Raw genomic sequence first — 56,415 nt, forward strand, 5'->3', positions numbered from 1 at the left:
TCCCCGTGATGGCCAGGACGATGGCGACGACCACCGCGATGATGCCCAGGTACTCGACCGCGGTCTGGCCCTTGTCGCCGGTGGGGGTGCGGGGGTGCCAGTTGGTCATGGGGGTCGCCTCCTGGGGTGTCGCGGTCGGTGAGGCCACCGTAGGGCCGGGAGGGGTGGGGGCCGGAGGGTCCCAGGGCCCAAAGGCGGGCCCAACGGGAGGCCCAGGGGTGGGTGGGGGTCATCGGGGGTCACCCCAGTTGCCGAGCCATTTGGCGGCCGCCTCGGAGCGGCTGGTGCTGTGGAGCTTGGCGAAGATGCGGTTGATGTGGTTCTTGACCGTCTTCTCGCTGATGAAGCAGGCGGCGGCGATCTGCTGGTTGGTCATGCCGGACGCGATCAGGTCCATGATCTCCGCCTCCCTCGCGCTCAGTCGGGGTTCGGGACGCCTTGGGGTCGACTGTGCCATAGGTGGTTGCAATCGCGAAAGCACTTTGGGGATTGTCGCGGATTTCGTTGGGGTTGGGCGGGCGTTGGGGGGTGGGGGGTACGGGGTGGTGTGTGCAGTTGCATTGTTGGGGGGTGGGGTGGTGCGGAGTTGGGTCAGGACCGCTTCCGCCGCGGTGGGGGTGAAGTGGGGGCGGCCCACGCGGATGTCCCGTACCGCCGTGATCAATTGGTCGGCGGTGAACTCGCCGTGGACCAGGTAGCCGCCCGCTCCCCGGCGCAGGGCCTCCCGTACGATCGCCGACTCCCCGCTGTACGTCAGCATCATCACCGGGGCGATCCGCACCAGGTAGGGCAGGGCCGAGAGGCCGTCCACGCCGGGCATCCGGACGTCCAGCAGGACCACGTCCGGGCGGTGCAGGCCGGCCGCCTCGCAGGCCGCGCGGCCGTCGGCGGCCTCGGCGACGACCGTGATGCCGGGGCGGCCGGAGAGCAGGGCGGTCAGGCCCGCGCGGACGACCGGGTTGTCGTCGGCCACCACGACGCGCAGCGGCGGGGGCGGTGCCGGGGGCGGTGGCAGCGGCGGGGCGGGGTGGCGGTCCCAGGTCATCGGGGGGTCTCCTGTCCTGCGTGGGGGGTCAGCGCCGCCAGCGGGAGGTCCAGGCGGACCTCGGTGCCCCGGGCGTGGTCGCCGCGTCCGATGCGGATGCGGGCGCCTACCGAGGCGGCGCGTTCGACCATGCCGACGAGGCCGAAGTGGCCGGTGCGGCGCAGGTGTTCCAGGCTGGTGCCGGGCGGCAGGCCGCGGCCGTCGTCGTAGACGCTGATCCGGAGCCGGTCGCCCTGGACGCCCGCGCGGACCTCCACGCGGGACGCGGCGGCGTGGCGGTGGGCGTTGTCCATCGCCTCCGCCGTAATGGTGAGGAGCTGGCGGGCCACCGCCGGGGGGACGGGGGGCGCGGGGGTCCCCCGTAAGGGGTGGTACGTGGTGGGCAGGCCCGTGCGGGCGCTGAAGTCCGCCGTCCGCGCGGCCAGTTCGGCCAGTACGTCCGTGCCCTGGTCCGGGTCCGACTCCCGGCGCAGGTCGGCCAGGAGTTCGCGGGACTCGGCGGCGGCCCGGCGGGCGGCACGGGCGACCAGCTCCGCCCGCCGCCGCGTCGCCTCCGGGTCGGCGGGGCCGGTGGCCGCCGTCGCCGCCAGGGCGTCCGCGGCCAGCGCGACGCCGTGCAGGGTCTTGGCGACCGAGTCGTGCAGCTCCCGCGCCAGCCGGGCGCGTTCCGCGCCGATCGCCTCCGTGACCGCCAGCCGGGCCTGGACCTCGGTGAGGGCCCGGGTGGCCGCGCCGAAGCGGAGCAGCAGCTTGCGCAGGCTGGAGCCCACGGCTCCGGCGACCACGCACAGGCCCGGGAGCAGCAGCGACTCCGCCAGGCCGCGGTGGGGGGCGGCGAGCGCGGCCTGGACGACCACCAGGATCAGCGACTGGAGGCAGGCGAAGACGGCCGCGCCGCGCCAGTCGTACACCAGGCCGGCCAGCAGCGGGGTGCAGACGCTGACGTAGGCGAGGGTGGTGTCCGGGCCGGCCGAGACCAGCAGCAGGGCGCCGAAGAGGGTGTCCGCGGCCAGCAGGGTGGGGTGGCGCAGGAGGAGGGGGCCGAAGCGTTCCCAGTCGCGGAACAGGACGTACGAGCCCATGAAGGTGACGACCACCGCCGCGCCGACCAGCCGGACGCCCAGGCCGGGGCCCGCGTTGAGGAGCGCCGCCGGGGCGGCTACGGCGATCATCGCCAGCCGGAAGCCGAAGACCTGCCGGCAGAGGGCCTGGAGGGCGTTCACCTGGAGGGCCAGTGCCGGGGGTGAGGGCGAGGGTGAGGGTGAGGCCGAGGGTACGGATGCGGATGCGGATGGGGATGCGGGTACGGGTGGCAGGGCCGGGGGCTGGGGCGCCGACGCGGACTGTGGTGCCGACGCGGACTGCGGCATCGGCGTCGGCGTCGGCGTCGGCGTCGGCGGCCGCGTCGCGGGGCGTTTCGTCGTCATGCCGTCCTCCCCTGCTCCCCGGTCCCGTGCTGACTGACTGGTCGTACGAGGTCGTGCCGGTCCGCTACTCCCCCGTGAGGGAGCCGAAGTCCGTGCCCGAGCCGAGGATCAGGCCCGCGCCGAGGAGGATCATCGTGGCCGGGACCATGAACGTGGTGATCATCATCGTGGCCTTGGGGACGGCCCGCGCGGCCTTGCGGCGGGCGTTCTGGGCGTCCGTGCGGCGCATGTCCTTGGCCAGCGAGACGAGGGTGTCGACGATCGGCGCGCCCAGTTCCTCGCCCTGCTGGAGGGCGGTGACGAACATGGCGACCTGCTCGGAGTCGTTGCGGCGGCGCAGCTCCGCGAACGCCTGGCGGCGGCTCATGCCGAGGTCCATCTGGCGCAGGGTGATGCGCAGTTCGTCGGCCCAGGGGCCCTCGTAGCGGGTGGCGACGCGGTCCAGCGCCTGGCGGAAGCCGAGGCCCGCGCTGACCACGACGGCGAGGACGTCGAGGAAGTCGGGGAGGGTGCGCTCGATCTCGTCCTTGCGGACGCGGATCGCCGACCAGATGCCGACCTCCGTCCAGAACGCGCCGAAGGCCAGCAGGAGCAGCGCGACCAGGAACTGGCCGCGCAGCAGGAAGACCAGGAAGCCGAGGACGCCGAGGAAGCCGTAGACGGCGCGGCGGGCGGCGTACCGGTCGATGGTCAGGCCCCCGGGGTTGCCCGCGAGGTCGATGCGGCGGCGGTACTTGGCGACCAGGGCGGGGCCCATCAGGCGCAGCACGGCGGGGGCGTACCGCATGCCGAGCCGGTCGACGAGGGAGTCGACGGCGCCGGTGCGGGTGGCGCCGACCTCCAGGGCGAGGGCGAGGTCGCCGGGGAGCTTGGCCTCGGCGCGGTACATCCGCAGCCCGGCGAAGGCGCCGTAGACGCCCAGGCCCATCAGCAGGGCGAGCAGCAGACCCATGACCGGCTCCTCAGACGTCGATGCGGGACAGGCGGCGGATGAGGACGAAGCCGACGGCGTAGAGGGCGAAGGCGACGAGCACCGCCGCCTGGCCGGCCGGGGAGCCCGTCATGCGCTCCAGGGCGCCGTCCTTGACCCCGTTCATCAGCAGCAGGGAGCCGACGCCGAGCACGGGGACGGCGTACGAGGTCATGTTGACCTGGGACAACTGGGTGCGGATCTCGCGGCGGGTCTCCTTGCGCTCATCCAGGGTCTCGGTGAGGTTGCGCAGCGCGCTGACCACCTGGCCGCCGGCCCGGTTGGACAGGACGAGGGTGGTGACCAGGACGACGAGTTCCCGGGAGGGCAGGCGGTCGGCGAGTTCGCCGAGGGCCTCGTCCATGGAGGCGCCGACGGCCAACTGGGCGGCGACCTTGCCGAGCTCCTCGCCGGCGGGGGCCTCCAGTTCCTCGGCGGCCATGGAGACCGCGGTGCGCAGGGCGAGGCCGGCCTGGGTGGCGTTGGCGAGGATGCGGGCGAGTTCGGGGAGCTGGTTGATGAACTTCTCGATGCGTTTCTGCCGCTGCCAGTTGAGGAACTGCACGGCGACCGCGATGCCCAGCCCTCCGGCGAGGGGGCCGAAGAAGGGGGCGAGGGCGGCCTGGCCGATCAGCCAGAGGCCGGTGACGGCGGCGAGCATATAGACGAAGAACTCGCCCGGGGTGACGTCCAGGCCGGTGGCGGCGAGCCGGAGTTCGAGCTTCTTGCCGAGTCGCGTCCGGCGCAGCCTGCGGTCCAGGCCGGGGAAGCGCCGGCGCCGGCCGGTGCCGGGGACGTGGCCGGCGGCGGTGAGGCGGTCGACGAGGGCCTGGCGCTGGGCCCGCCCGGCGGCGTAGGAGTGCACGCCGGCGACGGCCAAGACGCAGGTCAGCAGGGTGATGCCGGTGGTGACCCGGGCGAGCGTGGACAGTTCCATCGGTCGGTTCCTACCTGGCTTCTCGGGTGGCCAACTGGGCCGCGGACTGGGCGACGCCGAACGCCTGCGGGATGGGCTGGCTCGCCATGTAGAGGCGGTCGGCGGTGCGGCGCGGCAGCGGGAAGTACTCGAAGGCGCCGTAGATCCGGCCGTCGGCGGCCATCGGCTGGGCGTTGAAGCGGGCGACGGTGGCCAGGCGGTAGGGCTCGCCGCCGTGGCTGGCCAGCAGGGCGATCTCGGTGATGCGGCGGGCGCCGTCGGCGAAGCGGGTCAACTGGACGATGACGTCGACGGAGCTGTTGATCTGGTCGTGCAGGGCGGCGAACGGGATCTCCACGTCGGACATGGAGGCCAGGGTCTGCAACCGCATCAGGGCGTCCTCGGCGCTGTTGGCGTGGACGGTGGCGAGCGAGCCGTCGTGGCCGGTCGACATGGCCTGGAGCATGTCCAGGGACTCGCCGCCGCGGACCTCGCCGACCACGATGCGGTCGGGGCGCATCCGCAGGGAGTTGCGGACCAAGTCGCGGATGGTGACCCGGCCCTGTCCCTCGACGTTCGGCGGGCGGGACTCCAGGCGGATGACGTGCCCCTGCTGGAGCTGGAGTTCGGCGGAGTCCTCGATGGTGATGATCCGCTCGGACTCGGGGATCAGCCCGGACAGGGCGTTGAGCAGGGTCGTCTTGCCGGTGCCGGTGGCGCCCGAGACGATGATGTTGAAGCGCGCCTGCACCAGCCCGGCGAGCAGGTACAGCATGTGCTCGTCGAGCGAGCCGAGGCCGATCAGCTCCTGGAGGGTGAAGGAGCGCGGGAAGCGCCGGATGGTGAGGGTGGGGCCGGTCAGGGAGAGCGGCGGGACGATGACGTTGACGCGTTCGCCGGAGGGCAGGCGGGCGTCGACCATCGGGTTGGACTCGTCGACGCGGCGGTTGACCGTGGAGACGATGCGCTCGATGGTCTGCATGAGCTGGTCGTCGGAGGCGAACCGCAGGGGCAGTTGCTCGACCCGGCCGCCGCGCTCCACGAAGATCGCGTCGGGGCCGTTGACCATGATCTCGGTGATGGAGGCGTCCTCCAGCAGCGGTTCCAGGATGCCGAGGCCGAGGGCCTCGTCGACCACCCGGCGGATCAACTGGGACCGTTCGACGGTGGACAGGACCGGGCCCTCGCGGCTGATGATGTGCCCGAGGACGCGTTCCAGCCGGGCCCGGCGCTCGGCGGCGGCCAGGCTGCTCATCTCCGCGAGGTCGATCTCCTCCAGGAGCTTGGCCCGGTAGGAGGCGACCAGGTGGCCGTCCCCGCCCCGGCCGGCGTGCTCCTCGGGGGAGTGGATGCGTGCGCGCAGGCTCATGCGTCCCGTACTCCTCGGTCAGTGGTCCAGCGGCATGGTGGCGGTCCTGGTGGCGTCCCCGAAGTCCCAGCCGGGGACGATAGAGGGGATGTCGACGGTGGCGGTGACCGTCACCTCGTCGCCGCCGTAGGAGGACGGGCAGGAGGTGCCGTCGGCCAGCCAGTCGCTGACCGCGGTCGCGCACGCCTCCTGGGCGCTGCCGTCGAGGGAGGCGCTGCGGGCGCCGGCCCGGGCGGCGGTGCCGGCCTGCTGGGCGGTGTAGGCGATCAGGCCGAGCTGTACGGCGGCCATCGCGACGACGATCAGGACCGGCAGGAAGCCGAGGTACTCGAGGGCGACCTGGCCCCGGTCCCGGCGGCGCCCGCGCGAGGGGTACGGCATCTCAGTCGTCCTCCTCCTCGACGGCGCCCGCGTGGCCGTGCACCTCGAACGGGAAGCTGACCGTGCCGGGGAAGAGGATCGGGACGTCGATGCCCACGTCGGCGGTGACATAGCCGCCCCCGGTGCCGCAGTCCACGTCGGCGCTCCCCTCCCACGCGCCCGGCAGCTTGTCGACGCCGGCGGCCCGGCAGGCGCCCTGCCGCTCCCCCGGCGAGGCCGCCGTCGCGGCGCGTACCGCCTCGTCCGCAGCATTCCCCGCGAGGGTGAACGTGTATCCCACGAGCACGAGCTGCCACAGCACGACCAGCGTGGCGATGATGGTGGGGGTCATGCCCAGGAACTCGATGGTGACCTGGCCGCGGTCGCGGTCGCGGTGCCCGCCCGAGCCCCGGCCCCGGCCCCGGCCCCGGCATCCGTCCCGATGGTGACCGCGTAAGGCAGTCCCCCGGTATCGGACGCGTGAGGCCGCCCCCCGGTATCGGCCGCGTGAGGCCGTCCCCCGGTACAGGCCGCGTGAGGCCGTCCCCCCGTACCGGCCCCCTGAGGCCGTCCCCCCGTCCCGGCCGCGTAACCCGCTCATCCCGCCCCGTCCTTCCGTCGCCGCGCCCCCACCGGGCCCCGCTCGCCCCGGAAGCGGCGGCCGGTCCTGCGGTTGGTGCCGGGGTGGTCGACCAGGCCGAGTTCGGCGGCGAGGGCCCACAGGGCCTGGCGGACCGTGCTCCGGCCGTCCAGTTCGTGCAGCCGGCCCGCGTCCACGGCGGCCTGGAGTTCCTTGAAGTGGGCGGGGACGGTGGTGGCGGCGACGGCCGTGCCGGTGATCTTCTGGATCAGCGGGGGCTGGATCTCCGTACCCCGGGTGTGCCGGTTGACGACCACGGTGGTCTCCTCGGCCTTGCGGATCTGGAGTCGGTCCCACATCCGCACCGCGCGTTTGGCGCCCCGGACGGCGACCACGTCGGGGGTGGTGACCAGCAGGGCCGTGTCGGCCATCTCGACGGCCGCGGCGCCGGCCCCGCCCATCTGGGCGCCGCAGTCCACGACGACGACCTCGTACCGGGAGCGCAGGGCGCTGACGATCTGCCGGGCGGAGCGGTCGGTGACGTCCTCGCCGCGTTCGCCCTCGGCGGGGGCGAGCAGCAGGGCGAGGCCGCTGTCGTGCCGGAAGACGGCGTCGGCGAGGACGCGCGGGGAGATGTCGGTGATGGCGGCGAGGTCCAGTACCGAGCGGCGGAACTGGACGTCGAGGTAGGAGGCGACGTCCCCGGTCTGCAGGTCGAGGTCGAGGAGGGCGGTGGGGCGGCCGGACGCCTGGGCGGCGAGGGCCAACTGGACGGCGGTGACGGTGGCGCCGACGCCGCCCTTGGCGCCGCTGACGGTGACGACGGTGCCGCCGGCGCCGGTGAACACGTCGCCGGCGGCGCCCAGGTGGCGGCGGACGCCCACCGACCACTGGGCGACGGCCTGGACGCGGCTGGCGAGTTCCTCGTAGCCGAGCGGCAGGGCGACCAGGCCGCGGGCGCCGTAGTCCATGGCGGCCTGGAAGAGGCCGGGGCCGGCGTCGGAGGTGACGAGGATGACGCCGACGGCGGGGAAGCGCAGGGCGACCTCGCGGATCAGTTCCAGGGCGGGGACGGGGCCGATCCGCTCGTGCACGACGACGACCTCGGGCAGTTCGTCGACGGACTCGGCGGCGAGCCGGGCGAGGGTGTCGATGAGCTGGGTGGAGTCGGTGACCGGGGCGACCGGTTCGGCGTCCGGGAGCTGGCTGAGCAGGGTGGTGAGGGACCGGACCGCGTCCGCGTCACCGACCGCCGGGAGGATCCTGGTGGGCATCCGGTTCTCACTTGTCCTTCGCGAGTTCGTACGTCCGGTCCTGCTCGGGGACCGCGGTGCCGCCGCCCGGTGCGACCAGCGCGAGCCGGACCCGCTGGGCGAACGACTCGGCGTAGGTGATGCGCTGGGCGTCGAGGGTGGACAGCGCGAAGGTGATCGGGACGGCCTCGGTGGTCCGCCGGGCGCGGTCGTCGTCGCGCGGTTCGAGGGGGGTGAGCTTGCCGACGTCGAGGACCCGGGCGTTGGTGACGATGATCTTCGACTGGTCGGGGTCGCCGTCGCGTTCGCCCTCGAAGGTGGCGTAGACGTTGACGGTGGAGCCCGGGGTGATCTTGCCGGCCACGCCGGTCGCCGCGTCGACCATGATGGCGACCTCCTGCTGGCCGGGGCGGAGGGCGGGCTGGTCGACGACCATGTCGCTCTGGAGCAGCGAGCCGCTGCGCAGGGTGGTCACGGCGATCTTGCCGCGGACCTGGTCGAGGTCGGTGACCGCGTTCTCGGACAGCCACCGCTCGGGCATCTCGATCTTCTCGAACTGGTCCGTGCTGAGCGGTGTGTAGGGCGCCACGTTCGTCCTCAGCCGGTACGCGGTGACCTCGGGGCCGACCTTGGACTTGACGTCGCTGACGACGGAGAGCACGCCGGCGAAGGCGCCGAGGGCGCACAGGACCGACAGGATCAGCAGGATGATGCCGCGGCGCTGACGGGAGTTCATGGACCGGAGAACCTCGATATCGGTCGAGCGCGGACGGAGGGGCGGGCGGGGTCAGGTGGTCAGGGAGCGGTGCGGGGCGGCCGGGCGGCGGCCCTCGGGCAGTTCGCGGGCGTGCCGGGGGCGTTCCCCGGAGTCCGGCGGGGTGGCGGAGCAGAAGACGCAGCGGTCGCCGATGACGTCGATGCCGCACCAGTGGCAGCGGGCCCGGCGTACGGAGGTCACCAACTGGTAGAGCACCGACAGGTCGGGCAGGAAGGCGCAGAACTCGGTGAGCTTGCCGGTGCCCCACCAGTCGGCGGAGTCGGCGGGCAGCGGGGTCTCGCGCAGCCCGAGGACGTTCCAGGCGGGGGCGAGGGTGGCGGTGACCCAGTCGGCGGGCATCTGGCCCTTGGCGACCAGCATCCAGGTGCCGAACTCCGGGCCGGGCAGGGTGGTGTCCGGGCCGAGCCGGACGAGCCGCGGTTCGGGGTGGGCGAGGACGGCGAACCGGCTGCCCGGCACCCAGGACCGGGCGTGCGAGGTGAGGTCCACGGGGACCCGGTCCAGGCGGGCGACGGAGCCGAGGAGCGCCCCGCAGTGGAGGTAGTGCACCAGCAGCCGGCCGGCCGAGGCGAGCACGCCGGGGCCGAGGTCGCAGGAGGCCAACTGGCGTAACTGGCGGGCCAGCACGGCCAGGCCGAGCGGGGGCAGCGGCGGTTCGAACAGGGCGACGCGGTCGGTCTCCAGCAGGGAGCGTACGGTGTGCAGGCGCCGGCGCACCGCGGCGGAGACGCTCCCCGCGCACACCACGATCACGTGTCCGTGCTGGTCGATGAGGTGCTGGAGCTGGGTGAGGGCCTGGTCCAGCGGGCGGTCGGCGATGTCCTCCAGGACCGTCGCGGGCATGGTCCGTTCGTCGAGCGGCGGCAGCGCCAGGTCGGCACTGGTCACGGCGATGGCAGTTGGCACGCGCGGCTCCCCGTCTCCCCCAGCCCGGAGGTCTGCCGGCGTTACTCCGGCACACCCGGATGACTTCACTGCGTGACTACCTCAGCACTGTATCCACGGGCCTGTGACCGGAGAACAGCGTTTGGGCAGCCGTCCGGGAACTTCGGTCGCACAACTCACGGCAAACCGGGTCAGGTCGAGCGGCTGCCGGTCATCTGCCGGGCGGCGCGGAAGCCCGCCCGGACCGCCACTCCCCCGGGCACGCGCGGGGTTGACCCGAGGGATGGTCCGAGGGGTGGCCCGAGGGTTGGTCCGTACCAACCCCTTGACTTCGCAATTGGTCTGGACCACCTTTGTCCTCCAACGGTGGCCACCGTCTTCGTCCCCCCTTACTCCCCACCGGAGGCCCCAGTGGACCCCGTACGCAGACGCCGCGCCGGCTTGTGGTCGGCGGCCGTCACCGCCGCCCTCGTCCTCACCGGCGTGAGCACCGGCCCCGCATCGGCGGCGGACGTCAACAACGCGCGCAACGCCGGTTTCGAGTCCGGTCTGAGCGACTGGACCTGTTCCGGCTCCACCGGTACGACCGTCTCCTCGCCGGTGCACGGCGGCTCGGCGGCGCTGAAGGCGACCCCGGCCGGGCAGGACAACGCCCGGTGCAGCCAGACGGTCGCGGTCGCGCCCAACTCCTCGTACACGCTCAGCGCCTGGGTGCAGGGCGGGTACGCCTATCTCGGCGTGACCGGGACCGGCACCACGGACGTGTCGACCTGGACGCCGGACTCCGCCTCCTGGAAGCAACTGTCGACGACCTTCCGCACGGGCGCGTCGACGACCTCGGTGACGGTCTACACCCACGGCTGGTACGGGCAGGCCGCCTATCTCGCCGACGACGTCTCCGTGTTCGGCCCGGACGGGGGCGGCGGCTCCGGCCCCGGTCCGACGGTCCCGGCCGCCCCGGCCGGCCTGAGCGTCACGGGCACCACGTCCTCCTCGGTCTCGCTGGCCTGGAACGCGGTCTCCGGCGCCACCGGCTACACCGTCTACCGGGACGGTACGAAGGTCACGGCGGTCAGCGGCACCTCCGCGACGGTGACCGGGCTGGCGGCCGCCACCTCGTACTCCTTCCAGGTGACGGCGTCCAACGCGGCCGGTGAGTCGCCGAAGTCGGCGGCGGTCAGCGCGCGGACGGCGCCCTCCGGGGACGGCGGCGGGAACGGGTCGGTGCCCCGGCACGCCGTGACGGGCTACTGGCAGAACTTCAACAACGGGGCGGCCGTCCAGAAGCTCTCCGACGTGCCCGCCCAGTACGACATCATCGCCGTCGCCTTCGCCGACGCGACCACGACGCCGGGCGCGGTCACCTTCAACCTCGACTCGGCCGGGCTGAACGGCTACACCGTCGACCAGTTCAAGGCCGACATCAAGGCCAAACAGGCGGCCGGCAAGAAGGTGATCATCTCGGTCGGCGGCGAGAAGGGCACGGTCTCCGTCAACGACGCGACCTCGGCGACCAACTTCGCCAACTCCGTCTACTCCCTGATGCAGACCTACGGCTTCGACGGCGTCGACATCGACCTGGAGAACGGCCTCAACCCGACCTACATGACCCAGGCCCTGCGCGCCCTGTCCGCCAAGGCGGGCCCGTCCATGGTGCTCACCATGGCGCCGCAGACCATCGACATGCAGTCCACGTCCGGCTCGTACTTCCGCACCGCGCTGAACGTCAAGGACATCCTCACGGTCGTCAACATGCAGTACTACAACAGCGGTTCGATGCTGGGCTGCGACGGCAAGGTCTACAGCCAGGGCACGGTGGACTTCCTGACCGCCCTGGCCTGCATCCAACTGGAGGGCGGGCTGGCCCCCTCCCAGGTCGGCATCGGGGTGCCCGCCTCGACCCGGGGCGCGGGCAGCGGGTACGTCTCCCCGGCGGTGGTCAACAACGCGCTGGACTGCCTGACCCGGCTGACCAACTGCGGCACCTTCAAGCCGGCCAAGGCGTACCCCGACCTGCGCGGCGCGATGACCTGGTCCACCAACTGGGACGCCACGGCGGGCAACGCGTGGTCCAGCGCGGTGGGGCCGCACGTGCACGCCCTGCCGTAGCGGACGGGTGCGGGGTCAGAAGAACTCCGACCAGGGCTGGTCCCAGATCTGCTTGACGCACAGCACCAGGAAGAGCAGTCCGGCGATGCCCAGCATGCCGTTGCTCAGGTACCCGTTGCGCCACTCGCGGGGCGTACGGGAGGTGTTGAGCAGCCAGATCAGGGTCAGGGCGAGGAAGGGCAGGAAGGCCGCGCCCAGCACGCCGTAGATGATGACCAGCCGGAAGGGCTGGCCCTGGAAGAGCAGCACGACGGGCGGGAAGGTCAGCCAGAGCAGGTAGACGCGGAACGGCCAGGAGCGTTCGCGTTCACCGGTGGCGACCTTCTCGCCCGTCGCCGCCCCGGTGCCGGCCCGCAGCCGGGACACGAAGTCGGCGAACATCAGACTGACCCCGTGCCAGACGCCGATCAGGGAGGTGAAGGAGGTGGCGAAGAAGCCGATCAGGAAGAACTTGGCGGTGGCCGTGCCGTACCGGTCCTCCAGGATGTCGCTGAGCTGGACCAGCCCCTGGTCGCCGCTGGCGATGGCGATGCCCGCGCTGTGCAGCAGCTCGGCGCCGACGAAGAGCATGGCGATGACGAAGACGCCGGTGGTGAGGTAGGCGACCCGGTTGTCCAGCCGCATCACCTTCATCCAGCCCGCGTCGGTCCATCCCTTGGCGTTGACCCAGTAGCCGTACGCGGCCAGCGTGATGGTGCCGCCGACGCCGCCGATCAGGCCCAGGGTGTTGAGCACGGAGTCCTTCTCGTCGGGCAGCACCGGGAGCAGCCCGGCGACGGCGTCGCCCAGATGGGGGGTGACCCGGACCGCCAGGTAGACGGTGACCACGAACATGACGCCGACCAGGACGGTCATGACCTTCTCGAAGACGGCGTACTTGTTGAACCAGACGAAGACCAGGCCGACCACGCCGCAGGCCACGCCCCACCACTTCAGGTCCATCACGTCCGGGAACAGCGCCTGGAGCGGCAGCGCGCTGGACGACATCGCCGCGGCGCCGTAGACGTAGCCCCAGACCACGACGTAGACGGCGAAGAACCAGGTGGTCCAGCGGCCGAGGCTGGCCCAGCCCTCGAACAGGGTGCGGCCGGTGGACAGGTGCCAGCGGCCCGCCGCCTCGGCCAGGGAGATCTTGACCAGGCAGCCGATGACGGCCGCCCACAGCAGGGTGTAGCCGAAGCTGCCGCCCGCGATCAGGGTGGCGACCAGGTCGCCGGCCCCGACCCCGGTCGCCGCGACGACGATGCCGGGGCCGATGTACGTCCAGCTCGACCTGCGGGGCGCCGGGGTGGCCGGGCCCGCAGCGGTGGTGTCCGTGATGTCCGCCATGCGGATCAAGAAAGCGTGAAAAGCACCCCGGCACAAGAGGGCGTGCGGCGCAGAGGACGGGCGCGATCCGCGCACTGGCACCCGACTCCCTCTTGACCGGGTCATGCCATGAGAAGACGATGAGCGCCACATCCGCACAGCGCGTCGCTGAACCACCCCCCGCTCCACTCCCCCGCTCCCGGAGATCCCGGAAGCCGGAGACCGACCAGGAGACTTCATGCGACTAGGCTCACGAGGCATCCGCAGCGGCAGACGCCGTGCCGCCCTCGTCACCGTCCTCGCCCTCGCCCTGGGCGCCCCGCTCACCGCCACCGCCGACAGCGGCGGGAAGAGCGCGCCCTCGGCCGACGACATCCGCCAGTACGAGGTGCACATGCGCTCGGACCCGGCGTCGCGCACGGCGCTGCTGCGGGCCGGCGTCACCGTGGACTCCGCCGACGAGCACTCGGTCTGGGTCTCCGGCCGCGCCGACCAGGCCGCGCGGCTGAAGCGGCTCGGCTACGACGTCACCCCGGCGAACGCGGTGCCCGACCGCACCCAGGGCGACGACCTGCGGCTGTACGACTTCCCCTCCGCCGACTCGCGCTACCACAACTACGCCGAGATGAACGCGGAGATCGACGCCCGGATCGCGGCGTACCCCGGCATCATGAGCAAGCGGGTGATCGGCAAGTCGTACCAGGGCCGGGACATCGTCGCCGTCAAGATCAGCGACAATGTGGCGTCGGACGAGGCCGAGCCCGAGGTGCTCTTCACCCACCACCAGCACGCGCGCGAGCACCTGACCGTGGAGATGGCCCTCTACCTCATCCGGGAACTGGGCGCGGGGTACGGCTCCGACTCCCGGGTCACCAACATGGTCAACGGCCGTGAGATCTGGATCGTCCCCGACCTCAACCCGGACGGCGGCGAGTACGACATCGCGACCGGCTCCTACCGCTCCTGGCGCAAGAACCGCCAGCCCAACTCCGGCTCCACCGCCGTCGGCACCGACCTCAACCGCAACTGGAACTACCGCTGGGGCTGCTGCGGCGGCTCCTCCGGCACGCCGTCCTCCGAGACCTACCGCGGCTCCGGGCCCGAGTCGGCGCCCGAGGTGAAGGTGGTCGCGGACTTCGTGCGCAGCCGGGTGGTCGGGGGCGTCCAGCAGATCAAGGCGGGCATCGACTTCCACACGTACAGCGAGCTGGTGCTCTGGCCGTTCGGCTACACCACCGCCGACACCACGACCGGGATGACGGCCGACGACCGCAACGCCTTCGCGGCCATCGGCCAGAAGATGGCCGCGAGCAACGGCTACACGCCCGAGCAGTCCAGCGACCTGTACATCACCGACGGCTCGATCGACGACTGGCTGTGGGGCAACCAGAAGATCTTCGGGTACACCTTCGAGATGTACCCGACGTCCAGCTCGGGCGGCGGCTTCTACCCGCCCGACGAGGTGATCGAGCGGGAGACCTCGCGCAACCGGGACGCGGTGCTCCAGCTCCTGGAGAACGCGGACTGCATGTACCGGTCGATCGGGAAGCAGGCGCAGTACTGCTCCTGACGGGCGGTCAGACGTCCGTGTCGTCGTCGGCGGCGGGCTTCGTCCCGCCGTCGTCGGCGCGCTCGCCGTCCTCGCCGTCCTCGCCGTCCTCGAAGTAGGCGTCCAGGACCGCGTCGAGGGCGGTGTCCCACTCCGCGAACCGGCCGCGGGACGCCGCCTCGATCTCGATCGGGTACCACCGCCGGTCGTGGGTGTGGACGGTGACGGTGAACCGCTTGCCGAAGCGGGCCGTCTCCGTCTCCACCGCGCCGATCTCGTCCCAGCGGAACTCGCACTCCTGGTCGTCCAGCGCGAGCCGGACGCCCCGGTGGTCGGCGACGATCCGGGCCCGGCGGTCGGCCGCCTCGAACACCGGTCCGTCGGGGGCGGGTTCGTCCTCGTCGGGGTCGGCGTCCTCCTCGGCGTCCGGTGGCGTCCGGGAGCCGGCGGCGTCCTCGGGTGCCTCCGGTGCCTCCGGCTCCTCGGCGGCGGTGTCCGCCTCCGCATTCTCCGGCTCGGTGTCCTCCGGCTCGGCGGAGGCGGGCGGGGTGAGGCCGGGGATGAAGGCCGGGTCGAAACCGGCGCCCTTCACCACGGGCTCGCCCGGCTGGGGCTGGCTGCTCGATCCAATGCGCTGCTCCACAGCGGGCAGTATGGTCGACGTTCCTGTGCGGGCGACAGCCAGCCCCGGCATCGTTACGCCGACGATGCCTAGGTCCTGTCGTCAAACTCCCGTCGTCCGCCCGGAGGGCGGGCCTCGCGGCGTCAGGTGCGTGCTCTCGGCGTGCCGGCCCCTGGCCCTCGTACTGGATGTACTTGGGTCAGGGGCCGGTGCGGCGAGAGTGCGTGCATGGCGTCGCGAGGCAGACGGGAGTTTGACGACAGGGCCTAGAGGAACAGGCTCAGCACGGCGGCGACCGCGAAGCCGCCCAGCGAGAGCACGCTCTCCAGCACGGTCCAGGACTTGAGCGTGTCCCGTTCGCTGATGCCGAAGTACTTGGCGACCATCCAGAAGCCGCCGTCGTTGACGTGCGAGGCGAAGATGGAGCCCGCCGAGATGGCCATGATGACCAGCGCGGTGAACGCCTGGGAGTGGTCGCCCGCGGCCAGCAGCGGGGCCACGATGCCCGCCGTCGTCACGATCGCCACCGTCGCCGAGCCCTGCGCGACCCGCAGCACCACGGAGATCAGGTAGGAGAGGACGATCACCGGCAGGCCGACGTCGTTGAAGGTGTCGGAGAGCGCCTGGGCGACGCCGCTGGCCTTGAGGACGGCGCCGAAGATGCCGCCCGCGCCGACCACCAGCAGGATGTTGCCGACCGGTTTCAGCGAGGAGGTGGAGACGGCCTCCAGGGACTTGCGGGACCAGCCGCGCCGGATGCCCAGCAGGTAGTAGGCGAGCAGCAGGGCGATGGTGAGGGCGACGAACGGGTTGCCGAAGAACTCGACGACCGAGCGGCCCGTGGACGGGTCCAGGGCGATGGAGGAGAAGGTCGCGGCGAGGATCAGGACCAGCGGGGTGCCGATGATGCCGAGGACCGTGCCGAGCGGCACCGGTTCCTCGCGGGGCGCCACACCGGCGGCGCGCTGCTCGGCGACGACCGCGCGCTTGGCCTCCTCGGCGGCCTCGACCATGTCCTGGGGTACGGCGACGAAGACCCGGCGCCCGATCCAGGCGGAGTAGGCCCAGGCGAGCAGGACGGCGGGGACGCCGCAGACGACGCCCATGAGGATGACCCAGCCGAGGTCCACGTGGAGGAGTCCGGCGGCGGCGACCGGGCCGGGGTGCGGCGGCAGGAAGGCGTGGGTCATGGACAGGCCGGCCAGCAGCGGCAGGCAGTAGAGCAGGATCGACTTGCCGGAGCGCTTGGCCGCGGCGTAGACGATCGGCGCGAGGACGAAGATGCCGACGTCGAAGAAGACCGGGATGCCGAAGATCAGGCCGGTCAGGCCCATGGCGAGGGGTGCCCGGCGCTCGCCGAACAGGCTCAGCAGGCGGGAGGCGAGCACCTGGGCGCCGCCGCTGACCTCCAGGATGGCGCCGAGCATGGTGCCCAGGCCGATGATGATGGCGACATGGCCGAGGATGCCGCCCATGCCGGACTCGATGGTGGAGACGGCGTCGGACTTCTGGACGGTGCCGAAGAGTTCGGTGACCGACAGGCCGGCGAGCAGGCCGACGGCTATGGAGACGGCGAGCAGCGCGACGAACGGCTGGAGCCGCGCCTTGATGATCAGGAAGAGCAGCAGCGCGATGCCGAGGGCGGCGACGGTCAGCAGACCGGCGGTGCCGTCGATCAGCAGGAGCAGGCCGCCGGTGTGGGGCGGGGTCTGAGGCGCGGACGCGGCAAGCGGGTGGGACATACGGGGGTCCTCTGGGTAACCACATACAGCTTTCGGGCAGGGAAGGGCACGGCACGGCACCCGCGTGGGGAGACGGGGTGCCGTGCCGCGTGACAGACAGACAGGCGGAAGGACGGGCGGCGGGGCGCGCCGCCGGGGCTAGCCGAGGACGGCGAGCGCGTCGATCTCGATGAGGAGTCCGGCGGGCAGACCGACGTAGACGGTCGTGCGGGCGGCCGGGGGCTGGGTGAGGCCCTGCTCCTCGAAGTAGGCGTTGTAGATCTCGTTCATCTCGGCGAAGTGGTCGACGTCCGTGAGGTAGACGCGGATCATCATCACGTCGTCCCAGGTGGCGCCGCCCTCTTCGAGGATGGCCTTGACGTTGGCGAGGGTCTGCAGGGTCTGCTCGCGCAGGGTGGGGCCGGCCGGGGTCGGGGCCTTGCCCTCCTCGTGCGGGAGGAAGCCGACCTGGCCGGCGACCTGGAGGATGTTGCCCTTCTTGACGCCGTGGCTGAACTTCGCCGGCGGGACGGTGTGGGTCTGGGGGGTGAGCGCGGTCTTCTCGGTCATGCGGTGACTTCCTTGACTGGGGTCCTGCCGGAGTACTCGCCGCTGATGGCGTCCGCCGTACGGCGCACCAGCGGGAGCAGGGTGAGGAGTTCGTCGGCGGTGACGACGACGTTCGGCGCGGAGACCGACATCGCGGCGACCACCCGGCCGTCGGCGCCCCGGATGGGCGCGGCGACGCAGTTGATGGACTCCTCGTGGCCGCCGAGGTCGGTGGCCCAGCCCTGTTCGCGCACCGTGGCCAGCTCCTTGAGGAAGGCGTCGGCGTGGGGCGTCGAACGGGCCGTGTACATGGGGTAGTCGAGCTTCTCGACGACCGCGCGCCGCTCGCCCTCGGGGAGGTCGGCGAGGAGCAGCTTGGCGACGGCGGCGACGGTGATGGCGACGGGCTTGCCGATCCGGGAGTACATGCGCACCGGGTAGCGGCTCTCCACCTTGTCGATGTAGAGGACCTCGTTCTCCTCGTAGACGGCGAGGTGCACGGTGTGCCCGCAGCTCTCGTTGAGGCGTACCAGGTGGGGGTGGGCGATCTCGCGGACGTCCAGGTTCTCCATCGCCTCCTGGGCGAGGGCGATGAGCCGCGCGCCCAGGCGGTAGCGCTGGTCGGACTGGCGGTAGACGAAGCCGTGCTCGTGCAGGGTGCGCAGCAGGCGCAGGGCGGTGGACTTGTGGACGCCGAGGGCGTCGGCGACCCGGCCGAGGTCGGCGGGGCCCTCGGCGAGCAGCGGCAGGATGCTCAGCGCGCGGTCGACGGTCTGGCTCATGGGGTGCGTACCTCCTCGTCGGCCCGGCCGGTCTCCCGTGTCCAGCCGGGGCCGAGTCGCAGTCTCCCCCATGCCGCGTCGTCCAGGGCGGCCAGCTCGTCGGCGTGGGCGCGGGCCGGGGGCGCGGCGAGGTCGCCGGGGACGGTCAGGGCGGCGGCGGCCGTCAGATGGCCGTGCCGCAGCCGGTCCCGGACGGGCAGTCCGCGCAGGGTGGCGGAGAGGAACCCGGCGGCGAAGGCGTCGCCCGCGCCGACGGCGGCGACCACGTCGACGCGCGGCGCGGGCACGAAGGTGGCCCGGTCGCCGTGGAAGGCGGTCGCCCCGGTGCCGCCCTGCTTGACCACGAGGGTCTCCGGCTCGGGCAGCGCGGCCCGCACGGCCTCGGGTCCGCCGAGGCCCCATGCCTCGTCCTCGCCGACGAAGACCAGGTCGGCGCCGCGGGCGAGGTCGAGCAGGACGGCGGGGCCGTCGTCGGTGCCGCGCCACAGGCCGGGCCGGTGGTTGACGTCGAAGGAGAGCAGCGGCCGGCCGGGGCGGCGGGCGGTCAGCTCGCGGGTCAGTTCCCGGCACCCGGCGGAGAGCGCGGGGGTGATGCCGGACAGGTGCAGGACGCGTCCGGCGTGCACCGCGGCCAGGTCGACCGTGCGGACGGACATCGCGGAGGCGGCCGAGCCGGCCCGGTAGTACGCCACCTCGTGGGCGTCGCTCGCCCGGTCCCCGGCGGTGCGGAAGTACACACCGGTGGGGCGGTCGGGGTCGCGCGGCACGGCGGAGACGTCGACGCCGTAGGAGCCGATGGTCTCGACGAGGTGGTCGCCGAAGCCGTCGGCGCCGACCCGGCTGACCCAGCGGGCGGTGTGTCCCGCGGCGGCGAGCACGCAGGCGACGTTGGACTCGGCGCCGCCGATGGACCGCTCGAAGGAGGGCACGTCCGCGAGGCGGCCGGGCCGGGTGGGCAGGAAGGTGACCATGGACTCGCCGAGCGCGACGACGTCCACGACGTCGGGGGCGGTGCTGCGGGGTCCGTCGGCGGTCACGATGGGCAGGCTCCTCGGCGTGTCGCGCGGGCGGCGGCTCCGTTGACCCCGCGTTCGCCGAGATGTTAGACAGCAGTGAGCGATATACGCAACGAGCGTTGCAAGTTGTGCAACGCGGTAGATCTGGAGGCTCCATGGCCCTCGACGCCGGTACCGAAGCCCTCGCCAAGCTGGCCGAGGAGCATGTCGACCACCGTTTCAAGGGCCTCCCGCCGGACGCGTACGGCCTCACCGTCGCCGAGCTGGCCGGCGGGCGCCGCAACCTGTTCACCGGCGGCTTCACCACCCCCGTGCTGGCCCTGTCCGCCGAGCGCCTGGCGCACAACCTGCGGCTGATGGAGACCTACGCGGACCGGCACGGCCTCGCCTTCGCGCCGCACGGCAAGACCTCCATGGCCCCGCAGCTCTTCCACCGCCAACTGGAGCACGGCGCCTGGGGCATCACCCTCGCCGTCCCCCACCAGGTGCGGGTCGCGCGGGCCTTCGGCATCCGGCGGATCTTCCTCGCCAACGAGCTGGTCGACGCCGCCGCGCTGCGCTGGATCGCCGCCGAGCAGGACGCCGACCCGGACTTCCGGCTGGTCTGCTACGTCGACTCGGTGCGGGGCGTGGAGCTGATGGACGCCGCGCTGGCGGGCGCCGCCCGGCCGCTGGACGTCGTGGTCGAGCTGGCCGCCGGCCAGGGCGCGCGCACCGGGGCGCGCACCGAGGCGGAGTGCGCCGCCGTCGCCGGCGCGGTGACCGCCGCGGCCGGGCTGCGCCTGGTCGGCGTCGCCGGGTACGAGGGCGAGGTGCCGGACGCCGACCCCGAGCGGGTCCGGGCGTATCTGCGCGGGCTGGTCGCGCTCGCCGCCGGCCTCGACGAGCGCGGCCTCTTCCAGGAGGCCGGGGAGATCGTGGTGAGCGCGGGCGGCAGCGCCTGGTTCGACGCGGTGGCCGACGTCTTCGCGGAGATCCCGGCCCTGTCCCGGCCGGTGCTGAAGCTGCTGCGCTCGGGCGCCTACGTCTCCCACGACGACGGGCACTACCGCGAGCTGACCCCGTTCAACCGGGTCCCCGAGGAGGGCGCCCTGGAGCCCGCGTTCCGCCTGTGGAGCCAGGTCGTCTCCCGCCCCTCGCCCGAGCAGGCGTTCACCAACGCGGGCAAGCGGGACGCCGCCTACGACCTGCACCTGCCCTTCGCCCAGGTGGTCCGCCGGGACGGCACCGAGCGCCCGGCCACCGGTGTGACGGTGACCGGCCTGTCCGACCAGCACGCCTGGCTGCGCACGGCCGGGGACGCGGACCTGCGGGTCGGCGACTGGGTCGGCATGGGCCTGTCGCACCCGTGCACGTCGTTCGACAAGTGGCAGCTCATCCCGGTCGCCGAGGCGGACGGGACGGTCGTCGACTACATCCGTACGTTCTTCTAGAGGAGCCGGTCATGGACGAGCTGGTCATCCGGGACGCGGACGTCGTGGACGGCTCCGGCGCCGACGCCTACCGCGCGGACGTGGTGGTGGACGGCGGCCGGATCGTGTCGATCGTCAAGGAGGCCGCGGCGGCGGGCTGCCAGCGGCCCACCGCCCGGCGCGAGCTGGACGCCGAGGGCCTGGTCCTGGCCCCCGGCTTCATCGACATGCACGCCCACAGCGACCTCGCCCTGCTCCGGGACCCCGACCACAGCGCCAAGGCCGCGCAGGGCGTCACCCTGGAGGTCATCGGCCAGGACGGGCTGTCGTACGCGCCGGTGGACGACCGCACGCTCGGCGAGGTGCGCCGCGCGATCGCCGGGTGGAACGGCCCCGGCGACGACATCGACTTCGACTGGCGGACGGTCGGCGAGTACCTGGACCGCCTCGACCGGGGCATCGCCGTCAACGCCGCCTACCTGATCCCGCAGGGCACGGTCCGCGCCCTGGCCGTCGGCTGGGAGGACCGGCCGGCCACCGAGGCGGAGCTGGCGCGGATGCGGCGCCTGGTCGCCGAGGGCCTGGAGCAGGGCGCGGTCGGCATGTCCTCGGGGCTGACGTACACGCCCGGCATGTACGCCCCCGACGCCGAGCTGACCGAGCTGTGCCGGGTGGTGGCCCGGTACGGCGGCTACTACTGCCCCCACCACCGCTCCTACGGGGCGGGCGCGCTGGAGGCGTACGCGGAGATGGTCGACCTGGCCCGCCGGGCGGGCTGCCCGCTGCACCTGGCCCACGCCACCATGAACTTCGGCGTCAACAAGGGCCGCGCCCCCGAGCTGCTCGCCCTGCTGGACGAGGCGCTGGCCGCCGGCGCCGACATCACCCTGGACACCTATCCGTACACCCCCGGCTCCACCACCCTCGCCGCGCTGCTGCCGGGCTGGGCCAGCGAGGGCGGCCCGGAGCGGGTGCTGGAGCGGCTCGCCGACGACGCCACCGCCGAGCGGATCCGGCACCACCTGGAGGAGACCGGCTCCGAGGGCTGCCACGGGGTGCCGGTGGAGTGGGAGACCATCGAGATCTCCGGCGTCTCCCGCCCGGAGCTGACGGAGTACGTCGGCCGGACCGTCTCGGAGTCGGCGGCGGCGCGCGGCGAGACACCCTGGGCGCTCGCCCGCCGGCTGCTGCTCCAGGACCGGCTGGCGCCCAGCATCCTCCAGCACGTCGGCCACGAGGAGAACGTCCGCGCGATCATGCGGCACCGCGTCCACACCGGCGGCTCGGACGGCATCCTCCAGGGCGCGAAGCCGCATCCGCGCGCCTACGGCACCTTCCCGCACTACCTCGGGCACTACGTGCGCGAGCTGGGCGTGCTGTCGCTGGAGGAGTGCGTGGCCCACCTCACCTCGCGCCCGGCGGCCCGGCTGGGGCTGCCCGACCGGGGGCTGGTCCGCGAGGGGTACCGGGCCGACCTGGTCCTGTTCGACCCGGCGACGGTCGCGGCGGGCTCGACCTTCGCGCACCCGCGCCGTCTGCCGGCCGGCATCCCGCACGTCCTGGTGGACGGCCGCTTCGTGATCGAGGACGGCCGCCGCACGGACGTCCTGGCGGGCCGCTCGGTCCGGCGGGGGCCGCGCTGACGCACGTGGCGCAAAACACGACGCGGGCTCCGGTACCGGGTCGTAAGCTCGCGGACATGCAGGTGATCCAGTCGACCAAGCTCGCCAACGTCTGTTACGAGATCCGGGGCCCGGTGCTCGAGGAGGCGATGCGGCTGGAAGCCGCCGGTCACCGCATCCTCAAGCTGAACACCGGCAACCCGGCGGCGTTCGGTTTCGAGTGCCCGCCCGAGATCCTGGAGGACATCCTCCGCAATGTGTCGACGGCCCACGGGTACGGCGACGCCAAGGGGCTGCTGGCCGCGCGCCGGGCGGTCGTCATGCACAACCAGACCCTCGGCATCGAGACCGACGTCGAGCACGTCTTCATCGGCAACGGCGTCTCCGAGCTGATCGTGATGGCGATGCAGGGCCTGCTCGACGACGGCGACGAGGTGCTCGTGCCCGCGCCGGACTACCCGCTGTGGACGGCGGCCGTCTCGCTGTCCGGCGGCACCGCGGTGCACTACCGGTGCGACGAGCAGTCCGACTGGATGCCCGACCTCGCGGACCTGGAGCGGAAGATCACCGACCGCACCAAGGCGCTGGTCGTCATCAACCCGAACAACCCCACCGGCGCGGTCTACGACGAGGCGGTGCTGCGCGGCCTGACCGACATCGCCCGCCGCCACAACCTGCTGGTCTGCTCCGACGAGATCTACGACAAGATCCTGTACGACGACGCCACCCACACCCCCACCGCCGCGATCGCCCCCGACCTGCTCACCCTGACCTTCAACGGCATGTCGAAGGCGTACCGGGTGGCCGGTTACCGGGTCGGCTGGATGGCGGTGTCCGGGCCCCGCGCGCACGCCGAGTCCTACATCGAGGGCCTGACGGTGCTGGCGAACATGCGGCTGTGCGCCAACATGCCGGGCCAGCACGGCGTGGTCGCCGCGCTCAGCGGGCGGCAGAGCATCACGGACCTGGTGCTGCCGGGCGGGCGGCTGCGCGAGCAGCGGGACACGGCGTACGAGCTGCTGACGCAGATCCCCGGGGTGACCTGTGTAAAGCCCAAGGGGGCGCTGTACCTCTTCCCGCGCCTGGACCCCAAGGTGTTCAAGATCAAGGACGACCGGCGGATGGTCCTGGACCTGCTCCGCCAGGAGAAGATCATGGTCGTCCAGGGCACCGGCTTCAACTGGCCCGAGCCGGACCACTTCCGGGTGGTGACCCTGCCCACGGCCGCGGACCTGCGGGACGCGGTGGGCCGGATCGGGCGCTTCCTGAGCGGGTACGCACAGCACTGATTCCGGGATCAGGACAACTTTAGACGTAATCCAATGTAGGATGGTTTCTGTCGAGCTAGGAGGCCATCCCCCATGTACGAACCGATCCGCACCAAGTCGGTCCACACGATGGCCGACGGCCCCACGGGCATTCCGCACCGGTCCCGGGAGGAGGAGCTGGACATCCAGCTCGCCGGCCATCTCGCCGCCCTCCTCGCGGTGACCGACGAACTGCGGGCGCTGGCCCCCTCCGCCGATCTGGAGCAGGCGGCCGAGCGGCTCGCCGCCCAGGTGTCCCGGCTGCGGGCCGGCCGGGCGCCGGCCCGCGCGTCGGTGCCTCCGGCCGCCGACGGGCCGGGACCAGAGGCGCTGCACCGGCGGGCGCACACCCTGGCGGGGCGGGCGCTGGTCGTGGCGGCCTCCCGGGCGGACACGGCCGCGGCGATCCTGGCCGCGGAGCGGATGGACGCGCACGCGGCGGCGCTGGAGCCGCGCGAGCTGGCGTCCCGCTAGGCCCTGCGGGGCGCTCCCTGAACGGCCCCGGTCCGCGTGCACCCGCAGCGACGCGCGGACCGGGTGCCATGGCACTGCGTTCGCTTTGGCGGTGCCGGGCTTGGCGTGGTTCCGGCGGCTTTCCGTTGTGGGTGGCTGGTCGCGCAGTTCCCCGCGCCCCTTTGAGGGGCGTTGTCCCGACGCGTGTTTGCGGGGCGGGCCGCGTGGGGGGTCGCGCAGTTTCCCGCGCCCCTTTCGGGGCGCGTGTTTGCGGGTGGGGCCGGGGCCCCGCACGTCGTTGTGCGGGGGGCCCGGCCCGGGCGGGGTGGTCGCCCGCTCCGGGGACATCGAGCTACGGGAGCGGGAAGGCACCCCTCTCGCGGCCGGCCTTCGTGACGACATCGCTGGTCAGGGCTAGTCGGACCGGCCGCGAAGCGGTACGGGGACCGGTCAGCCCAGGCGCTCCACCAGGGCGCGGTACTGGTCCCACAGCTCCTTCGGCGTGTGGTCGCCGAAGGTGTTCAGGTGCTCGGGGATCAGCGCGGCCTCCTCGCGCCAGACCTCCTTGTCCACCGAGAGCAGGAAGTCCAGGTCGGCCTCGGACAGGTCCAGCCCGTCGGTGTCCAAAGCGCCCTTGGCGGGCAGCACGCCGATCGGCGTCTCGACGCCCTCGGCCCGGCCCTCCAGGCGCTCCACGATCCACTTCAGCACCCGGCCGTTCTCGCCGAAGCCCGGCCACACGAACCGGCCCGTGTCGTCCTTGCGGAACCAGTTGACGTAGTAGATCTTCGGCAGCTTGGACTGGTCCTTGCCCTTGGCGACATCGACCCAGTGGCCCATGTAGTCGCCCATGTTGTAGCCGCAGAACGGCAGCATGGCGAACGGGTCGCGGCGCAGCTCACCGACCTTGCCCTCGGCGGCGGCGGTCTTCTCGGAGGCCACGTTGGCGCCGAGGAAGACGCCGTGGTTCCAGTCGAAGGACTCGGTGACCAGCGGTACGGCGGTGGCGCGCCGGCCACCGAACAGGATCGCCGAGATCGGCACGCCCTTGGGGTCCTCCCACTCGGGCGCGATGATCGGGCACTGCGCGGCGGGCACGGTGAACCGGGCGTTGGGGTGGGCGGCCGGGGTCCCCGACTCCGGGGTCCAGTCCTCGCCCCGCCAGTCCGTGAGGTGGGCCGGGGGCTCCTCGGTCATGCCCTCCCACCACACGTCGCCGTCGTCGGTGAGGGCCACGTTGGTGAAGACGGCGTTGCCCCACAGCGTCTTCATGGCGTTGGCGTTGGTGTGCTCACCCGTACCGGGCGCGACGCCGAAGAACCCGGCCTCGGGGTTGATGGCGTACAGGCGGCCGTCCTCGCCGAAGCGCATCCAGGCGATGTCGTCGCCGATGGTCTCCACCGTCCAGCCGGAGATGGTGGGTTCCAGCATGGCGAGGTTGGTCTTGCCGCAGGCGGAGGGGAAGGCGGCGGCGACGTACCTCGCCTCGCCCTGCGGCGGGGTGAGCTTGAGGATCAGCATGTGCTCGGCGAGCCAGCCCTCGTCGCGGGCCATGACGGAGGCGATCCGCAGGGCGTAGCACTTCTTGCCGAGCAGGGCGTTGCCGCCGTAGCCGGAGCCGTAGGACCAGATCTCGCGGTCCTCGGGGAAGTGCGAGATGTACTTGGTCCGGTTGCACGGCCAGGGCACGTCCTGCTGGCCCTCGGCCAGCGGGGCGCCCAGCGAGTGCACGGCCTTGACGAAGAAGCCGCTGTCGCCCAGCTCGTCCAGGACCGGCTGCCCCATCCGGGTCATCGTCCGCATCGAGACGGCCACGTACGCCGAGTCGGTGATCTCGACGCCGATCGCGGAGAGCGGCGAGCCCAGCGGGCCCATGCAGAACGGGACGACGTACATGGTCCGGCCCCGCATCGAGCCGCGGAACAGGCCGTTGTCACCGGTGAAGATCTCCCGCATCTCGGCGGGGTCCTTCCAGTGGTTGGTGGGGCCGGCGTCCTCCTCCCGCGCGGAGCAGATGAAGGTGCGGTCCTCCACGCGGGCGACGTCGGACGGGTCGGAGGCCGCGTAGTAGGAGTTGGGGCGCTTGATCGGGTCGAGCTTGCGGAAGGTGCCCTTGGCCACCAGCTCCGCGCACAGCCGCTCGTACTCGGCCTCGGAACCGTCGCACCAGACCACCTGGTCCGGCTGCGTCAGTTCGGCGATCTCGTTCACCCACGAGATCAGCTCCTGGTGCCGGGTGGGGACGGGGGAAGCCGCGATGTCGAGCGCCACGATTGCTCCTCACTGAGGGATGTGTTGGTGGAGGCCCCGTGGGGGCTGCGACCCGGATGCTTGCCGCACAGACGCCCTTGGCGCTCATCCGGTGCCGACCGCACTCATTTGATCATCCGACGCGCGCGCCCATCTGTCCAGAGGGCCGCACACCTGAGCGGCGTGAGGATCGCCACGTACCACCGGTGAAGCCGGAGATTCTTTGCGTATACCTGGCATTTCGCGGAAACTTCTTTTACTTGTCCCGGGCACCCGCCCCTCCGTGGGAGGATGACCGCCCGCGGCGCCTCCCGCGACCGGACTGATCCTTAACTTACGGTTCCGTAGGTACGATTCGGCTCATGACTGCGTCCGCCTTCGATGCGCACAAGGACTCGTCGGCCCCCGGCCGCGGCCCCGTCGCGCTCTCCCTGCCGCACCCGGTGAAGCCCAGGCTCCGCGGCTGGCTGCACCTCGGCATGTTCCCGGCCGTACTCATCGCAGGTCTGGTGCTCACCGCCCTCGCCGACTCGGCCAGGGGGCGCCTGGCCTGCGGCATCTTCGCCCTCACCGCCTGCCTGCTGTTCGGCGTCAGCGCCCTCTACCACCGGGGCGACTGGAGCCCGCGCATGGACGGCGTGCTGCGCCGCCTGGACCACGCCAACATCTTCCTGATCATCGCGGGCACCTACACCCCGCTGGCGATGCTGCTGCTGCCGGGCGCCAAGGGCGAGTGGCTGCTGTGGGGGATCTGGGCCGCCGCGGCGGCCGGGATACTCTTCCGCGTCTTCTGGGTCGGCGCCCCCCGCTGGCTCTACACGCCCTGTTACATCGCCATGGGCTGGGCGGCCGTCTTCTACCTGCCGGACTTCCTGCGCACCGGCGGCGCCACCGTGCTCACCCTGGTGATCATCGGCGGGGTGCTCTACAGCATCGGCGGCATCGTCTACGGCATCAAGCGCCCCAACCCCTCCCCGCGCTGGTTCGGCTTCCACGAGGTCTTCCACTCGTTCACGCTGGCCGCCTTCACCGCGCACTACGTCGGCATCTCCCTGGTCGCCTACCAGCACTCCTGACCGGCCGGTCCGGGGGCGCCCGTGGCATCCTGACCGGGTGAACGGTGCCGAGATCCACGTCGAGTTCGCCCCCGAACTGCATCTCTTCGTCCCCCAGGCCCGCCGGGCCGGCGCCACCCGGGCCGCCGTCGACGGGGTCTCCACGCTCGGCCACGTGGTGGAGTCCCTCGGCGTCCCGCTGACCGAGGTCGGCACCCTCACCGCCGACGGCCGCCCGGTGCCGCCCGCGCACATCCCGGCGGCCGGCGAGTCGGTGACCGTGGGCCCGGTGGAGCGGCCCCAGCGGGTGCCGGGCGCTCCCCTGCGGTTCCTGCTCGACGTGCACCTGGGCACCCTCGCCCGGCGGCTGCGGCTGCTCGGCGTGGACACGGCCTACGAGTCCACGGACATCGGCGACCCCGCGCTCGCCGCCCGCTCGGCCGCCGAACGCCGGGTGCTGCTCAGCCGCGACCGGGGCCTGCTGCGCCGCCGCGAGCTGTGGGCCGGCGCCTTCGTCTACAGCACCCGCCCCGACGACCAGCTCCGTGACGTCCTGGACCGGTTCGCCCCCGAGCTGCGCCCCTGGACCCGCTGCACGGCCTGCAACGGCCTGCTGCGCCCCGCCACCAAGGAGGAGGTCGCCGACCAGCTCCAGCACGGCACCCGGCGCACCTACGACGTCTTCGCCCAGTGCGCGCAGTGCGGCCGCGCCTACTGGCGGGGCGCGCACCACGAGCAACTGGAGGCGATCGTCAGCGAATACGCCCCCGGGGGCCGCGGGGAACTGCGCGACTAGCCTCCCCCTGGCGGGTCACCGGACCGCGGCCCGCAACCGCTCCACCTCGGTCGTCGGCGCCTCACAGACGAAGTGCCGGCACACGTACGCCGCCGCCTGGCCGCCCACCAGCGACCGCCCGGCGAGCAGCGGGAACTCGTCGCTCCCCTCCTCGCCGAAGGCCACCACCATCCCCGGCGCGGTCCCGAGCAGCGCCTCCCGGCGCAGCTCCCCGTCCCCCACCACGGCCACCTCCCGGGGCCCGTCGACGTACGCCTCCGCCACCGCCAGCCCCCAGCCGACGAACCTCGGCACCCGCGGCCCGAGCGCCTTCACCACGCCGAGGGCCCGCTCCGCGGCGGTGCGGTGGGCCTCGGAACCGGTGTGCGCGGCGTAGGACAGCAGCGCCCCGGCCGCCGCGGTCCACCCGGAGGGCACCGCGTTGTCGGTCGGGTCCTGGGGCCGCCGGATCAGGCGTTCGGCGTCGGCGGCGGTGTCGTAGAGCGAGCCCGTGGCGTCGGTGAACCGGGTCAGCACATGGTCGAGGAGCAGTCCCGCGAAGTCCAGCCAGACGCCCTCGCCGGTGACCGAGGCCAGCGCCAGGAAGCCCTCGGCGACATCGGCGTAGTCCTCCAGCACCCCCGCGTTGCCGCCCGCCCGGCCGTCCTTGCTGGTGCGGGTGAGCCGCCCCTGGTCGTCCAGGTGCAGCCGGACCAGCAGGTCGGCGGCGGCGACGGCGGCCTCGACCAGGTCGGGCCGGTCGAAGTAGGCGCCGGTCTCGGCCAGCGCGGCGATCGCCAGGCCGTTCCAGGCGGCGACGACCTTGTCGTCCCGGCCGGGGGCGGGGCGCCGGGCCCGCGCGGCCAGCAGCCGTTCCCGTACCGACAGCACCCGGTCGGCGTCGAACACGCCCTCCTGCTGCGGGAGCTGGAGCACCGAGGCACCGTGCTCGAAGGTGCCCTCCTCGGTCACCCCGAAGTACTGGGCGGCGAGGTCGGCGTCGCTGTCGCCGAGCACCTCCCGGAGCTGCTCCGGCGTCCACACGTAGTACGCGCCCTCCACGTGCCGGCCGGTGCCGTCGTCGCTGTCGGCGTCCAGCGCGGAGGCGAAGCCGCCCTCGGCGGTGCGCAGCTCGCGGACCAGGAAATCGGCGGTCTCCAGGGCGACCCGGCGGGCCGGTTCGGAGCCGGTGGAGCGCCACAGGTGCGCGTAGACCCGGCACAGCAGGGCGTTGTCGTAGAGCATCTTCTCGAAGTGCGGCACCACCCAGTCGCGGTCCACCGAGTAGCGGGCGAAGCCGCCGCCGAGCTGGTCGTAGATGCCGCCGCGGGCCATCCGCTCGCAGGTGTCGGCCGCCATCTGCAGCGCGCCCTCGGCGCCGGTGCGGGCGTGGTGGCGCAGCAGGAACTCGATCACCATGGACGGCGGGAACTTCGGCGCCCCGCCGAACCCGCCGCGCTGCGGGTCGTACTCCCGGGTCAGCCCGAGCAGCGCCTGCGCCAGCTCGGCCTCGCCGGGGGCCTGGGCGTCGCCGTAGGAGAGCTGCCGCCCGGCCAGGTCCTGGACGATCTTGCCGGCCACGTCGGTGACCTCCCCGCGCCGCTCGGTCCACGCCTGGTGGACGCCCTGGAGGACCTGCCGGAAGGACGGCATGCCGTGCCGGGGCTCGGGCGGGTAGTACGTACCGAAGTAGAACGGCTCGGCGTCCGGCGTGAGGAACACCGTCATCGGCCAGCCGCCGTGCCCGGTCGCCGCCTGCACCGCCTCCATGTAGACGGCGTCCACGTCGGGCCGCTCCTCGCGGTCCACCTTGACGCTGACGAAGTGGGCGTTGAGGTAGTCGGCGGTGGCGCGGTCCTCGAAGGACTCGTGCGCCATGACATGGCACCAGTGGCAACTGCTGTAGCCGACGCTGAGCAGCACCGGCACATCCCGGCGCCGGGCCTCGGCGAACGCCTCCTCCGACCAGGGCCACCAGTCGACGGGGTTCTCGGCGTGCTGGAGCAGGTAGGGGGAGGTCTCGTGGGCCAGTCGGTTCGCCATGGTGTCCATCCTGCCCCAGTACCCGCGCCGCGCCGGACGGCACACCGCCGGGCCTCTCCTCAGACCGTTCACGCGGCACCGCACTTGACGCGCGCTCCACCGGGGAAAGACCCGACAGACGGGGCCGGGAGTCACCGGGGACGGGCGAGACCACCGGAGGGGGACGGGACATGCGGGACAGTCATCGCGCGGCGGCCGAGCAACTGCTGGCGCGGGCCGTGGAGGAGGAGGTCCGGCGCTCGGGCGGGCGCACCGACGGCCGGGTGCTGCTGACCCGGGCGCGGGCCGCGCTCGACTCGATGGCCGCCGCGGCCGCCGAGGAGTACGAGGCGTACACCCGCGCTCTGGACGAGACGGCGGCCGGACAGCTCACCTTCCGCCAGCGCTACGCCCGGGAGGGCGGCGGCACCCCGCTGCTGGTGGCCGCCGTCGCGGCGCTCGCCGCGGTCGTCGCCGACCTGGCGCTGGGCACCGGCGCGGGCACCGCGGTCGGCGCGGGCGCGGCCGTCGGGGCGGCCGGGGCGGCGGCGACCGTGGTGAAGGTGGCCGGCTCGCACCTGCCCGCCGCCCACCACCGGGCCGGCGCGGCGAACCAGCCCGGCGGCCCCGAGCAACTGCGCCTGCAGTGGCTGACCGCCCTGGAGGTACGGGGCATCCGGCCGTTCCTCGACCAGCAGCGGGTGCTCGCCGCCGCCGCCCGGCCCAAGAAGGCGGCGCCCCGGCTGCGCGGCGCCGACAAGAGCGCGGCGGCCCGCGGCCGGTCCGTGCTCGGCCAGTCCTTCGGGCAACTGCCGGACCCGGCGGAGCCGTTCGCCGGGCGGCGGCAGGAGCTGGCGACGCTGCGCCAGTGGGTGCGGGCGGCCCGCGCGAGCACGGAGACCAGGCCGACGGTGGTGGTGCTGCACGGGGCGCCCGGCAGCGGCCGTACGGCACTGGCGGTGCGCGCCACCCACGAGCTGCGGGACCACTTCCGCGGCGCCTGCGTGGTCGATCTGCGCGGCGCCGGCGGCGAGGAGCCGCCGCTGTCCACCCGGGACGCGCTGCTGTACCTGCTCAACCGGCTGGGCGCACCCCGCGAGCAACTGCTGTTCCGGGAGCGGTCCTCGGCGGACCAGCAGGTCAGGCGGCTCAGCGAGCTGTACCACCAGCATCTGACGGGCGTCCCGGTCACGGTGGTCCTGGACGACGCCGGGGACCCGGAGCAGGTGCGCGCGCTGGTGCCCGAGCGGTCGGACAGCCTGGTCCTGGTCACCGCGCGGGAGCCGCTGGAGCTGCCCGCCGATCTGCCCGCCCGGGTGCACCACCTGGCGGTGGAGCCGCTCGACCAGCCGGGCGCCGAGGAACTGCTGTCGGCCGCCGCCGAGGACGCCTCCGGCCCGTACGACGCCGAGTCGGCCGACCGGGTCCGGCAGTTGTGCGGGGGGCTGCCGCTGGCGCTGCGCATCGCCGGTTCCTCGCTGGGCGCGCGCTCACCGCGCGCCCTGGCCGCCGACCTCGCGGCGTACGGGCCCGTCGACCCGGTCGAGCGGGCGCTGTGGCTGCGCTACACCGACCAGTCCGAGACCGCCCGGAAGCTGCTGCGCCGGCTCGCGCTGGCCGGCCGCACCTCGCTGGGCGCCGCCGCCGCTGCCGCGCTGCTCGCGACGGACGAGGCGGAGGCCACCCGGCATCTGGTGACGCTCTCCCGGGCCGGTCTGATCGACCACGTCCGCGGCAGCCGCTACAAGCTGCACGACACGGTCCGCGCCTTCGCGCGGGCCCGCCTGCTGGACGAGGAGCCGGCCACCGAGCGGGCCGCCGCGCAGGAACGCCTGATCGTCAACTACGGGGAGCTGGCCGACTCCGTGCTGCGCCTGGTCGACGGCAACATGTCGACCCGCTCCGACCGGTTCGGTCCGCACGGCTTCACCTCGCTGGACGAGGCGCTGCGCTGGCTCGACGACGAGTCCGGGTTCATCACGGCCACCCTGCGGCACGCCGAGGGCGTCGACCGGGGCGCGCTGCTGAACCTGCTGGGCGCGCTCTGCGACTACTGCCTGCTGCGCGGCGACCTCTACCGGCTGGGCGAGATCAGCGAGCTGGCCCAGGAGGTCGACGAGGGGCTGCTGATCCGCTCGGTGCAGTGGCGCACCGGCATCGCGGCCCGGCAGCTCGGCGAGCTGGACAAGGCCCGCACCACCCTGACCTCGGTCGTCGACCTCTATCTGGAGGCCCACCACGACACGGGCGCGGCCCGGGCGCTGACCTCGCTCGGCATCACCCTGCACCACCAGGGCAACCTCGGCGAGGCCGCCGCCCGGCTCCGCGAGGCCCTCGACCTCCAGGCCGGCCCCGAGCTGGCCACCGACCGGGCCTGGACGCTGCACGCGCTGGCCGGGGTGGAACGCGACCGCGGCCGCCTCGCCGAGGCCCTGGAACTGCTGGAGGAGTCGCTGGTCCTGCACCGGAGGGGCGAGTCCGTGCACGGCCAGGCATGGGCCCACTTCCAGCTCGGCCAGCTCCAACTGCGCATGGGCGACGTGCCCCGCGCCGAGACCGAGCTGCGCACCGCCCTCGACCTGTACGGCCGCACCCAGGACCGCCGCGGCGAGGCATGGGCGCTGACCCAGTCGGCCCGCGCCAGGCTGGTCGCCGGGGACGCCCCGGCCGCCGTGGAGGAACTGCGCGCGGCGGTCGCCCGGCACCGGGACAACGAGGACGCGCGCGGCGAGGCGTGGACGGTCTACTACCTCGGCCAGGCCCTGGAGGAGACCGGCGACCTGGACCGCGCGGTCCGCGAACTGGAACGCTCCCGGACGATGTTCTCCCGGATGCGGGACGTGTACGGGCTGGCCTGCGCCCGGCACCACTCGGCCCGCGTCACCCGCGACCAGCGCGCCGCGCAGACCGGTTCGCTGCGCAACTCCGGGTTCGCCCGGCAGCTCCTGGTCGACGCCCGCGCCGACTTCCACCGCATCGGCGTCGCCCACGGCGAGGCGTGGACCTGCCTGGAGCTGGCGGTGGTGGACGCGGGCAACGCCCGTACCGCGCAGGCGCTGGCCCTGTGCGACGAGGCCGTCGCCCTGTTCGCCTCGTACGGCGACCGGCGCGGCGAGGACTGGGCGCGCTTCCTGCGCTGCACCCTGCTGCCGTACGCCGCTCCCGGCGGCGTCGAGATCGGCACGGCGGTGGCCCAGGAGGAGCTGGCGCAGCTCGCCCGGGCCGGTCACCCGGCGCGCGACGAGAAGCTGGACGACTTCGTTGAGGCGTACCAGCTCCTGCTGGAACGCGGCGTCCAGCTCGACTCCGGCTGGCAGGCGTGGCACCTCGGCATGACCCCGAGCCGCCACGCCCGCGAGGTGATGGGGGTGGAGGTGGGCGCGCGGCAGGGCTGAGGAGCGGGGCGGTCGGGAGAAACGGCAGGCTGAGGGGCAGGGCGGTCGGGAGCAGGTACCACCAAAGGGTGAATCGGGTCGATTTCCTGCAACCACGGGACTCCCGCGCGGGTCATGCAGCCGCATCACCCGTTCGCACCCTCGGGGGCCTCAGATGAACCAGCAGTACCCGCAGCAGCCGCCGCAGCCGCAGCCGCCGAAGAAGAACAGCACCGGGAAGATCGTCGGCCTGGGCTGCCTCGGCGTCGTCGCCCTGTTCGTGCTCATCGGCATCGTCGGGGCCGTGGCAGGCGGCGGCGACGGCGACGGCACGGACGGCAAGAACGACACGGCGGCGTCCGCCGGCGCCGCTCCGGGCGGCAAGGAGAAGCAGAAGGAGGAAGAGGAAGGGGAGGCGAAGCCGAAGACGGAGGCTCCGGACGAGGGACCGGTGAAGATCACCGCGAAGACGACGCCGTTCGCCAAGACCGTCCTCGCCGACGGCACCGGCTACACCAGCGTCCGCGTCACGATCACCAACAGCGGTGACGACACGATCGACGTCAACCCGCTGTACTTCACCATCACCGACACCGGCGGCACCAAGCACACCGCCGAGCTGGGCGTCGACGAGAACCAGATCGACACCGTGCACCTCGCCCCCGGCGAGAACACCACCGGCAGCGTCACCGGCAAGGGCACCTTCACCCCGGAGTACGTCACCTACACCGACGGACTCCTCGGGGACCCGCTCCGCGTCGACGTGTCCTGACCGCGACACGGGCCCCGTCTCAGGGGACCCGCGCCGCCGCCGCGAGCACCGGCCGGGACGGCAGGAGAGGCGGCCCGGTCAGGCCGGGCCGGTCACCGGGTCCGGCCCTGCCGGTCCTCCCGGCCCCCGCCGCCGGCCGGGGCGCCCGGGTCGGCGCCGGTCACGGCGCCCGCCTCGGGTTCCTCGGCCTCCTTGAAGTCGACCTTCGACATGTGCCGGTTCATCGACTTCATCAGGCCCCACACGGCCACGGCCAGCACCGCGAAGACGATGAAACCGAGGACGCCGGGGGTGACCTTGTCCTCATCGACCTCGGCGAGGGTGACGAGGTGCGTCATGGCCAGGCTTGCGCTCGCGCTTACGCTCATGTCAGGCATTGTCCCGGATGCCCGCGAAGAGGTCGTCCTCGGGGAGGGAGGTGTCCACGAGGGACTTCGCCAGCTCGTACTCCTCGGTCGGCCAGACCTCCTTCTGGAGGTCCATCGGCACCCGGAACCAGCCGCCGTCGGGGTCGATCTGCGTGGCGTGCGCGATCAGCGCCTTGTCGCGGATCTCGAAGAAGTCGGCGCACGGCACGTGCGTGGTGAGTGTGCGCTCGGTGCGCTCGAACTCGTCCCAGCGCTTGAGCCAGTCCCCGTACGGCGACTCCAGGCCGCGGTCCAGCATCGCCTTGTGCAGCGCCTCGGTGCGGGGCCGGTTGAAGCCCTGGTTGTAGTACAGCTTCAGCGGCTGGTACGCCGGGCCGTACTCGGCCTCCGGGAACTTCTCGGTGTCCGCCGCGCCCTCGAACGCCACCATCGTGATCTTGTGGGTCATGATGTGGTCGGGGTGCGGGTAGCCGCCGTTCTCGTCGTAGGTGGTGATCACCTGCGGGCGGAACGAGCGGATCTTCTTCACCAGCTCACCGGCCGCCTTGTCCACGTCCTCCAGGGCGAAGCAGCCCTCGGGCAGCGGCGGCAGCGGGTCGCCCTCGGGCAGACCGGAGTCGACGAACCCGAGCCACTCCTGCTTGATCCCCAGGATCTCGCGGGCCTCGTCCATCTCCTTCTTGCGGACCTCGTGGATGTGCTCCTCGATATAGGCGTCGCCCTGGAGCTTGGGGTTGAGGATGGAGCCGCGCTCCCCGCCCGTGCACGTCACCACAAGCACGTCCACCCCCTCGGACACGTACTTCGCCATGGTGGCCGCGCCCTTGCTCGACTCGTCGTCGGGGTGGGCGTGGACGGCCATCAGTCGCAACTGGTCAGTCAAGACTCAATCCTCGAATAAGTCGGCGCCCCGGTGTCTGGCGGGGCGTTCGGCGGCTTCTATAGTGACCGAATCGGGGGGCGAAAAATTCCGGAGCCCTCCCTCGGGGCCCCTTTCGGGACGTTCGTCCCGTCTCCTGCCGAGAGGACGATCATGAGCACGGTCACCACACGACCGCCCGGGAGCCGCTACGGCCGCTCCTCGGACGAACGGGCCGACCGCACCCTCAAGATCGTCGGTGCCGTCCTCGGTGTCGCCCTGCTCGCGCTGATCGGCTGGTTCGGCTACCACTACGTCGGCCAGAACAAGATCAGCGGCGAGGTGATCAGCTTCGACACCGGTCAGGAGTCGGTGCGGGTCCATCTGGAGGTCCGCAAGGACGCCGGCGCCAGCGGCTACTGCACCGTGCGCTCCCAGGCCGAGGACGGCAGCGAGGTCGGCCGGGCCGACTTCCGCTTCACCGGCGACGGCACCCGGATCGACAAGGTCGTCACCCTGCGCACCAAGGCACCGGGCACCACGGCCGAACTGCTCGGCTGCCACGCGGACTGACGCGCCGCCCCCTGGCGCCCCGCCGACCGGCGCCCCGCCGATCCATCGTCGCTGACCTGCGCGGATGTGATGTCGGTGGCTTATGTCCTCCCCCTTCGGCCGCGTAATTGTTAGGCTCGTGGTTTCGCCCTTCCGTGAAGGAACATGCTTCTGGGTAGGGCGATGCTTTGTATTCCCAGTACCGACGAGGAGCACCTGTGACCCAGACCAGCGAGAACGTCACCTGGCTGACCCAGGAGGCGTACAACAAGCTCAAGGAGGAGCTTGACTACCTTACTGGTCCTGCGCGCACGGAGATCTCTGCCAAGATCGCCGCGGCGCGCGAGGAGGGGGACCTGCGGGAGAACGGCGGGTACCACGCGGCCAAGGAGGAGCAGGGCAAGCAGGAACTCCGGGTCCGCCAGCTCACCCAGCTCCTGGAGACCGCCAAGGTGGGCGAGCCCCCGGCGGCCGACGGTGCCGTGGCCCCCGGCATGGTCGTCACGATCGCCTTCGACGGTGACGAGGACGACACGCTGACCTTCCTGCTCGCTTCCCGCGAGTACGCCAGCTCCGACATCGAGACCTACTCGCCGCAGTCCCCGCTGGGGACCGGTGTCATCGGCCACAAGGTCGGTGAGGACGCGGAGTACGAGCTGCCGAACGGCAAGAAGGCCCGGGTCAAGATCCTCAAGGCCGAGCCCTACAACGGCTGACGGGTCCGCGGGCGGCCGGCCGACCGGCCGGCCGCCTCCGGCCCCCTGACGAAGCCCCCGGCGCCCCGTGCCGCCGGGGGCTTCGTCATGCGGTCGCCGAGCGGTACTTGCGCACCGCGAGCGTCCTGAATATCAGCAGGATCAGCACCGACCAGATCAGCGAGGCCCACACGGGGTGCTGCATGGGCCAGGCGTCGGACGCCTCGAAGCCCGGTGGCAGGTTCCCGAACAGCTCGCGGCACGCCTGCACGGTCGCGCTGAACGGGTTCCACTCCGCGATGTGCCGAAGGAAGGCCGGCATCTGGTTGGCATCCACGAAGGCGTTGGAGATGAACGTCAGCGGGAACAGCCAGATCAGACCGCCCGAGGTCGCCGCCTCCGGAGTGCGCACCGACAGGCCGATCAGCGCGCCGATCCACGAGAACGCGTACCCCAGGAGCAGCAGCAGGCCGAATCCGGCGAGCACCTTGCCGAGATTCTCGTGGGTGCGCCAGCCGACGAGGACGGCGACGATCGCGAGCACCAGCAGGGTCAGCGCCGTCTGCACCAGGTCGGCGAGGGTGCGTCCGGTCAGGACCGCGCCGCGCGCCATGGGCAGGGAGCGGAACCGGTCGATGAGGCCCTTGTGCATGTCGTCGGCGATGCCCGCCCCCGCGCCGGCCGTGGCGAAGGTGACCGTCTGGGCGAAGATGCCGGCCATCAGGAACTCGCGGTACGCCTGGGTGGAGCTGGAGGAACCGACCTGGATCGAGCCGCCGAACACATAGGTGAACAGCACCACGAACATGATGGGCTGGATCAGCCCGAAGATCAGCATCTCGGGGATGCGGGCCATCCGGATCAGGTTCCGGTGGGCGATGACCAGGGAGTCGGTGGTGGCGCTCACTTGGTCGTCTCCTTCCCGGTCGTGTCGGTGGTCTCGGGGCCGGTCTGTGTCCCGGTGCCGGTGCCGGTGCCGGTGTTTGCGTCGGTGCCGGTGTTGGCGTCGGTCCCGGTGCCGGTCTCAGTGCCGGTGTCGGTTCCGGTTCCGGATCCGGTTTCCGTGGCGGTCTCGGCCAGGTGGCCGGTGAGGGAGATGAAGACGTCGTCGAGGGTGGGGCGGCGCAGGCCGATGTCGTCGATCTCTATGCCGCGGGTGTCGAGCTCGCGGATCACCTCGGCGAGCAGCTTGGCGCCGCCGGTCACGGGGACGGTGAGCTTGCGCATGTGCTCCTCGACCGTGGTCTCGCCCTTGCCGAAGCCGCGCAGCACCTCCGCGGCGGTGGCCAGGTGCTCCCGGTCATGGACCACGACCTCGACGCGCTCGCCGCCGGTGCGGGCCTTGAGCTGGTCGGAGGTGCCCTGGGCGATGACCCGGCCGTGGTCCACGACCGCGATGTCGTGCGCGAGGTGGTCGGCCTCTTCCAGGTACTGCGTGGTGAGCAGAAGGGTGGTGCCGCCGGAGACCAGGTCCTTGATGACCTCCCACAACTGCTGGCGGTTGCGCGGGTCCAGGCCGGTGGTCGGCTCGTCCATGAACATCACGGGCGGCGAGACGACCAGCGCCGCGGCGAGGTCGAGCCGGCGGCGCATGCCGCCGGAGTACGTCTTGGCGGGGCGGTCGGCGGCGTCGGTGAGATGGAACTGCTCCAGTAACTCGGCCGCCCGCCGCTTCGCCGCGCCGGCCCGCATCTGGTAGAGCCGGCCGACCATCTGGAGGTTCTCCCGGCCGGTCAGGTACTCGTCGACCGCCGCGAACTGGCCGGACAGGCCGATGGAGCGGCGGACGGCGTCCGGCTCCTTGACCACGTCCAGGCCCGCGACGACCGCCTTGCCGCGGTCGGGGCGCAGCAGGGTGGTCAGACAGCGGACGGCGGTGGTCTTCCCCGCGCCGTTCGGCCCGAGCAGACCGAGGACCGTGCCCTCGGGGACATCGAGGTCGACGCCGTCCAGAGCCCTTACGTCGCCGAAGGTCTTCACCAGACCTTCGGCGTAGATGGCGCCTGGCATATGAATCTCCACGTCTTCGGGGATTTCTTGGAAAAGCCTAGGTTCGCGGTGTCCGTCCCGCTCGCTCCGTAGGACGGGCCCGCCGTGCGGTGACGCTCGACACACCATAACGCGATGTATCGCGTGTCACAACGAACTTCCTCGAACGAGTGACGCCGTAGCCCCTGACCCGCGGCGCGGCACCGCCGGTCCGCGCCCGGGAGCGCCTAGCGCATGACCGTGTAGCCCGCGTCCCGCAGGGCCCGGCCGACCTCGACGCAGTGCTCGGGGCCCTTCGTCTCCAGGTGCAGCTCGACCTCCGCCTCCGTGAGCCCGAGCCGTGGGTCGGTCCGCACGTGGCTCACATCCAGCACGTTAGCGTCGACCACTGACAACACTCCGAGGAGCGTGGCGAGGGCGCCCGGCCGGTCCGTGAGCCGCAGCCGTACGGCCAGGTAGCGGCCCTGCGCGGCCATGCCGTGCCGCAGCACGCCCTGCATCAGCACCGGGTCCACGTTGCCCCCGGACAGCACCGCCACCACCGGCCCCGCGAAGGCGCCGGGCTCGGCCAGCAGCGCCGCGACGGGGCTGGCCCCGGCCGGTTCCACCACCAGCTTGGCCCGCTCCAGGCAGAGCAGCAGCGCCGCGGACAACTGGTCCTCGCTGACCGTGCGGACCTCGTCGACCAGGGCGCCGACGATCCCGAACGGCACATCGCCGGGCCGCCCCACCCGGATGCCGTCGGCCATCGTCGCGGGCCGCTCCACCGAGACGGGCCGCCCGGCCGCCAGCGACGGCGGGTAGGCCGCGGCGCCCTCCGCCTGCACGCCCACGACCCGCACGTCCGGCCGCAGCGCCTTCACCGCGACCGCGATCCCGGCCGCCAGCCCCCCGCCGCCGACGCCCACCACGATCGTGCGGACCTCGGGGCACTGCTCCAGGATCTCCAGGCCGACGGTGCCCTGCCCCGCGATCACGTCCGCGTGGTCGAAGGGGTGGATGAACACCGCGCCGGTCCGCCGCGCGTACTCCTGCGCGGCGGCCAGCGTCTCGTCCACGACCTGTCCGTGCAGACGCACCTCGGCGCCGTACTCCCGGGTCGCGCTGATCTTGGGCAGCGGGGCGCCCTGCGGCATGAACACCGTCGCCCGCACGCCGAGCAGCGACGACGCCAGCGCCACGCCCTGGGCGTGGTTGCCCGCGCTGGCGGCGACCACGCCGGCGGCCCGCTCCTCCGGCAGCAGCCCGGCGATCCGCACATAGGCGCCGCGCAGCTTGAACGAGCCCGTCCGCTGGAGGTTCTCGCACTTGAGGTGCACCGGGGCGCCGACCAGAGCGGACAGGTGCCTGCTCCCCTCCATGGCGGTCACCCGCGCCACGCCCGAGAGCATCTTCTGGGCCCCCCGCACGTCGTCGAGGGTGACGGACCGCAAGGAGTCAGCCGTGCTGTAGCTCATGACACCAGCATCGCAGTTCACGGCGGGCGGCGGCCGTGGCGACCAACGTACGGGATCGGCTTTGCGCAGCGCCGGTACGCCCCGCCCCCGGGCCGCGTACCCTGTCCCCCAACCAGCAGCCCTCCACGAAGTGAGCCTCCGGCCATGCCCACAACACCTGAAATGTCGATGGACATGACGACCGCCGGTGAACCCGGTCTCCTCGACACGCTCCAGCACGAGGTGGCGGTGTTCGCCCGCCGTGCCGAACAGACCCGGCTCGGCGGCGTCGGGCAGGTGCGCAACTCCATGGACCGCGCCGCGTATCTGCTGCTCAACCGCCTCGACAAGGAGGGCCCGATGGGCGTCAAGGCCCTCGCCGCGAGCATGGGCATCGACTCCTCGACGGTCACCCGGCAGGTCGCCCCGCTCGTTGACACCGGACTGGTCAAGCGGACTTCGCACCCCGAGGACGGGCGGGCCGTCGTACTGCAACTGTCCCCGCGCGGGGTGGCGCGCCTGGAGGAGGTGCGCTCCTCCCGGCGTCAGTTGATGGCCGAGCTGACCCACGACTGGGCGCCGGAGGAGCGCGAGGTGTTCTGCGCGCTCCTCACGCGCTTCAACGGCGCCCTGTCCGCCCGTATGGCCCCGCAGGGGGCCGGCCCGGACGGGTCGTCCGCCTCCTGAGCCCCCGCTCCCCCGCCGTCTTCCCCGCGCACGCACGCGTGCGTACTGATGTTCTCCCGGCCCTTGACCCGTGACGGCCCCTGGCCTCATATGAGAACGGGCGGGATCGCCTTCACGCGGGAGGCGCGGTGCGCGGACGGCAGGCGTCGCGGGAGGCCCGCCGGGCCCGGGAGTTCGAGGCGTTCGTCGCGGGCGCGGCAGGGCGGCTGCTGCATGCCGCCACCCTGCTCACGGCCGAGGCGCGGAACGACAACCCGCGCGCGCGGCGGCTGCTCACGCTCTCCCTCGCCCACACCTACGCCGGATGGGACCGGCTGCGCGGCGAGGACCCGTACGACCGTGCCCGCCGGTACCTGGCCACCCGTTTCGCCCGCGAGGTCTGGCAGCGCCGGGGCGGCTTCGGACGCCCCCGGCACCGGCCCGCCGGTCCGCTGGCCGCGCTCGCCCCGCAGGAGCGCCTGATCGTGGTCCTGCGGCTGTACGAGGGGGTCGCCGAGGAGCAGGCGGCGGCGCTGCTGGGGCTGACCCCGGAGCGGGTCAGGGCGGTCTGCGACCGCGCCGTCGCACTCCTTCTCCACCCGCCGCCGGCCCCGGTAGCGGCGCCCACGCGCGCGTGGGGCGCGGTGTCGGAAAGCTGACCGGACCGGGGCGGGGCGGGGAGGCGGATGTGAACCGGACACAGCGGGAGGCGGCGGCGCGGCGGCTCATGGAGCAGTCGCCGCCGCGGGTGCCGCCCGGCCTGTGCGCGGAGGCGGTCCGGCGCGGCGACCGCGCGCTGCGGCGCCGGGCCGTGGCCCGCCGCGCGCTGTGGCTGCTGCTGCTCGCGGCGGCCGTGGCGTTCACCGTATGGGCGCTGACGGTCCAGCCGTGGGCGGAGCCGCCCGCGGAGACGACCCCGCCCCTGACCGGCTGGTGAACACCCACCCGTGCCGATCGGTCTCCGGCCCGGTCGGCCGGTCCGGCGCGGCCGACTCGGCCGGCGCCGACCCCGCACCGGACCGGACCGGAGCGGTCCGGTCCGGTCCGCCACGGCGCCGACCGACTAGCCCAGTGCCTGGCGGAGGTCCTCCAGCAGGTCCTCGATGTTCTCGATGCCGACCGACAGGCGTACCAGGTCGGCCGGGACCTCCAGGGCCGAACCGGCCGCGGAGGCGTGCGTCATCCGGCCGGGGTGCTCGATCAGCGACTCGACGCCGCCCAGCGACTCACCGAGCGTGAACACCTTCGCCCGGTTGCAGACCTCGACGGCGGCCTCCTCGCCGCCCTCGACCCGGAAGGAGACCATCCCGCCGAACGCCTTCATCTGCTTGGCGGCCGTCTCGTGCCCGGGGTGGTCCGGCAGCCCGGGGTACAGGACGCTCGTCACGCGCGGGTGCCGGGTGAGCATGTCGGCGACCTTGGTGGCGTTCTCGCTGTGCCGGTCCATGCGCACCGCGAGGGTCTTGGTGCCGCGCAGCACCAGCCAGGAGTCGAACGGCCCGGCGACCGCGCCCATCGCGTTCTGGTGGAACGCCAGTTCCTCGCCGAGGGCGGTGTCGCTGACGATCAGCGCGCCGCCGACGACGTCCGAGTGCCCGCCCATGTACTTGGTCAGCGAGTGCACGACGACGTCCGCGCCGAGGGCCAGCGGCTGCTGGAGGTACGGCGTGGCGAAGGTGTTGTCCACGACGAGCCGGGCGCCGGCCTCGTGGGCGACCTGGGCGACGGCGGCGATGTCGGTGATGCCGAGCAGCGGGTTGGAGGGGGTCTCCACCCAGACGGCCTTGGTCTTCGGGGTGAGCGCGGCCCGTACGGCGGCGGGGTCGGCGCTGTCGGCCACCGACCACTCGACGCCCCAGCGGGCGGCGACCTTGGCGAAGAGGCGGAACGTGCCGCCGTAGGCGTCGTTGGGGATGACCACGTGGTCGCCGGGGCTGAGCAGCGTGCGCAACAGGCAGTCCTCGGCCGCCAGTCCGGACGCGAAGGCGAGGCCGCGGCGCCCGCCCTCCAGCGCGGCGAGGTTCTCCTCCAGCGCGGTACGGGTCGGGTTGGCGCTGCGGCTGTACTCGTAGCCGCCGCGCAGGCCGCCGACGCCGTCCTGCTTGTAGGTCGACACCTGGTAGATGGGCGGGACCACCGCGCCCGTCTGCGGGTCGGCGGTGTTGCCCGCGTGGATCGCGAGCGTCTCGAAGTGCTGACTGATGTGCCTGTCGCTCATGGGCCCCGAGCGTAGTGCGCCGGGGCCGGTTCCCGCCGGGCCCCGGGCTCCGGCGGGGTTTTCCACAGGTGCCGGGCGCAGGTTGGCCAATTGTCGGCGCGGTCTGGTTCGCTTGAGGCATGGAAATTCTCTGGGTCCTGATGGCACTGGTCATGCTGGGCTTCGTGCTGCTCCCCGTCCTCCGGCGCAGGCGCGGCGTGATCGAGCAGGTGCCGCCCGGGCATCCGGACGCCGCGGACCCCGCGAACTACGGCTTCGCGCCCACCGAGGAGCTGGACGTCCGGATGCCCGGCCCCGACCAGGACCTGCTGGACGTCCTGGACCTGGTGCAGCGCACCCAGGACTACCGCGCGGCCCAGCAGCTCCTGGCCGGCACCGAGGCGGCGGGCGAGCTGCGCTGGCAGCGGGTGCAGGCGTTCGCGGGCGCCGCGTCGCTGGAGCTCCAGCAGCGGCCGGGCGGGGTCGGCCAGACGCCGGGCGGCCAGTGGCTGCGGGTGTGGCGGGCCGAGGCGCCCAAGGACGCGGGGGGCGCGGCGGTGCACGCCGAGTTCCTGGTGCAGCAGGCGTGGCGGACGGCGACGCCCGGCACGGACGAGTTCCGGATCATCATGGAGGAGGCGAGGTCGGCGTGCGGCGACGCGGCGCTGCTCGCCCCCGGGGACCCGGTGCCGTACATCGTGGAGCTGTCGGTGGCCCGGGGGCTGGGCTACCAGCGGCCGGAGTTCGAGCAGCTCTGGCTGAAGATCCTGGACCGCGCCCCGGCGCACATGGGGGCGCACCTGGCGGCGCTGCACTACTGGTGCGAGAAGTGGCACGGCTCGCGGGAGCTGGCGTACTCGTTCGCGGAGGCCGCGGCGGCCCGCGCGCCGAAGGGGTCGCTGCTGGCCGCGATGCCGCTGTTCGCGGTCTTCGAGCACCTCCCCGAGGTCAATCTGGTCAGCAGCTTCTACCAGAGCGAGGTGGTGACCAAGGCGATCCACGGCGCGCTGCACGCGGTGCACTCCGCCCGCCCCGACGACCCGATGCTGGCGCACGTCCGTCATCTGCTGGTCTTCTTCCTGGTCCGCGCGGAGCGCTGGACGGAGGCGATGAACCAGCTCATACACATCGACGGCCACGTCGGCGCGCTGCCCTGGACCCTCTCCCCCGACCCGGCGGCGGAGTTCGCGGTCTACCGCGCCCTGGCGGTGGCGGGTTACGAGGCGAACGGCGGCAGCCCGGCGTCCCTGCCGCACTGACCGGAGGGTGGAATTCCCGCCGCCCCCCATACGTTGACCAGGGCGTCCCCCCGGATTGGAGAGCGCATGTTCCTGCACAGCCGTACGCCTCAGATGCCGACCCCGGAGCAGGCGCTGCGCGGCCGGCCGGAGCCGGCGTACACCGTCCCCGAGCGCCACACCGTCCTCGGCACCCCGCTGCTCGGCCCGTACCCGGAGGGCCTGGAGGTCGCCGACTTCGGGCTGGGCTGCTTCTGGGGCGCCGAGCGCAAGTTCTGGCAGCTTCCCGCGGGCGTCTTCACCACCCTGGTCGGCTACCAGGGCGGCTACACCGAGCACCCCACCTACGAGGAGGTCTGCTCGGGCCTGACCGGTCACACCGAGGCCGTCCGGGTGGTCTACGACCCGAAGGTGATCTCCTACGACCGGCTGCTGAAGACCTTCTGGGAGTCCCACGACCCGACCCAGGGCTTCCGCCAGGGCAATGACGTCGGCACCCAGTACCGCTCGGCGATCTACACCCACACCCCCGGGCAGGCCGCCGCCGCCCACGCCTCCCGCGAGGCGTACCAGCGGGTCCTGACCGCGTCCGGCCACGGCTCGATCACCACGGAGATCCTGCCCGCCGAGGACCGCCCGTTCTACCCGGCCGAGGCGTACCACCAGCAGTACCTCGACAAGAACCCGGCGGGCTACTGCGGCATAGGCGGCACCGGCGTCTCCTGCCCGATCGGCGTCGCCCCGGCACCGGAGACGGTAGGCGAGTAGTCCAGCGCGCCGGGCCGCGGCCCCGCCGGCCCGGCGGCCCCCTGGGGCCGGCTCGGCGGCCCGGTGGCCCCGCCCTGGTAAATACCGGTGCGGGCGCCTGGTGCCGGTGGTTACGCTCGGCCCCATGCTTCTGCGCAGAGCGTTACGAACAGTGATGGTGCTCGCGGTGAGTCTCGCGGGAGTGGTCGGGGGCGGGGCGACGGCGCGGGCCGACGAGGCCGGCGAGCGTCAGTTGCTGTACTTCAACCACGCCTACGGGGTGTTCGACCGGGAGACCGCGGACGCGATCGAGGACTCCGCCTATCTGCGGGAGTTCGCCAGCTTCCAGGTGCGGACCACGACCGGGGCCGGGGGGCAGACCTGGACCGGGCGTTATCTGATGGGGCGCGAAACGTATCTCGAACTCTTCGGGGTGGGTGACCTGCCCGGACAGGACGGGACGCTCGGCTCCGCCGGGCTGGGTGTCTCGACCGAGCGGGCCGGGGACCTGCGGACGGTGATCGAGCGGCTGCCGCGGTTCGGGGTCGCGGAGCCGGTGGAGTTCCGGCAGACGCGCGACTTCGGGGACGGGGTGCCGGTGCCGTGGTTCGACGCGGTGTTCACCACCTCCTCGTACGACGCCTTCGGGGCGTGGGGGATGGAGTACCTGCCGGAGTACTTCGCCGATCCGCGGAGCAACACCGAGCCGGCCGGCTACCCCGGTGACGTGGGCCGGGAGCGGTACCTGTCCGACGGCTACCGCGAGCACCTGATGCGGGACGTGACCTCGGTGCGGATCGGGGTGACCGAGCGGGACCTCGCCGACACGGTGCCGCTGCTGCGGGCCGGCGGCTACACCGTGCGGTCCGTGGCCGGAGGTGCCGTCGCGACGGGCGGCGGGACCACGATCCGCCTGGACACCGTGGAGCGCGAGCGGGCGGGGCTGCGGGAGGTCCGGCTGGCGCTCAACGAGCCGGTGGCGTACCGGCACGTGGAGCCGCTCGGGAACTCGACGCTCGTGGTCGGCCCCGGCGACCGGGCGGTGTGGACCTTCGGCGGCGGCACCGCCGAGTAGGACCCCGCGTCGCCCCCGGCGTCCCCGCCCGGCCCGTCAGTCCGCGTCCGCCAGGAGGGCGGTGGCGAGTTCGTCGGGCCGGGCGGCGAACGGGGAGTGGCTGCCGGGCAGTTCACGTACGGTGAACGGGTTGTCGGGCGTCACCGCGTCGGCCTCCGTGATCATCACGTCCTGGAGCGCCGGTGCCAGGGCCCGGTCCTCCGTCAGGCGGAGGAAGGTGCGGGGGACGCGCCCCCACCGGTCGGCGGTCAGCCGCACCGGCGTGGTGGGGATCGCCAGGGGCAGGTCGGGGCTGAGGGTGAGGTGCCAGCGGGCGAAGTCCTCGGCCGGGACGTCCTGGTAGTAGGTCAGCCGCAGCTCCTCGATGTACCCGGGGTCCGGCGAGACGGGGTTGATCCGGAAGGCGCCCAGGGCCGCCGGGTCACCGACGTGGAGACCCTGGCGTCCGTCGGCGGAGGCCGCTTCCGGGGCGCCCAGGTAGTCGGCGAAGGTCGGCCGGCCGGCCGGGACGGCGGCGGAGAGGTAGACGATCCGGTCGACCAGGTCCGGGGCGGTCTGCGCCGCGAGGGAGGCCGGTCCGCCGCCCGCGCTGTGCGCGACGAGGACGACCGTACGGTAGTGGCGGCGGACCTCCCGCAGGGTCGTCAGGATGGTGGCCGCGCACTCCTCCAGGGTCACCCCCGCCAGCGCGGACTTCTCCGTGGCCAGTCCCGGCTGACCGGGGAGCAGGTAGCCGGAGGGCAGCGGCGCGTCGAAGCCGTGTCCCGGCAGGTCCAGTGCGACGCTCGCGGCGCCCCGGTGGGCCAGCGAGCGCTGGGTGCGGGCCCAGTGCCAGGAGGAGTGCCAGGCGCCGTGGACCAGGACGAACACGGTGCCGGGGGCGGAGGACGGGGAGTTCATGGACGGACTTCACCTCGGCCGAAGAAGACGCGGAAGACACGGAAGACGGAAGACACGGGCACGCGAAGACGCGAAGGCGCGAAAACGCGTGCAACAGTCGGCCCCCAGTTCACCCGGGCGAGTGATCGCCGGACAACGCCGATGCCCGAGCCGACCCACCCGCGATACCTCACAGCTATGGGCCCCGGTCCCGGATTACGCTGGCCGTATGGAGGCACGTCATCTGCGGTACGCCCTCGCCGTCGCCGAGCACCAGCACTTCGGGCGGGCCGCGGCGTCGCTCGGCATCGCCCAGCCGTCGCTCTCCCGGCAGATCGCGGATCTCGAACGGGAGGTGGGCGAGCGTCTCTTCGACCGCACCCCGGCGGGAGTGTTCCCGACGGCGGCGGGCGCGGCGTTCCTGGCCCCGGCGCGGCGGGCGCTGTGCGAGATGGCGTCCGCGGTGGCCGAGGCGGGCCGGGCGGCGCGCGGCGAGACGGGCCGGCTGCGGCTGGGGTTCATCGGCTCGGCGCTGCTGCGGTTCCTGCCGTCGGTGCTGACCCCGTTCCGGCGGGACCATCCGGGCGTACGGCTGGAGCTGCGCGAGATGTCGACCGCGCGCGGGTCGGCCGCCCTGCTCGGCGGCGAGTTGGACCTGGTGATCGGCCGGGGCGCCCCGCGCGGGCCGGGCGCCGAGCACCTGGTCTCCGTCACCGTCGGCCGGGACGACCTGGTCGCGGTGGTGGGCAAGGGGCACCCGTACGCCGGGCTGCGGACGGTGACCGCGGCGCAGTTGGCCCGGCAGCACCTGATCGTGGCCTCCGCCGACGACGAACCGGCCGTCCGCGCGGGGCTGCGGGCCCTGCTGGGCGCGGACGCCTCGGTCCTGGACACGGCCACCGAGGCGCGGGACCTGCGCACGATCATCGGCCTGGCCGGGTGCGGGGTCGGCGTCGGCCTCGGACCGTCCGGGATGCGCGCGGCCGGCCGGTCCGACACCTGGTTCTGCGCGGTCACCCCGCGCACGCCGCTGCCGGACCTGGTCATGTCCTACCGCGCGGACGACCGCTCACCGGTCCTCGCCGCGTTCCTGGCCGAGGCCCGGCGACGGGGCGACGACCTGCCGGGGTGACGGGCCGAGGTGAGAAAACAGGTGACGGGCCGAGGTGAGAAAACGAGGTGACGGGCCGGGGCAGGACCCGCCCCGGCACTCACCCCGCCCGCGTCACCTCCTCGGACCGCGTCAGATCGTCGCCGTGTCGATCACGAAGCGGTAGCGGACGTCGCTGTTCAGCACCCGCTCGTACGCCTCGTTGATCTCGGCGGCGGCGATCAGCTCGATCTCGGCGCCGATGCCGTGCTCGGCGCAGAAGTCCAGCATCTCCTGGGTCTCGGCGATGCCGCCGATCATCGAGCCGGCGAGGGTCTTGCCGCCGCCGATGAGGGAGAAGAGGTTCAGCGAGACCGGCTCCTCGGGGGCGCCGACGTTGACCAGCGCGCCGCCGGTCTTCAGCAGGCCGAGGTAGGCGCCGAAGTCGAGGGGCGCGGAGACGGTGGAGACGATGAGGTCGAAGCTGCCGGCCAGCTCGGTGAAGGTCGCCTCGTCGCTGGTGGCGTAGTAGTGGTCGGCGCCCAGCTTCAGACCGTCGTCCTTCTTGCGCAGCGACTGGGAGAGGACGGTCACCTCGGCGCCCAGGGCGTGCGCGATCTTGACGGCCATGTGGCCGAGGCCGCCCAGGCCGATGACGGCGACCTTCTTGCCGGGGCCGGCGCCCCAGCGCTTGAGCGGGGAGTACGTGGTGATGCCGGCGCAGAGCAGCGGGGCGGCGACGTCCAGGGACAGCCCGTCGGGAATGCGCAGGGTGAACGCCTCGTCGACGACGACCTTCTCGGAGTACCCGCCGTAGGTGGGCTCGCCGTCGTAGCCGACGGCGTTGTACGTGCCGATGTTCCCGCGCACGCAGTACTGCTCCTGGCCCGCCTTGCAGTTCTCGCACTCGCGGCAGGAGTCGACCATGCAGCCGACGCCGACGCGGTCGCCGACCTTGAACTTGGTCACGCCGGGGCCGACCTCGGAGACGACGCCCGCGATCTCGTGTCCGGGGACCATCGGGAAGATCGCCTCGCCCCAGCCCTCGCGGGCCTGGTGGATGTCGGAGTGGCAGATGCCGGCGAACTTGATGTCGATCAGCACATCGTGCTCGCCGAGCGCGCGGCGCTCGATGGTGGTGCGCTCCAGGGGAGCCTTGGCGCTGGGGGCGGCGTATGCGGCAACAGTCGTGGTCATGCTCCCCAGCCTGCCTCCCACCAGGGTGTTTACCCAGATCACCGGTTTGCGTACGTTCGCTGGTCCTACTACTGAGGGGGACAGGCTCCTGGTGGTACGACCGGGAATACTGGACAGCATGGACGACAGCCCCTTTTCCGGACCGCCTCCCGGTCGGCCTCCCGGCTCCCCGGACGACGAGCAGGCCGCCGGTCTCGACCGGCGGGCCGAGCTGAGCGAGTTCCTGCGCACCCGGCGGGCCCGGCTGAAACCGGAGGACGTGGGGCTGCCCGCGCTGGGCCGGCGCCGCCGGGTGCCGGGGCTGCGCCGCGAGGAGCTGGCGCAGTTGGCCGGGGTGTCGGTGGCGTACTACACCAGGCTGGAGCAGGGCAACGGGCGCAATGTGTCGGCGGAGGTGCTGGACTCGATCGGACGCGCCCTGCGGCTGACCGGCGCCGAGCAGGCCCACCTCACCCATCTGGCCACGCCGCGCCCGCCGCGCCGCAAGCACCGGATGCCCAAGCGGCAGCAGGTACGGGCGTCGCTGCGGCACCTGCTCGACTCGCTGGAGGTGCCCGCCTACGTCGCCGGGGCCCGGTCGGACATCCTCGCCTGGAACCGGATGGCGGCGGCCCTCTTCGGCGACTGGGGCAGCATGCCGGCCGGCGAGCGCAACTGGGCGCGGCTGACCTTCCTGCACCCGGCCTACCGGGAGCTGTTCCTCGACTGGGAGACCAAGGCGAGCGACATGGTCAGCTACCTCCGGCTGTACGCGGGTCAGCACGCGGAGGACCCCGACCTGTCGGCGCTGGTCGGGGAGCTCTCCGTCAAGAGCGAGACGTTCCGGAAGCTGTGGGCCACGCATGACGTGAAGGAGAAGGGCCACGGCGTGAAGCGGATGCGGCACCCGCTGGTCGGCGACCTGACCCTGGCGTACGAGACGCTGCACCTGCCGGACGACACGGAACAGTACCTCTGCGTCTACCACGCCGAACCGGGCTCCCCCTCCGCCGACGCCCTCCGCCTCCTGGCCAACTGGGGCACGGACGCGACGACCGTACGGACGGTCTGAGGGCACGGGGACGCCCCGCTTCCTCACGCGTAGGCACCCGTCTCCTCACGCCTACGCACCCGCCTCTCACGCGTATGCACCCGCCCCTCAGGGGCACCCCTCCCCCGACGTCCGACGCAGGGGAGGCCAGGTGTTCGAGGGGTTCGAGCTGACGCGGTGCGAGGGAGACGGCGTCCGGTTGCGGGTACGGCACGGCGGCGGCGGACCGCCCGTGCTGCTGCTGCACGGCCACCCGCGTACCCACACCACCTGGCACCGGGTCGCCCCGCTGCTGGTGGCGGCCGGGTACACGGTGGTCTGCCCGGACCTGCGGGGCTACGGCGAGTCGGAGAAGCCCCCGACCGACGCCCGGCACAGCCCGTACGCCAAGCGCGCCATGGCCGCCGACTGCGTGGCGGTCATGCGCCGTCTGGGACACGAGCGGTTCGCCGTCGTCGGACACGACCGGGGGGCGTACGTGGCCACCCGGCTCGCCCTGGACCACCCGGACGCCGTGTCCGCCCTGACCGTGCTGGACGCGGTGCCCATCGGGGAGGCGCTGCGGCGCTGCGACGCGAGGTTCGCCGCGAGCTGGTGGCACTGGTTCTTCCTGGGGCAGACCGACAAGCCCGCCGAGCGCGTCATCAGCGCCGACCCCGACGCCTGGTACCGGGCGACTCCCGAGCAGATGGGCGCCGAGTCGTACGCGGACTTCCGGCGGGCCGTGCACGATCCGGCGACCGTGCACGCCATGTGCGAGGACTACCGGGCCGGCCTCGGGATCGACCGGGAGCACGACGAGGCCGACCGCCGGGCCGGCCGGCGCGTCGGTGCCCCGCTCCAGGTGCTGTGGGCCACCCGCGACGACATGGTCGACCTCTACGGCGATGTGCTCGGCGTCTGGCGGGACTGGGCGGGCGGCCATCTGGAGGGCGGCCCGGTCGAGTCCGGGCACCACATGGCCGAGGAGGCCCCCGAGGAACTCGCCGCCGCCCTGCGGGCCTTCTGGCGGACGCACCACCCGGACCGCCCTCTGACCCTCTGACCCTCTGACCCTGCTGTGCCGACCGCCGGTCATGACAACGGCCTGCCCGGACCGGAAGTCTCGGGCAGGCCGCTGGCCGGGGTGGAACCCGCGGTCTACTTGCCGTAGTAGGCGTTGTAGATCGAGATCGTCGACGTGTTCGCCTTCTTGTCGGTGATCTTGGCGCGGAAGGAGATGCCCTTGCCCTTCGCCGGGTTCTTCACGCTGATCTTGCCCTTGGTGACCGTGGTCTTCTTCCAGGTCTTGCCGGCGTCGTAGGAGACGTACACCGCCAGGGACTTGAGGTTCTTGCCGGCGGCGGCGCCCTCGACGGTGACCGGGATGGAAGCCTTCTGGCCGGCGGTCTTCTTGCCGTCCAGGGTGGTGGTCGCCGAGAAGCGGGCCGAGGAGACCGGCAGCTTCACCGTGTTGCTGACCTTCTTGGAGCGGAAGGTCCAGGAGGCGTCGACCCGGCTGGAGGCCGCGGCGACCTTCGCGGAGCGCTTGACCGAGGTGGTCAGCTTGTACTCCGCCTCAGTGGACGGGACGGTGAACATCTCGTCGCCGAACATCGGGTCGGTGTTGGAGCCGACCTTCTTGCCGTTGCGGTACAGGCTGGTGCTGACCGAGCTGAACTCCGAGGAACCGGCGTGGCCCTTGCCGTCGGCGAACAGCGGCAGGTAGCCGTAGATCTGGTTGCCGTCCCGGAAGACACCGAAGTCGGAGTTGAGGCGCGGCCCGAAGACGGCCGAGTTGAAGGTCGTCGAGTAGGACTTGCCGGCCTTGTACTGCTGGAGGTCGTTCAGCGCGTAGTACGCCTCGGAGATCGGGAAGTTGTCCTCGTCGACCCGCCCGCTGTACTGCTGGAAGGAGACGTCCCACACGGCGCCGTCCCCGGTGGACAGGTGCAGGGTGCGGGTGCCCGGCAGGGACTGCGGGGCGGCGAAGTAGGAGCCGCCGAAGCTGTCCGGCAGGTAGGCGGAGGCGGTGACCGCGCCCTTCTTGCTGCCGCTCGCGGTGGAGCCCATGCCGACCTTCAGCGTGGCCAGTTCGCTCGCCTTGTAGGCGCGGGTGTAGCCGGTGGCGAGCTGCTTGACCGTGCCGCCGCCGGCGACGGCGTACTCCTCCTTGGCGCCCTTGGTCCAGTGGCCGTCCCACTGCTGGCTGAGGGAGCCGTCGGTGATCTGCCCGCCGAGGTGCTTGGTGCGGAAGTTGTCGAACGAGGGCAGCGACCAGCCGAAGCCGTAGGCGGAGTCGCGGGTGCTGATCGAGAAGTCCGCCGAGGCGGCGACGCCCTGGGCGGCCTTGTCGGGCACGGTGATGTTCACCGGCTTCGCGGTCCGCGCGTCCAGGGTGACGGTGGTGTTCTTGGTGACGCTCAGCCGGGGCTGGGCCAGCCAGTCGGCGCCCTGGTACTTCGCGGGGTCCGGGTCCGGGGAGACGTAGATCGCGGAGTTGAGGACGTAGGAGCCCTTGGGGACGCGGACCGTGACGGTGCCGTCGGCGTCGAACGCCGGGAAGTACCGGTCGGTCCCGAGCCCGGAGGTGCCGGTCAGGTCGGCCTGGTAGTTGACCGCGGGCTGACCGTCCCGGCCGATCGCCTTGAGGGTGACGTCGTAGGACTCGACCTCGCGCTGCACGGTGGCGGCGGTGCGGACGCTCTGCCCGGCACCGGTCGCCGTCACGTACGCGGCGTACGCGCCGTCCAGCGAGCCCAGCCGGGTGTCGGCCTTGACGTCGACGGAGGCCGTGCCGCCCGCCGGGACGGTGATCTCGGAGGCGCCCAGGGTGAAGAAGCCGGCCGGGGCCGTCCCGCCCTTCGGGTCGGTGCCGGTGACCGACAGCTTCAGGGTGACGTCCGCGGTGCCGGTGTTGCGGTACGTCAGCGCCTTGCTCGCCGGGGTGTCGTCGGTGTGCGGCCACTGCTGGGTGCCGAGGTCCAGCGAGACCGGCTCGGCGAACACGGTCTGGGCGATCGCCTTGTCGACCTGGATGCGGCCGGTGCCCTGCTGGAACGGCGTGTACTTGCCGCCCTTGGCGGAACCGGTGAGCACCGCCTTCAGCTCGGCGCCGGACCAGTCCGGGTGCTGCTGCTTGAGCAGCGCCGCCGCGCCCGCGACGTGCGGGGTCGCCATCGACGTACCGGAGATGGTGACGTAGCCGGCCGGCTTCTCGCCGACCTCCTTGGCGATGACGCTGTTCTTGGCGGAGGCGGCGGTGATGTCGACGCCGGGCGCGGTGACGTCCGGCTTGATCTGGCCGTCCAGGCCGGGGCCGGTGCTGGAGAAGTCGGCGAGGACGTCCTTGTCGTCGACCGCGCCGACGGTGAGGGCGGAGGCCGCGCTGCCCGGGGAGCCGATGGTCTGGTCGCCGAACTCGCCCTCGTTGCCGGCGGCGATGGCGAACAGGATGCCCTTCTCCGCCGAGAGCTTGTTGACCTCGGCCTCCAGCGGGTCGATCTCCGGGGTGTCGCCGCCGCCGAGGCTGAGGTTGACGATGTCGGCGCCCTGCTCGGCCGCCCACTCCATGCCGGCCAGGATGCCGGAGTCGTCGCCGTAGCCGTCGTCGCTGAGCACCTTGCCGTTGAGCAGCTCGGCGCCCGGGGCCACGCCCTTGTACTTGCTGCCGGTGCCGGCCGCGATGGAGGCGACGTGCGTGCCGTGGCCGTACTTGTCGGTGGCGTTCGCCGAGACGGAGAAGTTCTTCGACGCCACGACCTGCTTCTTCAGGTCGGGGTGGGTGGTGTCGATGCCGGTGTCCAGGACGGCGATCTTCACGCCCTTGCCGTCGTAGCCGGCCGCCCACGCCTTGGGGGCGCCGATCTGCGGCACGGACTTGTCGAGGCTGGCCTTGCGGACGCCGTCGAGCCAGACGTGCGCGATGCCGGCGGCGGTCTTCTCGCCGTCGGTGACCGCGTCCCACAGGTCGGGCGTGTCCTGCTTCGGGGTCTGCACGGCGTCGGCGTTCAGCGACTTCAGGCTGCGGCGCAGGGTGCCGGCGTCGCGGACGTCGGACTTGGCGGCCGCGGCGGTGCCCTTGTAGCCGACGATGACCTTCAGGCCGTTCTTCTGGGCCTTGCGGGTGGCGGCGCGGTTGAGTTCGGTGACGTCGAACAGGCGCCGGTCGAGCTTGCCCTGGGCGACCAGGCGGGCCGCGTCGGCGGGGATGACGAGGGTGTGGCCGTCGACCCTGCGGACCTCGGCCGGTATGTGCTCGCGTCCCTTGGCCCGCTCCAGGCCGGTGACCCGGCCCGAGGCGTCGACGACGACACGGTCGCCGGTGATCAGGGTGATGCGGTGCCCGGCCTTGACCGAGGCCCGCGAACTGTCGGCCGCGCCCTCCCCGGTGGCCGCGGCGGGCGCGGTCAGCCCGGCGGCGAGGGCCACGGCGGTCGCCGTGACCACCATGGCCGTACGGGCTCTCTTCACTTGTCTGCGCAAGATTCCCCCCTAGCGGGTGCTCGGGCGCCGTTCGGCTCACCCGACCGGGGGTGGTCTCGTACGCGCGTGCGCGAACCCCCCGGAGCACGCAGTATGCCGGGGGGCGATCAAGCGTCTCAATCGGATGAGAGGACGGTGAGAGAATCGTCGGCCGGTTGTTACGTCCCCGCGCGGACGCCGTTACCGGACCGACGGATTGACCCCGCGTCCGCCCCGCTCACGCCTGGGCGTTCTCCTTCACGGTGATCCGGCCCTTGCGGATCGTCGCCAGCCGCGGCGCCTTCCGGGCGATCGAGGAGTCGTGGGTGACCATGATGTAGGTCAACCCCAGCTCCTGCCACATGCGTTCGAGTACGTCCATGATCTCGTCGCGCATCGACTCGTCGAGGTTTCCGGTGGGTTCGTCGGCGAGCAGCACCTTGGGCCGCTTCACCAGCGCGCGGGCGATGGCCACGCGCTGCTGCTGGCCGCCGGACATCTCGCTCGGCAGATGCGCCAGCCGCTCGCCGAGCCCCACCGAGGCGAGCGCCTCGGCGGCCCGCTCGCGCCGCTCCTTGCTCTTCACCCCGAGCGGTACGAGGGCGGTCTCGACGTTCTCCTGGGCGGTGAGGGTCGGGATGAGGTTGAAGGACTGGAAGACGAAGCCGATGTTCTCGCTGCGCACCCGGGTGAGCCGGGTCTCGGAGAGGCTGGCCAGGTCGGTGCCGTCGAGGCTGATCCGGCCGGCGGTCGGCCGGTCCAGCGCGCCCAGCATCTGCAGCAGCGTGGACTTTCCGCCGCCGGTGGGGCCCTGGATGACGAGCCGGTCGCCGTCGGGGATGGTGAGGTCGATGCCGTCGAGGGCGTTGACGGTGTCCTTGCCGCGCGTGTAGCGCTTGGTGACGCCGCTGAGTTCGTACATGGTCCGACTCCTGGGGGACGTGAGGGGGGCGGGGCCTGCCGTCCGGCGGGCGGGCCGGCCCGGATGGTGCGGGCCAGGGCCCGGTGGTGCCGGGCGGGCCCCGATGATGCGGGCCGGGGCGGTGGCTACTCGACCCGGCGCAGGGCGTCCGCCGGGCGCAGCCGGGAGGCGCGCCAGCCGCCGAAGCCGCCCGCGACCAGTCCGCCGGCCACGGCGAGCAGCACGGCCAGGGCGATGGTGGTGAGGCTGACCGGCGCGGTGAGCGCGACCTCCAGGGTCTTGGCGGCCGTCTGCCGGCCGGGACCGCCCATGCCGCCGGGCCCGCCGGGGCCCCCGCCGCTGTCGCCGCTGCCGCCGCCGAGCTGGGCCTGGAGGCTGGGGCTGACCGCGGTGACGACGTACGCGCCCACCAGGCCGAGCGCGATGCCGAGGACGCCGCCGACCAGGCCGTTGACCATGGCCTCGCCGACCACCTGCCGGGTGACCCGGCCCGACGTCCAGCCGAGCGCCTTCAGGGTGCCGAACTCGCGCACCCGGCGGGAGACGGCGGAGGAGGTGAGCAGCCCGGCGACCAGGAAGGCGGCGATCAGGACCACCACGGAGAGCCACCGGCCGACGCTGGTGGCCAGCGAGGAGGCGGTGGACAACGAGCCGGAGACGGTGTCGGCGAGGTCGGCGGAGGTGGTGACCGTGGTCCCCGAGATGTTCTTCTGGATCGCCGACTTGACGCTGTCGATCCGCTGCGAGTCGG

The 56,415-nt window shown here is 72.7% G+C and carries 51 protein-coding genes (2 of these 51 cut by a window edge); 21 read left to right on the forward strand and 30 right to left on the reverse strand.

What is annotated here, in order from left to right; genetic code table 11:
* The 11 genes from IE316_RS20355 to IE316_RS20405 form a co-directional block, all read right to left on the reverse strand.
* A protein-coding gene (locus tag IE316_RS20355) for a Flp family type IVb pilin (protein WP_190205863.1) crosses the window boundary here: on the reverse strand, positions 1 to 109 show its 5' portion. The gene continues 65 nt to the left of window position 1, outside the view; the window shows 109 of its 174 coding nt (coding positions 1-109); it begins with the start codon at positions 107 to 109; the stop codon falls past the left edge of the window.
* A 120-nt stretch (positions 110 to 229) separates the two neighbouring features.
* Positions 230 to 1,045, reverse strand: coding sequence for a response regulator transcription factor (locus IE316_RS20360; RefSeq protein WP_190205864.1), 816 nt, complete (start codon positions 1,043 to 1,045; stop codon positions 230 to 232).
* On the reverse strand, positions 1,042 to 2,415 hold the full coding sequence (locus IE316_RS20365; protein WP_190206165.1) for a sensor histidine kinase: 1,374 nt from the start codon (positions 2,413 to 2,415) through the stop codon (positions 1,042 to 1,044). Before IE316_RS20365 ends, IE316_RS20360 begins: the two co-directional genes overlap by 4 nt.
* A 121-nt stretch (positions 2,416 to 2,536) precedes the next feature.
* Positions 2,537 to 3,424, reverse strand: coding sequence for a DUF5936 domain-containing protein (locus IE316_RS20370; protein WP_190205865.1), 888 nt, complete (start codon positions 3,422 to 3,424; stop codon positions 2,537 to 2,539).
* A 10-nt stretch (positions 3,425 to 3,434) separates the two neighbouring features.
* Positions 3,435 to 4,379 (reverse strand): type II secretion system F family protein, encoded by a 945-nt coding sequence (locus IE316_RS20375; RefSeq protein WP_190205866.1) that lies wholly within the window; start codon positions 4,377 to 4,379, stop codon positions 3,435 to 3,437.
* A 10-nt stretch (positions 4,380 to 4,389) separates the two neighbouring features.
* Positions 4,390 to 5,727 (reverse strand): TadA family conjugal transfer-associated ATPase, encoded by a 1,338-nt coding sequence (locus tag IE316_RS20380; RefSeq protein WP_190205867.1) that lies wholly within the window; start codon positions 5,725 to 5,727, stop codon positions 4,390 to 4,392.
* Positions 5,728 to 5,745: 18 nt separating this feature from the next.
* Positions 5,746 to 6,108 (reverse strand): TadE/TadG family type IV pilus assembly protein, encoded by a 363-nt coding sequence (locus IE316_RS20385; RefSeq protein WP_190205868.1) that lies wholly within the window; start codon positions 6,106 to 6,108, stop codon positions 5,746 to 5,748.
* A gap of 1 nt (position 6,109) precedes the next feature.
* On the reverse strand, positions 6,110 to 6,439 hold the full coding sequence (locus IE316_RS20390; protein ID WP_229910487.1) for a pilus assembly protein: 330 nt from the start codon (positions 6,437 to 6,439) through the stop codon (positions 6,110 to 6,112).
* Between the two features lie 245 nt (positions 6,440 to 6,684).
* A complete protein-coding gene (locus tag IE316_RS20395; RefSeq protein WP_190205869.1) occupies positions 6,685 to 7,941 on the reverse strand; it encodes a CpaE/TadZ family protein in 1,257 nt (418 codons plus the stop codon).
* Positions 7,942 to 7,948: 7 nt separating this feature from the next.
* On the reverse strand, positions 7,949 to 8,656 hold the full coding sequence (cpaB, locus tag IE316_RS20400; protein ID WP_190205870.1) for a Flp pilus assembly protein CpaB: 708 nt from the start codon (positions 8,654 to 8,656) through the stop codon (positions 7,949 to 7,951).
* Positions 8,657 to 8,707: 51 nt separating this feature from the next.
* Positions 8,708 to 9,604, reverse strand: coding sequence for a hypothetical protein (locus IE316_RS20405; RefSeq protein ID WP_229910488.1), 897 nt, complete (start codon positions 9,602 to 9,604; stop codon positions 8,708 to 8,710).
* 390 nt (positions 9,605 to 9,994) lie between these two features.
* Between IE316_RS20405 and IE316_RS20410 the strand changes: the two genes are divergently transcribed.
* Positions 9,995 to 11,692, forward strand: coding sequence for a chitinase (locus tag IE316_RS20410; RefSeq protein WP_190205871.1), 1,698 nt, complete (start codon positions 9,995 to 9,997; stop codon positions 11,690 to 11,692).
* A 15-nt stretch (positions 11,693 to 11,707) separates the two neighbouring features.
* On the opposite strand, the gene IE316_RS20415 is transcribed toward IE316_RS20410, so the two are convergent.
* Positions 11,708 to 13,021: an Nramp family divalent metal transporter gene (locus IE316_RS20415; RefSeq protein WP_190205872.1), complete on the reverse strand. Its 1,314-nt coding sequence runs from the start codon at positions 13,019 to 13,021 to the stop codon at positions 11,708 to 11,710.
* Positions 13,022 to 13,238: 217 nt separating this feature from the next.
* Between IE316_RS20415 and IE316_RS20420 the strand changes: the two genes are divergently transcribed.
* The gene (locus IE316_RS20420) at positions 13,239 to 14,570 is read left to right on the forward strand and encodes a M14 family metallopeptidase (RefSeq protein WP_190205873.1); all 1,332 of its coding nucleotides are present in this window, start codon (positions 13,239 to 13,241) and stop codon (positions 14,568 to 14,570) included.
* Between the two features lie 7 nt (positions 14,571 to 14,577).
* Here the strand turns inward: IE316_RS20420 and IE316_RS20425 are convergent, their stop codons facing one another.
* From IE316_RS20425 to IE316_RS20445, 5 genes are all read right to left on the reverse strand, one after another.
* Positions 14,578 to 15,192, reverse strand: a complete 615-nt coding sequence (locus IE316_RS20425; protein ID WP_190205874.1) for a hypothetical protein — start codon at positions 15,190 to 15,192, stop codon at positions 14,578 to 14,580.
* 245 nt (positions 15,193 to 15,437) lie between these two features.
* Positions 15,438 to 16,913 (reverse strand): GntP family permease, encoded by a 1,476-nt coding sequence (locus IE316_RS20430; RefSeq protein WP_190205875.1) that lies wholly within the window; start codon positions 16,911 to 16,913, stop codon positions 15,438 to 15,440.
* Between the two features lie 138 nt (positions 16,914 to 17,051).
* A complete protein-coding gene (locus IE316_RS20435) occupies positions 17,052 to 17,462 on the reverse strand; it encodes a RidA family protein (RefSeq protein WP_190205876.1) in 411 nt (136 codons plus the stop codon).
* A complete protein-coding gene (locus tag IE316_RS20440) occupies positions 17,459 to 18,223 on the reverse strand; it encodes an IclR family transcriptional regulator (RefSeq protein WP_190205877.1) in 765 nt (254 codons plus the stop codon). Before IE316_RS20440 ends, IE316_RS20435 begins: the two co-directional genes overlap by 4 nt.
* Positions 18,220 to 19,260, reverse strand: coding sequence for a sugar kinase (locus IE316_RS20445; RefSeq protein WP_190205878.1), 1,041 nt, complete (start codon positions 19,258 to 19,260; stop codon positions 18,220 to 18,222). Before IE316_RS20445 ends, IE316_RS20440 begins: the two co-directional genes overlap by 4 nt.
* A gap of 134 nt (positions 19,261 to 19,394) precedes the next feature.
* On the opposite strand from IE316_RS20445, the gene IE316_RS20450 reads away from it, so the two are divergent.
* From IE316_RS20450 to IE316_RS20465, 4 genes are all read left to right on the forward strand, one after another.
* Positions 19,395 to 20,672 carry an amino acid deaminase gene (locus IE316_RS20450; RefSeq protein WP_190205879.1) on the forward strand — a complete coding sequence of 426 codons (1,278 nt, stop codon included), beginning with the start codon at positions 19,395 to 19,397 and terminating at the stop codon, positions 20,670 to 20,672.
* An 11-nt stretch (positions 20,673 to 20,683) separates the two neighbouring features.
* The gene (locus tag IE316_RS20455) at positions 20,684 to 22,294 is read left to right on the forward strand and encodes an N-acyl-D-amino-acid deacylase family protein (RefSeq protein WP_190205880.1); all 1,611 of its coding nucleotides are present in this window, start codon (positions 20,684 to 20,686) and stop codon (positions 22,292 to 22,294) included.
* Positions 22,295 to 22,350: 56 nt separating this feature from the next.
* Positions 22,351 to 23,562, forward strand: a complete 1,212-nt coding sequence (locus IE316_RS20460) for a pyridoxal phosphate-dependent aminotransferase (RefSeq protein WP_190205881.1) — start codon at positions 22,351 to 22,353, stop codon at positions 23,560 to 23,562.
* Positions 23,563 to 23,634: 72 nt separating this feature from the next.
* Complete coding sequence (locus IE316_RS20465; protein WP_190205882.1) at positions 23,635 to 24,054, forward strand: SCO4983 family protein; 420 nt, start codon at positions 23,635 to 23,637, stop codon at positions 24,052 to 24,054.
* A 429-nt stretch (positions 24,055 to 24,483) separates the two neighbouring features.
* Here IE316_RS20465 and IE316_RS20470 read toward each other — a convergent pair whose 3' ends face one another.
* Positions 24,484 to 26,304 carry a phosphoenolpyruvate carboxykinase (GTP) gene (locus IE316_RS20470; RefSeq protein WP_190205883.1) on the reverse strand — a complete coding sequence of 607 codons (1,821 nt, stop codon included), beginning with the start codon at positions 26,302 to 26,304 and terminating at the stop codon, positions 24,484 to 24,486.
* 341 nt (positions 26,305 to 26,645) lie between these two features.
* On the opposite strand from IE316_RS20470, the gene trhA reads away from it, so the two are divergent.
* Both trhA and IE316_RS20480 read left to right on the forward strand, forming a co-directional pair.
* On the forward strand, positions 26,646 to 27,359 hold the full coding sequence (trhA, locus tag IE316_RS20475; protein ID WP_190205884.1) for a PAQR family membrane homeostasis protein TrhA: 714 nt from the start codon (positions 26,646 to 26,648) through the stop codon (positions 27,357 to 27,359).
* A 37-nt stretch (positions 27,360 to 27,396) separates the two neighbouring features.
* Complete coding sequence (locus tag IE316_RS20480) at positions 27,397 to 28,134, forward strand: Mut7-C RNAse domain-containing protein (protein WP_190205885.1); 738 nt, start codon at positions 27,397 to 27,399, stop codon at positions 28,132 to 28,134.
* A gap of 15 nt (positions 28,135 to 28,149) precedes the next feature.
* Here IE316_RS20480 and IE316_RS20485 read toward each other — a convergent pair whose 3' ends face one another.
* Entirely contained in the window at positions 28,150 to 30,156 is a 2,007-nt protein-coding gene (locus tag IE316_RS20485; RefSeq protein ID WP_190205886.1) for a thioredoxin domain-containing protein, read from the reverse strand.
* Between the two features lie 170 nt (positions 30,157 to 30,326).
* Between IE316_RS20485 and IE316_RS20490 the strand changes: the two genes are divergently transcribed.
* Both IE316_RS20490 and IE316_RS20495 read left to right on the forward strand, forming a co-directional pair.
* Complete coding sequence (locus tag IE316_RS20490; protein WP_190205887.1) at positions 30,327 to 33,530, forward strand: tetratricopeptide repeat protein; 3,204 nt, start codon at positions 30,327 to 30,329, stop codon at positions 33,528 to 33,530.
* Between the two features lie 154 nt (positions 33,531 to 33,684).
* Positions 33,685 to 34,281, forward strand: a complete 597-nt coding sequence (locus IE316_RS20495) for a DUF4352 domain-containing protein (RefSeq protein WP_190205888.1) — start codon at positions 33,685 to 33,687, stop codon at positions 34,279 to 34,281.
* Between the two features lie 92 nt (positions 34,282 to 34,373).
* Here the strand turns inward: IE316_RS20495 and IE316_RS20500 are convergent, their stop codons facing one another.
* Together IE316_RS20500 and mca are read right to left on the reverse strand one after the other, a co-directional pair.
* Positions 34,374 to 34,619 (reverse strand): hypothetical protein, encoded by a 246-nt coding sequence (locus IE316_RS20500; protein ID WP_434094225.1) that lies wholly within the window; start codon positions 34,617 to 34,619, stop codon positions 34,374 to 34,376.
* 31 nt (positions 34,620 to 34,650) lie between these two features.
* Positions 34,651 to 35,532, reverse strand: a complete 882-nt coding sequence (gene mca, locus IE316_RS20505) for a mycothiol conjugate amidase Mca (protein ID WP_190205890.1) — start codon at positions 35,530 to 35,532, stop codon at positions 34,651 to 34,653.
* 150 nt (positions 35,533 to 35,682) lie between these two features.
* Here mca and IE316_RS20510 point away from each other — a divergent pair, with 150 nt between their 5' ends.
* On the forward strand, positions 35,683 to 36,081 hold the full coding sequence (locus IE316_RS20510; protein ID WP_190205891.1) for a DUF4307 domain-containing protein: 399 nt from the start codon (positions 35,683 to 35,685) through the stop codon (positions 36,079 to 36,081).
* 197 nt (positions 36,082 to 36,278) lie between these two features.
* Complete coding sequence (gene greA, locus IE316_RS20515; RefSeq protein WP_190205892.1) at positions 36,279 to 36,776, forward strand: transcription elongation factor GreA; 498 nt, start codon at positions 36,279 to 36,281, stop codon at positions 36,774 to 36,776.
* 85 nt (positions 36,777 to 36,861) lie between these two features.
* Here the strand turns inward: greA and IE316_RS20520 are convergent, their stop codons facing one another.
* The 3 genes from IE316_RS20520 to ilvA all read right to left on the reverse strand — a co-directional run bounded on the left by IE316_RS20520 (position 36,862) and on the right by ilvA (position 40,201).
* The gene (locus tag IE316_RS20520; protein ID WP_190205893.1) at positions 36,862 to 37,662 is read right to left on the reverse strand and encodes an ABC transporter permease; all 801 of its coding nucleotides are present in this window, start codon (positions 37,660 to 37,662) and stop codon (positions 36,862 to 36,864) included.
* Entirely contained in the window at positions 37,659 to 38,765 is a 1,107-nt protein-coding gene (locus IE316_RS20525) for an ATP-binding cassette domain-containing protein (RefSeq protein ID WP_229910489.1), read from the reverse strand. The genes IE316_RS20520 and IE316_RS20525 overlap by 4 nt, the downstream gene beginning before the upstream one ends.
* 206 nt (positions 38,766 to 38,971) lie before the next feature.
* Positions 38,972 to 40,201 carry a threonine ammonia-lyase gene (ilvA, locus tag IE316_RS20530; protein ID WP_190205894.1) on the reverse strand — a complete coding sequence of 410 codons (1,230 nt, stop codon included), beginning with the start codon at positions 40,199 to 40,201 and terminating at the stop codon, positions 38,972 to 38,974.
* Between the two features lie 168 nt (positions 40,202 to 40,369).
* Between ilvA and IE316_RS20535 the strand changes: the two genes are divergently transcribed.
* From IE316_RS20535 to IE316_RS35600, 3 genes are all read left to right on the forward strand, one after another.
* The gene (locus IE316_RS20535; RefSeq protein WP_190206167.1) at positions 40,370 to 40,867 is read left to right on the forward strand and encodes a MarR family winged helix-turn-helix transcriptional regulator; all 498 of its coding nucleotides are present in this window, start codon (positions 40,370 to 40,372) and stop codon (positions 40,865 to 40,867) included.
* Positions 40,868 to 40,995: 128 nt separating this feature from the next.
* Positions 40,996 to 41,505 (forward strand): sigma factor-like helix-turn-helix DNA-binding protein, encoded by a 510-nt coding sequence (locus IE316_RS35595; protein ID WP_229910491.1) that lies wholly within the window; start codon positions 40,996 to 40,998, stop codon positions 41,503 to 41,505.
* A 29-nt stretch (positions 41,506 to 41,534) separates the two neighbouring features.
* Positions 41,535 to 41,783 carry a hypothetical protein gene (locus IE316_RS35600; protein WP_229910492.1) on the forward strand — a complete coding sequence of 83 codons (249 nt, stop codon included), beginning with the start codon at positions 41,535 to 41,537 and terminating at the stop codon, positions 41,781 to 41,783.
* 126 nt (positions 41,784 to 41,909) lie between these two features.
* On the opposite strand, the gene IE316_RS20545 is transcribed toward IE316_RS35600, so the two are convergent.
* On the reverse strand, positions 41,910 to 43,064 hold the full coding sequence (locus IE316_RS20545) for a cystathionine gamma-synthase (protein ID WP_190205895.1): 1,155 nt from the start codon (positions 43,062 to 43,064) through the stop codon (positions 41,910 to 41,912).
* 119 nt (positions 43,065 to 43,183) lie between these two features.
* On the opposite strand from IE316_RS20545, the gene IE316_RS20550 reads away from it, so the two are divergent.
* The 3 genes from IE316_RS20550 to IE316_RS20560 all read left to right on the forward strand — a co-directional run bounded on the left by IE316_RS20550 (position 43,184) and on the right by IE316_RS20560 (position 46,103).
* Positions 43,184 to 44,302: a hypothetical protein gene (locus IE316_RS20550; protein ID WP_190205896.1), complete on the forward strand. Its 1,119-nt coding sequence runs from the start codon at positions 43,184 to 43,186 to the stop codon at positions 44,300 to 44,302.
* Positions 44,303 to 44,368: 66 nt separating this feature from the next.
* Positions 44,369 to 45,049, forward strand: a complete 681-nt coding sequence (gene msrA, locus IE316_RS20555) for a peptide-methionine (S)-S-oxide reductase MsrA (protein ID WP_190205897.1) — start codon at positions 44,369 to 44,371, stop codon at positions 45,047 to 45,049.
* 124 nt (positions 45,050 to 45,173) lie between these two features.
* Complete coding sequence (locus IE316_RS20560; RefSeq protein ID WP_190205898.1) at positions 45,174 to 46,103, forward strand: DUF5829 family protein; 930 nt, start codon at positions 45,174 to 45,176, stop codon at positions 46,101 to 46,103.
* A 36-nt stretch (positions 46,104 to 46,139) separates the two neighbouring features.
* Here IE316_RS20560 and IE316_RS20565 read toward each other — a convergent pair whose 3' ends face one another.
* Positions 46,140 to 47,003: an alpha/beta fold hydrolase gene (locus IE316_RS20565; RefSeq protein ID WP_190205899.1), complete on the reverse strand. Its 864-nt coding sequence runs from the start codon at positions 47,001 to 47,003 to the stop codon at positions 46,140 to 46,142.
* Between the two features lie 208 nt (positions 47,004 to 47,211).
* Between IE316_RS20565 and IE316_RS20570 the strand changes: the two genes are divergently transcribed.
* Positions 47,212 to 48,114 carry a LysR family transcriptional regulator gene (locus IE316_RS20570; RefSeq protein WP_190205900.1) on the forward strand — a complete coding sequence of 301 codons (903 nt, stop codon included), beginning with the start codon at positions 47,212 to 47,214 and terminating at the stop codon, positions 48,112 to 48,114.
* A 111-nt stretch (positions 48,115 to 48,225) separates the two neighbouring features.
* On the opposite strand, the gene IE316_RS20575 is transcribed toward IE316_RS20570, so the two are convergent.
* Positions 48,226 to 49,269, reverse strand: a complete 1,044-nt coding sequence (locus IE316_RS20575) for an NAD(P)-dependent alcohol dehydrogenase (RefSeq protein WP_190205901.1) — start codon at positions 49,267 to 49,269, stop codon at positions 48,226 to 48,228.
* A 118-nt stretch (positions 49,270 to 49,387) separates the two neighbouring features.
* Here IE316_RS20575 and IE316_RS20580 point away from each other — a divergent pair, with 118 nt between their 5' ends.
* Both IE316_RS20580 and IE316_RS20585 read left to right on the forward strand, forming a co-directional pair.
* On the forward strand, positions 49,388 to 50,320 hold the full coding sequence (locus IE316_RS20580) for a helix-turn-helix transcriptional regulator (RefSeq protein ID WP_190205902.1): 933 nt from the start codon (positions 49,388 to 49,390) through the stop codon (positions 50,318 to 50,320).
* 130 nt (positions 50,321 to 50,450) lie between these two features.
* Positions 50,451 to 51,344 carry an alpha/beta hydrolase gene (locus IE316_RS20585; protein WP_190205903.1) on the forward strand — a complete coding sequence of 298 codons (894 nt, stop codon included), beginning with the start codon at positions 50,451 to 50,453 and terminating at the stop codon, positions 51,342 to 51,344.
* Positions 51,345 to 51,439: 95 nt separating this feature from the next.
* On the opposite strand, the gene IE316_RS20590 is transcribed toward IE316_RS20585, so the two are convergent.
* From IE316_RS20590 to IE316_RS20600, 3 genes are all read right to left on the reverse strand, one after another.
* Positions 51,440 to 54,730 (reverse strand): S8 family peptidase, encoded by a 3,291-nt coding sequence (locus IE316_RS20590; protein WP_190206168.1) that lies wholly within the window; start codon positions 54,728 to 54,730, stop codon positions 51,440 to 51,442.
* Between the two features lie 250 nt (positions 54,731 to 54,980).
* The gene (locus IE316_RS20595; RefSeq protein WP_190205904.1) at positions 54,981 to 55,664 is read right to left on the reverse strand and encodes an ABC transporter ATP-binding protein; all 684 of its coding nucleotides are present in this window, start codon (positions 55,662 to 55,664) and stop codon (positions 54,981 to 54,983) included.
* A gap of 125 nt (positions 55,665 to 55,789) precedes the next feature.
* Positions 55,790 to 56,415, reverse strand: the end of a protein-coding gene (locus IE316_RS20600) for an ABC transporter permease (RefSeq protein WP_190205905.1). 832 nt of this gene lie beyond the right edge of the window; 626 of the gene's 1,458 nt are visible here — the last part of the coding sequence; its start codon lies beyond the right edge, outside the window; it ends in the stop codon at positions 55,790 to 55,792.

The organism is Streptomyces fumanus, from assembly GCF_014655295.1.
In the GTDB taxonomy this organism is placed as follows: domain Bacteria; phylum Actinomycetota; class Actinomycetes; order Streptomycetales; family Streptomycetaceae; genus Streptomyces; species Streptomyces fumanus.

Coding starts and splice junctions, on each gene's coding strand:
- IE316_RS20360 (WP_190205864.1), bottom strand. CDS start 1,045: ATGACCTGGGACCGCCACCCCGCCCCGCCGCTGCCACCGCCCCCGGCA.
- IE316_RS20365 (WP_190206165.1), bottom strand. CDS start 2,415: ATGCCGCAGTCCGCGTCGGCACCACAGTCCGCGTCGGCGCCCCAGCCC.
- IE316_RS20370 (WP_190205865.1), bottom strand. CDS start 3,424: ATGGGTCTGCTGCTCGCCCTGCTGATGGGCCTGGGCGTCTACGGCGCC.
- IE316_RS20375 (WP_190205866.1), bottom strand. CDS start 4,379: ATGGAACTGTCCACGCTCGCCCGGGTCACCACCGGCATCACCCTGCTG.
- IE316_RS20380 (WP_190205867.1), bottom strand. CDS start 5,727: ATGAGCCTGCGCGCACGCATCCACTCCCCCGAGGAGCACGCCGGCCGG.
- IE316_RS20385 (WP_190205868.1), bottom strand. CDS start 6,108: ATGCCGTACCCCTCGCGCGGGCGCCGCCGGGACCGGGGCCAGGTCGCC.
- IE316_RS20390 (WP_229910487.1), bottom strand. CDS start 6,439: ATGACCCCCACCATCATCGCCACGCTGGTCGTGCTGTGGCAGCTCGTG.
- IE316_RS20395 (WP_190205869.1), bottom strand. CDS start 7,941: ATGCCCACCAGGATCCTCCCGGCGGTCGGTGACGCGGACGCGGTCCGG.
- cpaB (WP_190205870.1), bottom strand. CDS start 8,656: ATGAACTCCCGTCAGCGCCGCGGCATCATCCTGCTGATCCTGTCGGTC.
- IE316_RS20415 (WP_190205872.1), bottom strand. CDS start 13,021: ATGGCGGACATCACGGACACCACCGCTGCGGGCCCGGCCACCCCGGCG.
- IE316_RS20420 (WP_190205873.1), top strand. CDS start 13,239: ATGCGACTAGGCTCACGAGGCATCCGCAGCGGCAGACGCCGTGCCGCC.
- IE316_RS20430 (WP_190205875.1), bottom strand. CDS start 16,913: ATGTCCCACCCGCTTGCCGCGTCCGCGCCTCAGACCCCGCCCCACACC.
- IE316_RS20435 (WP_190205876.1), bottom strand. CDS start 17,462: ATGACCGAGAAGACCGCGCTCACCCCCCAGACCCACACCGTCCCGCCG.
- IE316_RS20440 (WP_190205877.1), bottom strand. CDS start 18,223: ATGAGCCAGACCGTCGACCGCGCGCTGAGCATCCTGCCGCTGCTCGCC.
- IE316_RS20450 (WP_190205879.1), top strand. CDS start 19,395: ATGGCCCTCGACGCCGGTACCGAAGCCCTCGCCAAGCTGGCCGAGGAG.
- IE316_RS20455 (WP_190205880.1), top strand. CDS start 20,684: ATGGACGAGCTGGTCATCCGGGACGCGGACGTCGTGGACGGCTCCGGC.
- IE316_RS20460 (WP_190205881.1), top strand. CDS start 22,351: ATGCAGGTGATCCAGTCGACCAAGCTCGCCAACGTCTGTTACGAGATC.
- IE316_RS20465 (WP_190205882.1), top strand. CDS start 23,635: ATGTACGAACCGATCCGCACCAAGTCGGTCCACACGATGGCCGACGGC.
- trhA (WP_190205884.1), top strand. CDS start 26,646: ATGACTGCGTCCGCCTTCGATGCGCACAAGGACTCGTCGGCCCCCGGC.
- IE316_RS20485 (WP_190205886.1), bottom strand. CDS start 30,156: ATGGCGAACCGACTGGCCCACGAGACCTCCCCCTACCTGCTCCAGCAC.
- IE316_RS20490 (WP_190205887.1), top strand. CDS start 30,327: ATGCGGGACAGTCATCGCGCGGCGGCCGAGCAACTGCTGGCGCGGGCC.
- IE316_RS20495 (WP_190205888.1), top strand. CDS start 33,685: ATGAACCAGCAGTACCCGCAGCAGCCGCCGCAGCCGCAGCCGCCGAAG.
- IE316_RS20500 (WP_434094225.1), bottom strand. CDS start 34,619: ATGACGCACCTCGTCACCCTCGCCGAGGTCGATGAGGACAAGGTCACC.
- IE316_RS20510 (WP_190205891.1), top strand. CDS start 35,683: ATGAGCACGGTCACCACACGACCGCCCGGGAGCCGCTACGGCCGCTCC.
- IE316_RS20525 (WP_229910489.1), bottom strand. CDS start 38,765: ATGCCAGGCGCCATCTACGCCGAAGGTCTGGTGAAGACCTTCGGCGAC.
- ilvA (WP_190205894.1), bottom strand. CDS start 40,201: ATGAGCTACAGCACGGCTGACTCCTTGCGGTCCGTCACCCTCGACGAC.
- IE316_RS20535 (WP_190206167.1), top strand. CDS start 40,370: ATGGACATGACGACCGCCGGTGAACCCGGTCTCCTCGACACGCTCCAG.
- IE316_RS20545 (WP_190205895.1), bottom strand. CDS start 43,064: ATGAGCGACAGGCACATCAGTCAGCACTTCGAGACGCTCGCGATCCAC.
- IE316_RS20550 (WP_190205896.1), top strand. CDS start 43,184: ATGGAAATTCTCTGGGTCCTGATGGCACTGGTCATGCTGGGCTTCGTG.
- msrA (WP_190205897.1), top strand. CDS start 44,369: ATGTTCCTGCACAGCCGTACGCCTCAGATGCCGACCCCGGAGCAGGCG.
- IE316_RS20560 (WP_190205898.1), top strand. CDS start 45,174: ATGCTTCTGCGCAGAGCGTTACGAACAGTGATGGTGCTCGCGGTGAGT.
- IE316_RS20565 (WP_190205899.1), bottom strand. CDS start 47,003: ATGAACTCCCCGTCCTCCGCCCCCGGCACCGTGTTCGTCCTGGTCCAC.
- IE316_RS20570 (WP_190205900.1), top strand. CDS start 47,212: ATGGAGGCACGTCATCTGCGGTACGCCCTCGCCGTCGCCGAGCACCAG.
- IE316_RS20575 (WP_190205901.1), bottom strand. CDS start 49,269: ATGACCACGACTGTTGCCGCATACGCCGCCCCCAGCGCCAAGGCTCCC.
- IE316_RS20580 (WP_190205902.1), top strand. CDS start 49,388: ATGGACGACAGCCCCTTTTCCGGACCGCCTCCCGGTCGGCCTCCCGGC.
- IE316_RS20590 (WP_190206168.1), bottom strand. CDS start 54,730: ATGGTGGTCACGGCGACCGCCGTGGCCCTCGCCGCCGGGCTGACCGCG.
- IE316_RS20595 (WP_190205904.1), bottom strand. CDS start 55,664: ATGTACGAACTCAGCGGCGTCACCAAGCGCTACACGCGCGGCAAGGAC.